General features: G+C 68.2%; 48 protein-coding genes and 1 riboswitch (1 of these 49 running past the window's edge). Of the genes, 25 read left to right on the plus strand and 23 right to left on the minus strand.

All coding sequences use genetic code 11. From position 1 onward, the window contains the following. Window positions 1–45: 45 nt before the first annotated feature. Window positions 46–1,320: an IS256 family transposase gene (locus ACQCX5_RS13485; RefSeq protein ID WP_434541906.1), complete on the minus strand. Its 1,275-nt coding sequence runs from the start codon at window positions 1,318–1,320 to the stop codon at window positions 46–48. A gap of 372 nt (window positions 1,321–1,692) precedes the next feature. On the opposite strand from ACQCX5_RS13485, the gene ACQCX5_RS13490 reads away from it, so the two are divergent. After that, window positions 1,693–2,376, plus strand: a complete 684-nt coding sequence (locus ACQCX5_RS13490) for a hypothetical protein (RefSeq protein WP_434542562.1) — start codon at window positions 1,693–1,695, stop codon at window positions 2,374–2,376. 32 nt (window positions 2,377–2,408) lie between these two features. Here ACQCX5_RS13490 and ACQCX5_RS13495 read toward each other — a convergent pair whose 3' ends face one another. Further along, window positions 2,409–3,338: an NADH-quinone oxidoreductase subunit D gene (locus ACQCX5_RS13495; RefSeq protein WP_434542563.1), complete on the minus strand. Its 930-nt coding sequence runs from the start codon at window positions 3,336–3,338 to the stop codon at window positions 2,409–2,411. Between the two features lie 414 nt (window positions 3,339–3,752). Here ACQCX5_RS13495 and ACQCX5_RS13500 point away from each other — a divergent pair, with 414 nt between their 5' ends. The 4 genes from ACQCX5_RS13500 to ACQCX5_RS13515 all read left to right on the plus strand — a co-directional run bounded on the left by ACQCX5_RS13500 (window position 3,753) and on the right by ACQCX5_RS13515 (window position 9,336). Further along, window positions 3,753–4,094, plus strand: a complete 342-nt coding sequence (locus tag ACQCX5_RS13500; RefSeq protein WP_434542564.1) for a histone-like nucleoid-structuring protein Lsr2 — start codon at window positions 3,753–3,755, stop codon at window positions 4,092–4,094. Window positions 4,095–4,321: 227 nt separating this feature from the next. Continuing rightward, window positions 4,322–6,835 (plus strand): ATP-dependent Clp protease ATP-binding subunit, encoded by a 2,514-nt coding sequence (locus tag ACQCX5_RS13505; RefSeq protein ID WP_434542565.1) that lies wholly within the window; start codon window positions 4,322–4,324, stop codon window positions 6,833–6,835. A 187-nt stretch (window positions 6,836–7,022) separates the two neighbouring features. Then, window positions 7,023–8,609, plus strand: coding sequence for a glycoside hydrolase family 10 protein (locus ACQCX5_RS13510; protein WP_434542566.1), 1,587 nt, complete (start codon window positions 7,023–7,025; stop codon window positions 8,607–8,609). A gap of 79 nt (window positions 8,610–8,688) precedes the next feature. Then, entirely contained in the window at window positions 8,689–9,336 is a 648-nt protein-coding gene (locus tag ACQCX5_RS13515) for an NAD(P)-dependent oxidoreductase (RefSeq protein ID WP_434542567.1), read from the plus strand. A 324-nt stretch (window positions 9,337–9,660) separates the two neighbouring features. Here ACQCX5_RS13515 and ACQCX5_RS13520 read toward each other — a convergent pair whose 3' ends face one another. Continuing rightward, window positions 9,661–10,515: a MurR/RpiR family transcriptional regulator gene (locus ACQCX5_RS13520; protein ID WP_434542649.1), complete on the minus strand. Its 855-nt coding sequence runs from the start codon at window positions 10,513–10,515 to the stop codon at window positions 9,661–9,663. A gap of 184 nt (window positions 10,516–10,699) precedes the next feature. Here ACQCX5_RS13520 and ACQCX5_RS13525 point away from each other — a divergent pair, with 184 nt between their 5' ends. Genes ACQCX5_RS13525 through ACQCX5_RS13545 form a run of 5 tightly spaced genes read left to right on the plus strand, consistent with a single transcriptional unit; the run spans window position 10,700 to window position 17,468 of the window. Continuing rightward, window positions 10,700–12,241, plus strand: a complete 1,542-nt coding sequence (locus ACQCX5_RS13525) for an ABC transporter substrate-binding protein (RefSeq protein WP_434542568.1) — start codon at window positions 10,700–10,702, stop codon at window positions 12,239–12,241. A 30-nt stretch (window positions 12,242–12,271) separates the two neighbouring features. Continuing rightward, the gene (locus tag ACQCX5_RS13530; RefSeq protein WP_434542569.1) at window positions 12,272–13,216 is read left to right on the plus strand and encodes an ABC transporter permease; all 945 of its coding nucleotides are present in this window, start codon (window positions 12,272–12,274) and stop codon (window positions 13,214–13,216) included. Next, on the plus strand, window positions 13,213–14,142 hold the full coding sequence (locus ACQCX5_RS13535; protein WP_434542570.1) for an ABC transporter permease: 930 nt from the start codon (window positions 13,213–13,215) through the stop codon (window positions 14,140–14,142). Before ACQCX5_RS13530 ends, ACQCX5_RS13535 begins: the two co-directional genes overlap by 4 nt. 12 nt (window positions 14,143–14,154) lie before the next feature. Next, window positions 14,155–15,354: an anhydro-N-acetylmuramic acid kinase gene (locus ACQCX5_RS13540; protein ID WP_434542571.1), complete on the plus strand. Its 1,200-nt coding sequence runs from the start codon at window positions 14,155–14,157 to the stop codon at window positions 15,352–15,354. A 2-nt stretch (window positions 15,355–15,356) separates the two neighbouring features. Further along, the gene (locus ACQCX5_RS13545) at window positions 15,357–17,468 is read left to right on the plus strand and encodes a dipeptide ABC transporter ATP-binding protein (RefSeq protein WP_434542572.1); all 2,112 of its coding nucleotides are present in this window, start codon (window positions 15,357–15,359) and stop codon (window positions 17,466–17,468) included. Window positions 17,469–18,079: 611 nt separating this feature from the next. On the opposite strand, the gene ACQCX5_RS13550 is transcribed toward ACQCX5_RS13545, so the two are convergent. Continuing rightward, a complete protein-coding gene (locus ACQCX5_RS13550) occupies window positions 18,080–19,393 on the minus strand; it encodes a vWA domain-containing protein (protein WP_434542573.1) in 1,314 nt (437 codons plus the stop codon). Between the two features lie 483 nt (window positions 19,394–19,876). On the opposite strand from ACQCX5_RS13550, the gene ACQCX5_RS13555 reads away from it, so the two are divergent. Then, on the plus strand, window positions 19,877–21,439 hold the full coding sequence (locus ACQCX5_RS13555; protein WP_434542574.1) for a sialidase family protein: 1,563 nt from the start codon (window positions 19,877–19,879) through the stop codon (window positions 21,437–21,439). A 10-nt stretch (window positions 21,440–21,449) separates the two neighbouring features. After that, window positions 21,450–22,322, plus strand: coding sequence for an exodeoxyribonuclease III (locus ACQCX5_RS13560; RefSeq protein ID WP_434542575.1), 873 nt, complete (start codon window positions 21,450–21,452; stop codon window positions 22,320–22,322). A gap of 7 nt (window positions 22,323–22,329) precedes the next feature. On the opposite strand, the gene ACQCX5_RS13565 is transcribed toward ACQCX5_RS13560, so the two are convergent. Then, window positions 22,330–23,871, minus strand: coding sequence for an FG-GAP-like repeat-containing protein (locus tag ACQCX5_RS13565; protein ID WP_434542576.1), 1,542 nt, complete (start codon window positions 23,869–23,871; stop codon window positions 22,330–22,332). 653 nt (window positions 23,872–24,524) lie between these two features. Next, window positions 24,525–27,623 carry a DUF3427 domain-containing protein gene (locus ACQCX5_RS13570; RefSeq protein ID WP_434542577.1) on the minus strand — a complete coding sequence of 1,033 codons (3,099 nt, stop codon included), beginning with the start codon at window positions 27,621–27,623 and terminating at the stop codon, window positions 24,525–24,527. Between the two features lie 210 nt (window positions 27,624–27,833). Here ACQCX5_RS13570 and ACQCX5_RS13575 point away from each other — a divergent pair, with 210 nt between their 5' ends. The 3 genes from ACQCX5_RS13575 to ACQCX5_RS13585 all read left to right on the plus strand — a co-directional run bounded on the left by ACQCX5_RS13575 (window position 27,834) and on the right by ACQCX5_RS13585 (window position 30,484). Then, window positions 27,834–28,721 (plus strand): TIGR01777 family oxidoreductase, encoded by an 888-nt coding sequence (locus ACQCX5_RS13575; protein WP_434542578.1) that lies wholly within the window; start codon window positions 27,834–27,836, stop codon window positions 28,719–28,721. 4 nt (window positions 28,722–28,725) lie between these two features. Beyond that, on the plus strand, window positions 28,726–29,130 hold the full coding sequence (locus ACQCX5_RS13580; RefSeq protein ID WP_434542579.1) for a hypothetical protein: 405 nt from the start codon (window positions 28,726–28,728) through the stop codon (window positions 29,128–29,130). Window positions 29,131–29,230: 100 nt separating this feature from the next. Next, window positions 29,231–30,484, plus strand: coding sequence for an ATP-binding protein (locus ACQCX5_RS13585; protein WP_434542580.1), 1,254 nt, complete (start codon window positions 29,231–29,233; stop codon window positions 30,482–30,484). 40 nt (window positions 30,485–30,524) lie between these two features. Here the strand turns inward: ACQCX5_RS13585 and ACQCX5_RS13590 are convergent, their stop codons facing one another. From ACQCX5_RS13590 to ACQCX5_RS13635, 10 genes are all read right to left on the minus strand, one after another. Further along, window positions 30,525–31,766, minus strand: coding sequence for a multidrug effflux MFS transporter (locus ACQCX5_RS13590; RefSeq protein ID WP_434542581.1), 1,242 nt, complete (start codon window positions 31,764–31,766; stop codon window positions 30,525–30,527). Between the two features lie 96 nt (window positions 31,767–31,862). After that, entirely contained in the window at window positions 31,863–32,696 is an 834-nt protein-coding gene (locus tag ACQCX5_RS13595) for an alpha/beta fold hydrolase (protein ID WP_434542582.1), read from the minus strand. 511 nt (window positions 32,697–33,207) lie between these two features. After that, window positions 33,208–33,885: a hypothetical protein gene (locus ACQCX5_RS13600; RefSeq protein ID WP_434542583.1), complete on the minus strand. Its 678-nt coding sequence runs from the start codon at window positions 33,883–33,885 to the stop codon at window positions 33,208–33,210. 13 nt (window positions 33,886–33,898) lie between these two features. Continuing rightward, window positions 33,899–34,024 carry a hypothetical protein gene (locus ACQCX5_RS13605; RefSeq protein ID WP_434542584.1) on the minus strand — a complete coding sequence of 42 codons (126 nt, stop codon included), beginning with the start codon at window positions 34,022–34,024 and terminating at the stop codon, window positions 33,899–33,901. A gap of 165 nt (window positions 34,025–34,189) precedes the next feature. Next, window positions 34,190–34,828, minus strand: a complete 639-nt coding sequence (locus tag ACQCX5_RS13610; RefSeq protein ID WP_434542585.1) for a sugar transferase — start codon at window positions 34,826–34,828, stop codon at window positions 34,190–34,192. Window positions 34,829–34,836: 8 nt separating this feature from the next. Then, a complete protein-coding gene (locus ACQCX5_RS13615; RefSeq protein ID WP_434542586.1) occupies window positions 34,837–36,003 on the minus strand; it encodes a DegT/DnrJ/EryC1/StrS family aminotransferase in 1,167 nt (388 codons plus the stop codon). 10 nt (window positions 36,004–36,013) lie between these two features. Then, the gene (locus ACQCX5_RS13620) at window positions 36,014–36,619 is read right to left on the minus strand and encodes a cobalt ABC transporter (protein ID WP_434542587.1); all 606 of its coding nucleotides are present in this window, start codon (window positions 36,617–36,619) and stop codon (window positions 36,014–36,016) included. A 2-nt stretch (window positions 36,620–36,621) separates the two neighbouring features. Continuing rightward, window positions 36,622–37,368 carry an energy-coupling factor transporter transmembrane component T family protein gene (locus tag ACQCX5_RS13625; protein WP_434542588.1) on the minus strand — a complete coding sequence of 249 codons (747 nt, stop codon included), beginning with the start codon at window positions 37,366–37,368 and terminating at the stop codon, window positions 36,622–36,624. Between the two features lie 44 nt (window positions 37,369–37,412). Beyond that, on the minus strand, window positions 37,413–38,933 hold the full coding sequence (locus tag ACQCX5_RS13630) for an ABC transporter ATP-binding protein (RefSeq protein WP_434542589.1): 1,521 nt from the start codon (window positions 38,931–38,933) through the stop codon (window positions 37,413–37,415). Then, window positions 38,930–39,592, minus strand: a complete 663-nt coding sequence (locus tag ACQCX5_RS13635) for an ECF transporter S component (RefSeq protein ID WP_434542590.1) — start codon at window positions 39,590–39,592, stop codon at window positions 38,930–38,932. Before ACQCX5_RS13635 ends, ACQCX5_RS13630 begins: the two co-directional genes overlap by 4 nt. A gap of 39 nt (window positions 39,593–39,631) precedes the next feature. Continuing rightward, a riboswitch (TPP riboswitch) is annotated at window positions 39,632–39,740 on the minus strand. A gap of 337 nt (window positions 39,741–40,077) precedes the next feature. Between ACQCX5_RS13635 and ACQCX5_RS13640 the strand changes: the two genes are divergently transcribed. Continuing rightward, window positions 40,078–40,449: a hypothetical protein gene (locus tag ACQCX5_RS13640; RefSeq protein WP_434542591.1), complete on the plus strand. Its 372-nt coding sequence runs from the start codon at window positions 40,078–40,080 to the stop codon at window positions 40,447–40,449. Window positions 40,450–40,520: 71 nt separating this feature from the next. On the opposite strand, the gene ACQCX5_RS13645 is transcribed toward ACQCX5_RS13640, so the two are convergent. Both ACQCX5_RS13645 and ACQCX5_RS13650 read right to left on the minus strand, forming a co-directional pair. Beyond that, entirely contained in the window at window positions 40,521–41,435 is a 915-nt protein-coding gene (locus ACQCX5_RS13645) for an A/G-specific adenine glycosylase (protein WP_434542592.1), read from the minus strand. Window positions 41,436–41,497: 62 nt separating this feature from the next. After that, the gene (locus ACQCX5_RS13650; RefSeq protein WP_434542593.1) at window positions 41,498–42,307 is read right to left on the minus strand and encodes a hypothetical protein; all 810 of its coding nucleotides are present in this window, start codon (window positions 42,305–42,307) and stop codon (window positions 41,498–41,500) included. A gap of 134 nt (window positions 42,308–42,441) precedes the next feature. Between ACQCX5_RS13650 and ACQCX5_RS13655 the strand changes: the two genes are divergently transcribed. Beyond that, window positions 42,442–42,825, plus strand: a complete 384-nt coding sequence (locus ACQCX5_RS13655) for a phage holin family protein (protein WP_434542594.1) — start codon at window positions 42,442–42,444, stop codon at window positions 42,823–42,825. A 24-nt stretch (window positions 42,826–42,849) separates the two neighbouring features. Here the strand turns inward: ACQCX5_RS13655 and disA are convergent, their stop codons facing one another. From disA to ACQCX5_RS13680, 5 genes are all read right to left on the minus strand, one after another. Then, entirely contained in the window at window positions 42,850–43,878 is a 1,029-nt protein-coding gene (gene disA / locus ACQCX5_RS13660; protein WP_434542595.1) for a DNA integrity scanning diadenylate cyclase DisA, read from the minus strand. 39 nt (window positions 43,879–43,917) lie between these two features. Then, on the minus strand, window positions 43,918–45,309 hold the full coding sequence (gene radA / locus ACQCX5_RS13665; RefSeq protein WP_434542596.1) for a DNA repair protein RadA: 1,392 nt from the start codon (window positions 45,307–45,309) through the stop codon (window positions 43,918–43,920). A gap of 51 nt (window positions 45,310–45,360) precedes the next feature. Continuing rightward, on the minus strand, window positions 45,361–45,999 hold the full coding sequence (locus tag ACQCX5_RS13670; protein WP_434542597.1) for a VOC family protein: 639 nt from the start codon (window positions 45,997–45,999) through the stop codon (window positions 45,361–45,363). Between the two features lie 75 nt (window positions 46,000–46,074). Then, window positions 46,075–46,920, minus strand: a complete 846-nt coding sequence (locus ACQCX5_RS13675; RefSeq protein WP_434542598.1) for a hypothetical protein — start codon at window positions 46,918–46,920, stop codon at window positions 46,075–46,077. 673 nt (window positions 46,921–47,593) lie between these two features. Beyond that, a complete protein-coding gene (locus ACQCX5_RS13680; RefSeq protein ID WP_434542599.1) occupies window positions 47,594–48,580 on the minus strand; it encodes a DUF4241 domain-containing protein in 987 nt (328 codons plus the stop codon). Between the two features lie 156 nt (window positions 48,581–48,736). On the opposite strand from ACQCX5_RS13680, the gene ACQCX5_RS13685 reads away from it, so the two are divergent. The 8 genes in view from ACQCX5_RS13685 to ACQCX5_RS13720 are tightly spaced (at most 56 nt apart) and all read left to right on the plus strand, a layout consistent with a single transcriptional unit that may run on beyond the window. After that, window positions 48,737–49,645 carry an IclR family transcriptional regulator gene (locus tag ACQCX5_RS13685; protein ID WP_434542600.1) on the plus strand — a complete coding sequence of 303 codons (909 nt, stop codon included), beginning with the start codon at window positions 48,737–48,739 and terminating at the stop codon, window positions 49,643–49,645. Window positions 49,646–49,662: 17 nt separating this feature from the next. After that, a complete protein-coding gene (locus ACQCX5_RS13690) occupies window positions 49,663–50,961 on the plus strand; it encodes an ABC transporter substrate-binding protein (RefSeq protein ID WP_434542601.1) in 1,299 nt (432 codons plus the stop codon). Then, complete coding sequence (locus ACQCX5_RS13695; protein WP_434542602.1) at window positions 50,951–51,916, plus strand: carbohydrate ABC transporter permease; 966 nt, start codon at window positions 50,951–50,953, stop codon at window positions 51,914–51,916. The genes ACQCX5_RS13690 and ACQCX5_RS13695 overlap by 11 nt, the downstream gene beginning before the upstream one ends. After that, entirely contained in the window at window positions 51,913–52,821 is a 909-nt protein-coding gene (locus tag ACQCX5_RS13700) for a carbohydrate ABC transporter permease (RefSeq protein ID WP_434542603.1), read from the plus strand. The genes ACQCX5_RS13695 and ACQCX5_RS13700 overlap by 4 nt, the downstream gene beginning before the upstream one ends. A 5-nt stretch (window positions 52,822–52,826) precedes the next feature. After that, complete coding sequence (locus ACQCX5_RS13705; RefSeq protein ID WP_434542604.1) at window positions 52,827–55,559, plus strand: hypothetical protein; 2,733 nt, start codon at window positions 52,827–52,829, stop codon at window positions 55,557–55,559. Window positions 55,560–55,615: 56 nt separating this feature from the next. Continuing rightward, a complete protein-coding gene (locus ACQCX5_RS13710; protein WP_434542605.1) occupies window positions 55,616–56,722 on the plus strand; it encodes a glycoside hydrolase family 88 protein in 1,107 nt (368 codons plus the stop codon). Between the two features lies 1 nt (window position 56,723). Further along, window positions 56,724–57,548, plus strand: a complete 825-nt coding sequence (gene kduI, locus ACQCX5_RS13715) for a 5-dehydro-4-deoxy-D-glucuronate isomerase (RefSeq protein ID WP_434542606.1) — start codon at window positions 56,724–56,726, stop codon at window positions 57,546–57,548. Beyond that, window positions 57,545–57,671, plus strand: the start of a protein-coding gene (locus ACQCX5_RS13720) for an SDR family oxidoreductase (RefSeq protein ID WP_434542607.1). It continues 644 nt past the right edge of the window; 127 of the gene's 771 nt are visible here — the first part of the coding sequence; the start codon lies at window positions 57,545–57,547; its stop codon lies off the right edge, out of view. Before kduI ends, ACQCX5_RS13720 begins: the two co-directional genes overlap by 4 nt.

Raw genomic sequence — 57,671 nt, forward strand, 5'->3', positions numbered from 1 at the left:
GAGCTTGTCAAGATGTCTGTGTAAGTGTTGTGGGTCGGGTTGGGTTTAGAGGTGGGCGTTGATGCGGTCGGGGTAGACGAGGGCGAGCTCGCCGAGGGCTGCTTTCCAGCCGGTGACGAGTTGGCCTTCGACGAGCTTGCCTGGGGCCTTGCGTTTGGTGGGGGGCAGGCCTGCTTCCTTGGCGCGTTGCCGGGCCCTCTTGTCCTCGATGTTGCGGATCGCGAGCCAGAGCAGCTTGATCGCGGCGGCGTCGTTGGGGAAGTGGCCGCGGTTCTTGATGATCTTGCGTAGCTGGTAGTTCAGCGACTCGATGCTGTTGGTGGTGTAGATGACCTTGCGCAGCGCGGGCCCGAACGCGAGGAACGGGGTGAACCGGTCCCAGGCGTCTTCCCAGGAGCGGACCGCGGCCGGGTACTTCTTGCCCAGGTTGGAGTCGGCGAACGTGGTCAGCGCCATCAGCGCGGCGTCCTCGTTGGCAGCGGTGTAGATCGGGCGCAGCATCGCCGCGACGGCCTTGCGGTCGCTGTAGGACACGAACCGCATCGAGGCCCGGATCAGGTGGACCACGCAGGTCTGGACCAGCGCCCCGGACCAGGTCGCCTCGATCGCCTCGGGGAAACCGGTCAGTCCGTCGCAGCAGACGATCAGGACGTCCTTGAGGCCGCGGTTGGCGAGCTCGGCGCACACGCTCGCCCAGAACCTCGCACCCTCGGAGGCCTGGACCCAGATGCCCAGGACGTGCTTGACCCCGTCCATGTCGACACCGACGCCGATGTGCGCGGCACGGTTGGCCACGTGCGCGCCGTCGCGGATCTTGACCACCAGCGCGTCGAGGTAGATCACCGGGTAGAACCCCTCCAGCGGGCGGGTCTGCCACGCGGTGACCTCCTCGGCCACGGCGTCGGTGACCTTGCTGATCGTCTCGTGCGACAGCTCGGTGCCCAGCGTCGCCTCGAGGTGGTGCTGGATGTCACGGATCGTCATCCCGCCGGCATACAGGGAGATGATCATGTCCTCCAGCCCGCCCAGCCGCCGGCTGCCCTTGGGGACCAGCTTCGGGGCGAACGTGGAGTTGCGGTCCCGCGGCTGGTCCAGGGCGATGTCGCCGATCTCCGACCCGACGGTCTTGGGCGTGGTCCCGTTGCGCGAGTTGCCCGACCCGTGCCCGGCCCGGTCGCCCCTCTCGTACCCGAGATGGTCGCTCAACTCGGCGTCCATCCCGCGCTCGAGGACGGCCTTGATCATCTCCGGCAGGAAACCGCCCTCACCGGTCAGCGCAACGCCACGCTCGTCCGTCGCGGCCATCAACTTGTCGAGCATGTCGTCGTCGAACAGCTCCCGCCGCAGCTTCCGAGCCTCCGGCTCAACCCCGGAATCCTTCTTCGGATTGGTCATGGTCACAGTCAATCTCCTTCAAGTAGGGAGACCCTCACTTACACAGACCATCTGACACGTCCACGGCTCCGGATCTTGCACAACTGGCACCCATGCCTCGTCCGCAGCCGATTCGACCGGAACGGGGCGCATTCGCGGCGCCCGTGCCACTTGTGCAGGTTCCCACCCCACCCCGGCCCACTGCTGAAGACTCACTGACCGCCCCGTAGCACCGCCACTGGTTGAATTCGGAATTTGTGCTTGTCAACACGGCCTGTCGCCCTCGATCCGCCCAAGGTGCCCGCATAATATGGCGCCATGGCTTCTCATGCTCTGCCCGGCTCCACGTTCCGTGAACGCCGCACCAGCCTCGCGCTGATGGTTGCGGTCACCGTCATCGGTCTTGTCTGCGCATTCGGCCCGCTCTGGATGGTCCGCGTCGGGCTGGTCGTCAGCCTCGCCGGCGCCGCCACCGCGCTGTGGTTCGCGTTCCGAGAGATCCACCGCCTCGAGGCGCTGCACCGCACCGAGCTCAAGGCGATGCGCGATGCGGCCGCCCTGGCTGCACACGCCCACCACACCGAGTCGATGGGCATGATCGAGCAGTTCACCGCCCGCTACAAGGCCCATGGCGAGCAGCTCGCCACGCTGCGCGCCGACCTGACGGCCCGCCAGCAGGAGCTCTCGACGCTGCGCGGCAACCTGGTCTCAGCCACTGCCGAGAGCGACCGCCGCGCCGAGCGCGTCACCGACCTCGAGGCGCAGCTGGCCGCCCGCCAGGCCGAGATCGAAGCGCTCGAGGCCAAGCTGCTCGAGGTCGCCGACCAGTTCGACGACAGCGACGAGATCATCACCCTGCCGCGCCGCTCGGCCGCCCGCACTGTCATCGAGGGTGGCGTGCCCACCGCCGCAGAGCTCTGGAGCGACGGCAACCACCCCACGGTCGTCGACCTGAACATGTTGAACCTGCCCCAGCAGCTCGAGGAACGCAAGCAGGCCTGAACCCCCGCGTCCGCGGGAACAGGGAAGCCTTCCTACTTGTCAAGGTCCCCGATGGTGTAGCCGAACGAGGCGATCACCGCGGGGGCCTTTTCAGTGGGCACACCCACCAGGGCCTGCTGCAACACATTGACCTGCGCGAACGTCGGGGTGCGCAGCTTGAACCGCCACGGCGTCGTGCCCCCGCGCGAGACCACGTGAATGGCCGCCACCCCCAGCGGCGCTTCGATGCCCAACCAGGTTTCGGCGTCGGGCAGCTTGATGATGCGGGTGAGTTTGGTGGCGACGGGTCCGTCGAGGTCGTCGAGCCGTTCGGCGACCCGTCGCACCAACAGTGCGGAATGTGAAATGTTGCATACCAGCTCGCTGAACCGGGCATTCGCGTCGCCCGAGTTTGGCGGATTCGCGGCGTCCTGTCCGCCGTGCTGCTCGGTCATCCCCAATTCGCTGTACGCCAGGTAGCCCGGACGACGGCGCAGGTCCCAGTTCAGGCCGGTGGCGCGCGCGGCGGGCCCAGAGATGCCGAATTGATGCACGTGTTCACGCGTGATGCGTCCAAGGCCTTCGGCAAGTGCCAATGACGCCAGCGTTTCACCGATCTCGAGCGCCGCGGCCCGATCAGCCAGGCTCACTGCCCGCTGCAACCATTCCGGCGAGGCGTCGCCGGCCAGCCCGCCGAGCCGGTTCAGCATCGGGTGCAGGCGGTTGCCGCTCAGTTCAAGCATGAGTTCGCGACCGGCTTCGCGCGCGGCACGAATGGACGACGCAAGCGCCGCGTCCCCGGCGGCAAAGGGCACCCACGTCAGGAATGACAGGTGCGAGGTGATGCGGGCGAGCTCGGCGAGCAGGGTGCGCAGCCAGACCGCACGTGGCGGCGCGGCGAGGCCGAGCAGTTGTTCGCATGCCAGCGCCGCCACCAGTTCACCGCTGAACGGCGCCTGCCAGTCGTGACGGTCGGCGAGCATCAACACCTGGCGGTAATCCCTTACTTCGAAGAGCTTTTCTGCCGCGCGGTGCAGGTAGCCTGGTTGAACATTTGCTGAAGCAATAACGCCGTCGTCAATATCGAGGGCCAGTCCGACCAGTCCGGCACGTGCTGGGTGCTGTGGTCCCAGGTCGATCGTGTGGGCGTCGTCCGCACGCGGCGTGAGGGCACCTATCCACCAATTTTCAGTCCGGGTCACAGACCCAGAGTGCCCTAGTTCTGGCGCAGGTGCACGCCAATGACCCTGCGGGGTGTAATGTCCGGATCGGTTGACCAATGTTTGAGTGTCCACTATCTTTCCGGGTTGGAAGTGTGGACAATTGAAGCAACCCATGCGGGTTGACGCACGACCAGCCGTACCCAACGTGGGGCGGGATGAAACAAGGAGAAGCACATGGTGCAGCGCACGATCCTGGTGTTGGAGGATGATGTCGACGGTGGCGATGCCACCGAGTCGGTCACCTTTGCGCTGGACGGAGTGTCCTACGAGATCGACCTCAACGAGGACAATGCCAAGAAGCTGCGTGACAGCCTGGCCGTGTGGGTGGCGAATGCTCGCCGCACCGGTGGCCGGGTCCGCACAGGCCAGGGCAATCGCGGTGCCACCCGTCGCAGTGGTCGCCGTTCGCACGGCGCCGATGTGCGCGCGTGGGCCGTCAGCCAGGGCATGAAGGTCTCGGAGCGCGGCCGCGTGTCGCGCGAGGTGGTTGAGGCCTACGAGGCCGCTCACGCCTGATGATCCGTCTGTAGAGGCAGGCCCGTCCGGATCCCCGGGCGGGCCTGTTTCGATTGATGGGCACTGTTCGCCGTTCGGCGTCCGAGGGCGTCGCCCAGCGGGGCATCCGTCCATCCGCTGGAAGCGAACTCACGGAAGCTGTTCTGGGTTGCCGCCGTTACTAGACTGGTAACACTGGCGATCGGGGTCATCAAGGATCCGTGATTGCCCCCCGATGGAGGAGATACATGTTCGAGCGGTTCACTGACCGGGCGCGCCGCGTTGTCGTGCTCGCCCAGGACGAAGCCAAGATGCTCAACCACAACTACATCGGCACCGAGCACATCCTGCTGGGTCTGATCAGTGAGGGTGAGGGTGTCGCCGCGAAGGCGCTGGAGCAGATGGGCATCTCGCTCGAGGCTGTGCGTGAGCAGGTCGAAGAGGTCATCGGCCACGGCCAGACGGTGCCGAGCGGGCACATTCCGTTCACCCCGCGCGCCAAGAAGGTGCTGGAACTCTCGCTGCGCGAGGCGCTGCAGATGAACCACTCCTACATTGGCACCGAGCACATCCTGCTCGGCCTGATTCGTGAAGGCGAGGGCGTGGCGGCATCGGTGCTGATCAAGCTCGGCGCCGACCTGAACCGTGTGCGCAACACGGTGCTGCAGCTGCTCAGCGGATACCAGGGCAAGGAGCCGTCGACGGCCGGTGCCCCCGAGGGCAGCGCTGCGCCGCAGTCGGGCACCGTGCTCGACCAGTTCGGCCGCAACCTGACCCAGGCCGCCCGTGAGGGCAAGCTCGACCCGGTGATCGGGCGCGAGAAGGAAATCGAGCGCGTGATGACCGTGCTCAGCCGCCGCACCAAGAACAACCCGGTGCTGATCGGTGAGCCGGGCGTCGGCAAGACCGCGGTCGTCGAGGGCCTGGCCCAGGCGATCGTCAAGGGCACTGTCCCCGAGACGCTGCGCGACAAGCAGATCTACACCCTTGACCTGGGTGCGCTGGTCGCCGGCTCGCGCTACCGCGGTGATTTCGAGGAACGCCTGAAGAAGGTGCTCAAAGAGATCAAGCAGCGCGGCGACATCATGCTGTTCATCGACGAGATCCACACCCTGGTGGGTGCGGGTGCCGCCGAGGGCGCCATCGATGCCGCGTCGATCCTGAAGCCGATGCTGGCCCGTGGCGAACTGCAGACCATTGGTGCCACCACCCTCGATGAGTACCGCAAGAACATCGAGAAGGATGCCGCCCTCGAGCGCCGCTTCCAGCCGATCCAGGTGGCTGAGCCGTCGATCGCGCTGACGATCGACATCCTCAAGGGCCTGCGTGACCGCTACGAGGCGCACCACCGCATCACCATCACGGACGAGGCATTGACCGCGGCCGCGAACATGGCTGACCGCTATGTCCAGGACCGGTTCCTGCCCGACAAGGCCATCGACCTGATCGACGAGGCCGGTGCCCGACTGCGCATCAAGCGCATGACCGCGCCGCCGGACCTTCGTGAGTTCGACGAGCGCATCGCCAACGTCCGCCTTGAGAAGGAGGCGGCGATCGACGCGCAGGACTTCGAGCGTGCCGCGGGCCTGCGTGACGACGAGCAGAAGCTGCTCGCCGAGCGTGCGGGCAAGGAGGCCGAGTGGCGTGCGGGTGACACCGGCGCCGCTGCCGAGGTGGGCGAAGAGGAGATCGCCGAGGTGCTCTCGAGCGCCACGGGCATCCCGGTCTTCAAGCTCACCGAAGAGGAATCGGCCCGCCTGCTGCGCATGGAGGACGAGCTGGGCAAGCGCATCATCGGCCAGCGCGATGCCGTCAAGGCGCTGTCGCGTTCGATCCGGCGTACGCGTGCGGGGCTGAAGGACCCCAAGCGCCCCTCGGGTTCGTTCATCTTCGCCGGCCCCTCGGGTGTCGGCAAGACCGAGCTGACCAAGGCGCTCACCGAGTTCCTGTTCGGTGACGAGGACGCGTTGATCACCCTCGACATGTCCGAGTACTCCGAGAAGCACACCGCCTCGCGGATGTTCGGTTCGCCCCCCGGCTACGTGGGTTACGAAGAGGGCGGCCAGCTCACCGAGAAGGTGCGCCGCAAGCCGTTCAGCGTGATCCTGTTCGACGAGGTCGAGAAGGCCCACCCCGACATCTTCAACTCGCTGCTGCAGATCCTGGACGAAGGTCGCCTGACCGATGCCCAGGGCCGGGTGGTCGACTTCAAGAACACCGTCATCGTGATGACCACGAACCTCGGTTCGCGTGACATCTCGAAGTCGGTCAACCTGGGTTTCAGCCGCCAGGGCGACGCGGAGTCGAGCTACGAGAAGATGAAGGCGAAGGTCTCGGACGAGCTCAAGCAGCACTTCCGTCCCGAGTTCCTGAACCGTGTCGACGAGATCGTCGTGTTCCACCAGCTGACCCAGGAAGACATCGAGCGGATCGTCGACCTGATGGTGGGCCAGATCGAGTCGCGCCTGAAGGACAAGGACATGGGCATCGAGCTGACCCCGGCCGCCAAGGCCCTGGCCGCCAAGCGCGGCTACGACCCGGTGCTGGGTGCTCGTCCCCTGCGTCGCGCCCTGCAGCGTGACATCGAGGACGTGCTGGCCGAGAAGATCCTGTTCGGCGAGCTCACCTCGGGCCAGGTCGTCGTCGTCGACGCGGCCCCCGAGGGCGGGGAGTCGCCGTTCACGTTCATCGGCACCCAGAAGAGCGAGGTGCCCGATGACCCGGCAGCACTCGTGACCTCGGTTGAGGGCAACAACGAGTGATGTGCTGATCTGACACCACTGAGCACCACGACGGACGGCGTCGAGAGGGATCCTCTCGGCGCCGTCCGTCGTGGTGGTCATGATGCTTCTGCTCACCGCGGCTGCGCTGTTCGGGGCTTCTGGGTGTGTACCTGCCCGGCAGCAGCGCACAGTGGGACTTTCCCCTCGTGATGCAAGGAGGCACCACATGTCAGACCAATTCACCCCTCTCGACCGCCGCGCCATGCTCAAGCTGGCCGCGGGCGGCGCCGTGGTCGGTACGGCTTTTGCCGCGGGCATCGTCACCTCGGCGGCGGGCGCCGTGCCCGCCGCGACGCCAGGGGCGGACTCGCCTCGTCCAGTGCGACAGTTTCGGGCCATGTGGCTGGCCTCGGTGGTCAACATCGACTGGCCGTCGCGGACGGGCCTGGGCGCCGAGGCGCAGCGGGCCGAGTTCGAGGCGTGGCTCGACCTGGCCCAGCAGCTGAACCTCAATGCCGTCATCTGCCAGGTGCGTCCGACCGCGGACGCCTTCTGGCCCTCACCCCACGAGCCGTGGTCGCGCTACCTCACCGGCACGCAGGGCGGCGACCCCGGCTATGACGTGCTCGCCTACCAGCTCGAGGCGGCGCACGCCCGCAACCTCGAATACCACGCCTGGTTCAACCCCTACCGCGTCTCGATGCAGACCAACGGCGCCGACCTGCTGCCGACCCACCCGGCCAAGCAGCACCCCGACTGGGTGTGGGCCTACGGCGGCAAGCTGTACTACGACCCGGGCATTCCCGAGGTGCGGGCTTTCGTGGAAGACGCCATGATGCACGCGGTGGTCAACTACGACATCGACGCGGTGCACTTCGATGACTACTTCTACCCCTACCCGTCCGGTGGCCTCGACTACCCGGACGCCCACACCTATGCCACCCATGGCGGTGGGGTGCCGATCGGTGACTGGCGACGGGCCAACATCAATGCGCTGGTGCGTGAGATGCGTGAGCGCATTCAGCAGGTCAAGCCGTGGGTGAAGTTCGGCATCAGCCCGTTCGGCATCTGGCGCAACAAGCGCACCGATCCCCGCGGCTCGGACACCGGCGGCACCGAGTCGTACTCGGCCATCAGCGCCGACACCTGGACGTGGGTGAAAGAAGGCTGGGTCGACTACATCAACCCGCAGATCTATTGGCAGATCGGGCTGACCGTCGCTGACTACGCCAAGCTCGTGCCGTGGTGGGCGAGCGTGGTCGAGGGCACCGATGTGGCGCTCTACATCGGCCAGGCGGTGTACAAGCACACGTCCGGGGTGTTCACCAACCCACGCGAGATGGCCGACCACCTGGAGTTCAACAAGGCCTACCCCCAGGTCGACGGCGACGTGTTCTTCAGCGCCAAGGATGTGCGCCGCGACGCCGCCGGCGCGATCACGACGATGGCGGCCGAGCATTACCAGTCACCCGCGATCGTGCCGGTGATCGAACACCTGGGTGGGCAGGCACCGCAGGCGCCGGTCGGGGTGAGCACGGAGCGCCTCGAGAGTGGTGTGCTGCAGGTGCGCTGGAACAACCTGCCGGGCTCGATCGCGACCAGCTTCGCGGTGTGGCGGGTCTCGGGGCCGGGGTATGCCGCTGCCGAGCTCGAGGATGCCCGCAACCTGCTCACCACCGTGCGGGCGGTGCCGGGCGTGCGCCAACAGGTCGAGTTTGCTCTGGACTCGGTGCCGGAGCAGGGCTGGTATGTGGTCACCGGCTATGACCGGTTGTGGCACCAGAGCGCGCCGAGTCGGGCGGCGAAGGGGTGATCCTGGGCGCTCCACTCTGCTGACACTGTGTCAGCAGAGTGGAGTCTGCCCGCTTGCCCCGGCCTCGTAGGGTGGCGACATGGCAAAGATCATGATCATCGGCGGACACGGCAAGGTGGCCCTGCTGGCCGCACCCCTGCTGGTCCAGGCCGGCCACGAGGTCACCTCCGTCTTCCGCAACCCCGAGCACGAGGCCGATGTCGCGGCCACCGGTGCCATCACCCGGGTCGTCGACCTCGAGTCCCTTGATGCCGACGGCTTCGCCGAGCTCGTGGCCGGGCAGCAAGCGATCGTGTGGTCTGCCGGTGCCGGCGGTGGCAACCCCGAGCGCACGTATGCCGTCGACCGGGACGCCGCGATCGCGTCGATGCAGGGTGCCCTGCAGGCCGGCGTCAACCGCTACATCATGGTCAGCTATGCCGGGGCCGGGGTCGACCACGGGGTTGACCCCGGCAGTTCATTCTTCGCCTATGCCGAGGCGAAAGCGGCCGCTGACGAGGCCTTGCGTGGCAGTGGTCTTGGCTGGACGATCCTTGGCCCGAGCCGGCTGACCCTTGACGAGGCCAGCGGCATGATCGAGGTCGGCGTCAGCAACGACGGCGGCCAGGTATCGCGGGCCAATGTCGCGCGGGTGATCAAGGCCGTCATCGCCGAGCCGGCCACCATCGGCCGCAGGATCAACTTCAACGACGGGTCGACACCGATTGCGCAGGCGATCCTGGCCTGAGGGGTGCTGTTCGGCGAGCTGAAAGTTGCAGAAGTGGCGCTGGTGTCGCGAGTGCGGCTGGTGTGAGCTGAATGGGCTGCGGACGAGGCACTGGTGCCACAAGTGCATGTTCTGGCGGCTGGCGGGGGCTGGCTCGGGTCACCCAACCCGGTGCGGGCTGGTCCAACAGTGCCGCGGCCTGCTTCGTCCACGCTCGCCCGAAACCTGCACAACTGACGCTGGTTCCACGAATGCAGCCGCTTCAGTCCGATCGGATCGCGGACGAGGCATGGGTGCCACAAGTGCAGGTTCTGTCCGCTCCCACAGCCAAGACCCGCCCGCCCCTCACCGGTCCGTCCTGCGCGCATGCACCGCCGCGTACGTGGCCCCGATCGCCCGCATCGAGTCGTCATAACTCCGCTGCGCCACCCCGATGAACAGGCAGTCGACCACCATCAGCTGCGCGATCCGGCTGCCCAGCGCCCCGGCCCTGAACGGCGATTCCCGGGCGACGGTGGTCAGCACCACATCGGCGCGCTGGGCCAGCGGTGACGCGGCATTGTTCGTGATCGCCACCGTCGTGGCCCCGCGCGCCCGGGCCAGCTCGAGAAACTCCACGGTGTCGAGCGTGCCGCCCGAATGCGAGATCGCGATCGCCACCGCTCCCGGCCCGAGCGTGGCCGCTGCCGTCCATGCCCCGTGCGGGTCGGGCCAGTTGAGCGCGGTGCGTCCGACCCGGACGAGCTTCTGCTGCAGGTCGAGCCCGACGAATGCAGAGGCACCGACGCCGAAGATGTCGACCCGGCCGGCCCCCGAGACCGCGGCAATTGCCTGCGCCAGGCTCGTCCGGTCGAGGTGCAGGGCAGTGTCGGTGATCGACGCGGTCTCGGATACCGACACATGCGCGATCACGTCGTCGAGCGTGTCGTCGCGGCCGATGTCGCCGGTGACGACCGGTGCGCCGTTCGATTCCAGGTCGCGGGTCGCCACGGCCCGCAGCACGTCGCGGCGCAGTTCGCGCAGGTGGGCATAGCCCAGTTGCTTGCAGAACCGCACCACCGTCGTGGTCGACGTGCCGCACTGCTCGGCGAGCCTGGCGATGGGCAGCGAGACAGCCGCGTCGGGGTTGTCGAGCACGAACCTGGCAATGCGCTGTTCGCTGGGACGCAGGCCGGGCAGCAGTGCCCGAATCCTCACCATGACCTCCACGGCCTGAGCCTCCTGCCTCGATCCACTCATCAGCGTGATGTGAAACATCATTGTGGACCACCTGCAGGGAAGTTAGTTACAAGTCCGTGCGAACTGGTGTACTTTCGTGCCAAACGAGACCGTCGCTGTTCTCGTCCACGCCGTCGGGCAACAGTGACCAACCCAAGGAGTCCCCATGCCGGTCGTGTCACTGCGCCGCCGCCTGATCGCTGGTGGTCTGGCCCTCGCGCTGCTTGTCAGCGGCTGTTCGAGCACTTCCAATGACACTGGCGCCGGCACCGGCGCCGAGGGCGGCGCCCTGGTCGTCGGTGTCACCAGTGACCCCAACACCCTGTTCCCGTGGAAGGCCACCCAGTTCCAGGCCGTGAACGTGCTGCAGAACATGTACGGCACGCTCACCGAGTTCGACAAGGACCTGAAGGTCATCCCGGGCCTGGCCACCGAATGGACCCCCAGCAATGACGGCTTGACCCTCACCCTCAAGCTGCGCGACGGCGTCACGTTCGCCGACGGCAGCGCCTTCGATTCCGCCGACGTGAAGTTCTCACTCGAGGCGATCATGAAAGAGCAGACCGGGGCCGTGGCCCGCGCCTCGCTGGCCTCGGTGACCAAGGTCGAGGCACCCGACGCGACCACCGTCGTGCTCACCCTGTCGGCCCCCGATGCCGCCCTGCCCTCGAACCTGGCCAGCGTGAACATGGCCATGCTCAGCTCGGACGACACCGAGTCCGAGCTCAACACCACTCCCAACGGCACCGGCCCCTTCACGTTCAAGGAGCGCAAGGCCAGCCAGTCGCTGACCCTGGCCAAGAACGACAAGTACTGGGGCGAGAAGGCCAAGCTCGCCACTGTCGAGTTCCGCGTGATCCCCGATGAGTCGTCGATCGTCTCGGCCATGCAGTCGGGCAATGTGCACCTGGCCACATTCGATGACCCGGTCGTCGCGAAGACGGCCGAGACCGGCGGGGTCAAGCTCGCCAAGACCCCGCAGCTCAGCTACCACGTGCTGCAGCTCAATGCCCGCAAGGGTGCCCTGACCGACCTCAACGTGCGACTGGCCATCCAGTGCGCGATCGACCGCCAGCAGGTGCTCGACACCGCCGCGATGGGCGAGGGCGAAGTCACCGGGCCGATCACCTCACCCCTGTTCAAGTCGGACCCCAACGCTCGTCCCTGCGCCAAGCGCGACCTCGGCAAGGCCGCCGAATACCTGCAGAAGGCCGGCAAGGCCGATGGGGTCACCATCAAGGCCATCGTGTCGCAGGGCGAATACTCGACCAGCGTCAACGAGGCCCAGAACCTGAAGTCGCAGCTGGCCGAGGCCAAGATCACCCTGAACCTTGAGGTGCTCGAATCGGGTGCCTATGTCGATCGCTGGGTGGCGGCCGACTTCGAGGCCGCAGTGGCGCTCAACGGCGGTCGTCCCGATCCCGAGGGCATGTACGGGCGCTACTTCACCAGCAAGGGCAATCTGAACAAGGTCGCCGGCTACAGCTCGCCCGAACTCGACAAGCTGTTCGCCGAGGGCCGCGCGACGCAGGACGAGGCGAAGCGCAAGGAAATCTACGCCCAGGTGTCGCGCCACCTCGAGGACAATGCCGCCTGGGTCTGGCTGTTCACGAGCTACACCTACACCGCCACCACGTCGAATGTGCAGGGCTTCACCCCCATGGCCAACAACTCACTGCAGTTCCTCAAGACCACCACGGTGAACTGAGCAGTGCTGCGCAGAGTCATCGCCCACCCGGTGCCCAGACGCCTGCTGTCGGCGCTGGGCACCCTGCTGGGGGTGGCCGTGTTCGTCTTCGTGATGTTGCGCGCCATCCCCGGCAACCAGATCACTGCCGGGCTCGGCATCGAGGCGGCCGCCCTGACCCCTGCCCAGAAGGCTGCGCTCGAGGCCTATTACGGGCTCGACAAGCCGCTGGTGGTGCAGTTCTTCACCTGGCTGGGTGAGGTGCTCACCGGCAACCTGGGCTTCTCGGCGAGGTCGCAGCAGAGCGTGTTGTCGATGACCGCCGAATCATTGCCGGTGACCCTCGAACTGGCCGTGATGGCCATCGTGCTGGCCCTGCTGATCGGGGTGCCGCTGGGCATGCTGTCGGCGTCGAAGCCCGATTCGGTCAGGGACGGCGCCGGCCAGCTGGTGGGCCTGGCGGGGCTGTCCATCCCGGCGTTCCTGCTCGGCACCACGATGCTGGCCCTGGCCGCCCAGCAGTGGGGTTTCAACCCCAACGGCCAGGGCTTCGCCCGCCTGACCGACGACCCGCTGCTGAACCTGCAGCAGATGCTGATGCCGGCGCTGGTGCTCGGCTTCGGCATCGCCGCCCCGATCATGCGCACCACCCGCACCGCGGTGCTCGAGATCAGGTCGAACGACTTCATCCGCACCGCCCGGGCCAAGGGCGTGCCCGAGCGGCGCCTGCAGGTCAAGCATGTGCTGCGCAATGCGCTGGTGCCGATCGTCACCATGACCGGCCTGCAGTTCGGCTACCTGCTGGGTGGGGCCGTGGTGGTCGAGCAGATCTTTTCGCTGCCCGGCATCGGACGACAGGTGCTGCTCGGGATCCAGCAGAAGGAATACGCCGTGGTGCAGTCGACGGTGCTCGTCATCGCCCTGGCCTTCGTCATCGTCAACCTGCTCACCGACCTGCTGTACCGGGTCATCGACCCCCGGGTGCGTGCCGAATGAGCGAGACGACCCAGCAGCTGGGCGACCAGACCCCACAGGCCGCCGCCCAGCACACCGGCAATCCACCGCCACCCGTGGGTGGCGCCACCCGTGAACGGCTCAGCCTGCTGCTGCGCAGCCCGTCGGGCATGGTCGGGATGGTGCTCATCACCGTGCTGGTGCTGTTGAGCCTGGCCGCAGCCTTCGGGCTGGTGCCCCACGACCCGCTGGCCCAGAACCCGCCCGAGCGCCTGCAGGGGCCCTCGTCCGCGCACCTCTTCGGCACCGACCAGTTCGGGCGTGACGTGTTCAGCCGGGTCGCCTCGGGCGTGGCGAACTCGATGCTGATCGCCGTGGTGGCGGTGGCCTTCGCCGCCGTCGTCGGCACCCTGGCCGGTGTGGTCGCAGGTTTCTACCGCGGTGCCCCCGACGGGGTGATCAGCGGCATCACCAATGTGCTGTTCGCCTTTCCGCCGCTGCTGCTGGCGCTGGCCCTGGCCTCGGTGTTCACCCGCAACTGGTTCACCATCGCCGTCGCCATTGCGATCGTCTACGTCCCCATCTTCATCAGGGTGACCCGCGGACCGGTGCTCAGCCTGCGCGAAGTCGAGTACGTGCGGGCAGCGGTCAGCACGGGCCAGAGCCGGGCCATGGTGATGTTGCGCCACGTGCTGCCCAACATCACCAGCATCGTCATCGTCCAGGTGACGTTGTCGTTGTCGTGGGCCGTGCTCACCGAGGCATCGCTGAGCTTCCTGGGGCTGGGTTCACCGCCCCCGGCGCCGTCGCTGGGCTCGATGATCTTCGAGGCGCGCACGCTGGTCAGCATTGCCCCGTGGACGATGCTGTTCCCCGGTCTGGTGGTGGTCGCGCTGGTGGTCGGGCTGAACCTGCTCGGCGATGGACTGCGCGATGCCCTCGACCCCCGCAACCGCGGTTCGAAATGAGCACCGTTTGCCATGACCGCGACTCGAATCACTGACAGGAGCACCATGCGAGTGCTGGGCATGATCTCAGGCACCTCCCACGACGGCATCGATGCCGCCGTGGTCGAATTCAGCCTGGACGGCACCGACCTGGCCGGGGTGGTGCTGCACCATTCCACGACCCCGTACCCCGACGAGTTGCGGGCCCGGTTGCGTCGCGCGCTGCCCCCGGCGCGCATCACCCTGGCCGAGACCTGCGAGCTCGACACCCGCATCGGGCAGGTCTTCGCCGAGGTCGCCGCACGCGTCGCCGACCAGGTCGGCGGTGTCGATGCGGTGTGCTCGCACGGCCAGACCGTCTATCACTGGGTCGAGGACGACCGCTGTCTGGGCACGCTGCAGATCGGTCAACCGGCCTGGATCGCCGAACGCACCGGCGTGCCGGTGGTCGCCGACGTGCGCATTCGCGACATCACGGCCGGCGGCCACGGTGCCCCGCTGGTGTCGCTGCTCGACGACTACCTGCTGCGCGGGCGCTCCCGGGTGTCCGCGGCGCTGAACCTGGGCGGCATCTCAAACATGACCGTGGTGCGCGAGGGCAGTGTCGCCGCCCACGACATCGGCCCGGCGAACGCCTTGACGGACGCGGTGGTGGTCGAGCACGGGCTCGATGACCGCGGTTACGACCCCGGTGGGGCGCTGGCCGCCGGGGGCCGGATCGTCCCAGACCTGCTCGACGCGTTCCTGGCCGACCCGTACTACGCGCTGCCGACGCCGAAGAGCACCGGCAAGGAGCATTTCCACGGTGACTACGTGCACGAGGTTATCGACCGGTGGGGCGGCGAGGTCGGCCCCCACGACCTGCTGCGCACACTGGCCGAGGTGACAGTCCGCACGGTCGCGGACGACGTGAGGGCCGCCGGGGTCGAGCTGCTCGCCGTCTCGGGCGGGGGCTGGCACAACCAGGTGGTCATGGACGGGCTGCGCGCCGCACTGCCCGGCGTCGAGGTGCTCGGCACCGATGTGCTCGGCGCCCCCACCGACGCCAAAGAGGCCATCGTCTTTGCCCTGATCGGCTGGAGCACCCTGCACGGCCTGCCCGGGGTGGTGCGCGGTGGCACCGGCGCCAGCGAGCCCCGGGTTCTCGGGGCGATCACCCCGGGTGCCGGCCCGCTGCGGCTGCCCGAGCCGCTGTCCACGGCGCCGACGACGTTGACCCTGGCGGTGAAGTGATCATGGACGAACGTCTGCGGCGGGCAACCGCCGATGACCGCGACGCCATCGTCGAGGTCTTCCTGGCCTGCTGGCGCGAGAGCTATGCGAGCTTTCTGCCCCCATCGGCACGCGAGGCAATGACCGATGAGCGCGCGGCCCAGCTGTGGCAACGCGCACTGGACGCTGGCACCACCGTGGTCGCCGAGGTGGCCGGCCGTGTCGAGGGGCTCGTGAAGTACGAGCTGGTCGAGCCGGGGGTGGGTGCGGTGCATTCGCTGTACGTGCATCCCCGCGCGCAGGGCCAGGGGCTGGGGCGGGTGCTGCTCGAGCACGCCCAGCAGCAGCTCGCCGAGGCGGGCGCGGACCGCCTGTGGTTGTGGGTGCTGCAGGGCAATGCCTCGTCCATCACGTTCTATGCACGCAACGGCTGGGCACCGACCGGGGTCGAGCGGCAGGGCGATTTCGACCATGCCGAGGTGCAGCTGGGGCGCGCGGTTGAACGTGAGGGCTCCTCGCCGGTGCTGCGCATCGATGACCTGTCGGTGACGTTCCGCGGTCGCCGCGGCGAGGTGGCGGCGGTCAGGAATGTCTCGTTCGAGGTGCACTCCGGCGAGACGGTGGCCGTGGTGGGCGAGTCGGGGTCGGGCAAGTCGACGACGGCGGCCGCCATCAACCGGCTGCTGCCGGCCAGTGCGACAATCACCTCGGGCAGCATCCTGTTCGAGGGGCGTGAGATGACGACCCTGCCCGAGCGCCAATTGGTGCGGTTGCGGGGTGCCGGCATTGGCCTCGTCCCCCAGGACCCGATGTCGAACCTGAACCCGATGATGCGGGTGGGTGCCCAGATCGCCGAGGCGCTCGAGGTGCACCACCTGGCCCGCGGTGAGGCGGCGTGGCGGCGGGCGGTGGAGTTGTTGACCATGGTCGGCATTCCTGAGGCCGAACGCAGGGCGCGGCAGTACCCGCACGAGTTCTCGGGTGGCATGCGCCAGCGGGTGCTGATCGCGATGGGGCTGGCGTGCCGTCCCCGGTTGTTGATCGCCGATGAACCGACGTCGGCGCTTGATGTCACCGTGCAGCGGCGCGTGCTGGACGAACTGGCCGAGTTGGCCGCCGACCTGGGCGCTGCCGTGTGCCTCATCACCCATGATCTTGGTCTGGCTGCCGAGCGTGCCGACCGGGTGCTGGTGATGCACCGGGGCCAGGTGGTCGAGTCGGGTCCGTCGGCGCAGGTGTTGCGTGACCCGCAGCATGAATACACGAAGCGGTTGATCGCGGCGGCGCCGAGCCTGAATGCGCAGCGTCCTCGTGAGCTGGCCGACCGGACGACCGACGCGGGTGCTGCGCTCGTCCACGTACAGGGACTGACGAAGGAATTCGCGCTGCGGGCACCGAAGAAAGGTGAGCCCGGCATGTTCCGGGCCGTGGACGATGTCAGTTTCACGATCGGGCGCGGGCAGACGGTCTCGATCGTGGGGGAGTCGGGATCGGGCAAGTCGACGACCGCGAACCTGGTGCTCGGGCTCGAGCCGATCACGGCCGGTTCGATCATGTTCGATGGCCAGGACGTGGCCCGGCTGCGCGGCCGTGAGGCAATGGCGTTCCGGCGCCGGGTGCAGCCGGTGTTCCAGAACCCGTTCGCGTCGCTCGACCCGCGCTACACGGTCGAGCGCTCGGTCGCGGAGCCGCTGGTGGTGCACCGCATCGGTGACGCGCGGTCGCGTCGCGACCGGGTCGTGGAATTGCTGGAGCAGGTCGCACTGCCCGCTGACTACGTCACCCGCATGCCCCACGAGTTGTCGGGCGGGCAGTGCCAACGGGTGGCGATCGCCCGGGCGTTGGCGCTCGAACCCGAGCTGGTGGTGCTCGACGAGGCGGTCTCGGCGCTGGATGTGCTGGTGCAGGCGCAGGTGCTCGACCTGCTCGATGAACTGCAGCAGCGGTTGGGCCTGAGCTATTTGTTCATCAGCCACGACCTGGCGGTGGTGCGGATGATCTCGGACCAGGTGCACGTGATGCAGCGGGGCCGGATCATCGAGAGCGGCACGCCGGAGCAGATCTTTGACGACCCGCAGCAGGATTACACGAAGGAGCTGCTGGCGGCGATTCCGGGGGTGGGGCTGGCGAGCTGACTTGGTCGCGGGGGGAAGTTGCACAAGTGGCGCTGGTGTCGCGAATGCGGCTGGTTCGGGCTGAACGGGTTGCGGACGAGGCATGGGTGCCAGTTGTGCAGGTTCTGGCGGCTGGCGGGAACTCGGTGCCCGGTGCTCCAGGGGTGCCGCGGTCTGCTTCGTCCGCTCGCCCGAACTTGTAGAAGTGACGCTGGTGCCACGAATGCGGCTCGTGCTGGCCGAACGGGTTGCGGACGAGGCGCAGGTGCCACTTGTGCATGATCCGGGGCGTGGGGGCCCGGCCGGGTCCTGAGATGCTGGCGCGTGCCTCGTCCACGCTCGCCCAAACTTGTAGAACTGGCGCTGGTGGCGCGTGTGCGGCTGGTTCAGGCTGAACGGGTTGCGGACGAGGCATTGGTGCCACAAGTGCAGGTTCGGTCGGCTCCAATGAGCTGGCCCACCCACACACATGACGGACGGCGTCGAGAGGGAGGAATCTCTCTCGGCGCCGTCCGTCGTGCAGGAGGGGAGGTCTTGCGTCAGCTCACCTGGGTTGGTTCACCCCTGACCGGGTTTGATGTGTGAGGCCCACACGTGGATTGCCCCGGGCCGTGTGGCCCGGGGCAATGGCGTCACTTCTTCGGCGGAACCGAGCAGGTGGCGGTGGCAGTGTTGCCGGCGGCGTCGGTGGCCGTCAGCGTGGCATCACCCGGGAAGGTGAAGTGCCAGGCGACCGCTCCCTCGAAGGGGACGACGCCAGGGGTGGATCCGGGGGCCTGGGTCAGCTTGAAGTAGGTGCCCGGGTCATAGGGGCCGAACGTCGTGCCCGTGACGTTGTCGGTGATGGTCACCATGACGCCCGGCAGGTTGTCGGCGGCGACCATCTGGAAGAAGCCGGCGTTCTTCCAACCGCCGGGGGTGACGCCGTCCGGGTTGACGCCCGGACCACACGAGACCGTCGGTGGGGTGATGTCGTTGACCGTGACATTGACGGTCTGGACGAACGCATCGCCGACCTCATTGCCGTTGACCAGGAAGGTCGTGGTGCACGTCAGGGTGGCTCCCTGCGTGGCGCTGGCATCGACCGTGACGGTCTCTTCGAGCACCAGGTCAGTGCCGCTCATGACGGTCTGCGGCAGGGCGGGGTTGAACGACACCGACAGGCCGGGGTCGCACGTGGTGTTGGCAGTGACCTCGGCGGGCAGGTTCGACAAACCCGCGAGGATGGCGGCAGAAAGGCCGTCAGCAGGGATGCCGGACTGGAAGTTGCCGCCGGTGGCGTTGGTGATGCGCGTCGCCTGTCCGGTCAGGTCAAGCCGGTTGGCACCGACGCTGATGGCGATCACCTGGGCGCCGACCCCGGTGAGCGACGCAGTGGCATCGGCCTCGGTGTGGCCCAGGCTCGGGTCATGGCCGGGGGCGTCGCCGAACCAGACCACGATGCGCGATGAACCGGTGCGGAAGGCGATGTCGTTGCCGCCGCTGCCGATCTTCCACAGGGCGTTGAGCTGGGCTTCGGGCTCATCGCCGCCGCCACCGGCAAAGATGGCGTTGACGGCGGCCTGGGCGGTCACGGTGCTCGCCGTCAGGTCGGTGTGCTTGGTGTACACGCTGGCCCCGTCGCCTTCGTCACGGTAGCTCACGACCGCGAACTGTGCTTCGGGCTGGCTGGCCTGCACCGTCGCGATGATGTTGCCCATCTCGGTCTTGACGTTGTTGATGGGGCCGCCCATGCTGCCGGTCGCGTCAACGACCAGCACGATGTCGGGCTTGGGAGGGATCACGGGGGTGCTGACGGTCTTGGTGACGGTGAACGACGTGCCGGGGTCCTTGGATTCATTGACGGTCGCGGGATCGACCCCGTCGGCCATGGCGATCACGGGTACCGCGATCATCGCGCCTGCCGTGAACAACACGGCGAGGCTGCGGCGCAACAACTTGAACATCTGGCTTCCCTACTTTCTGGAGGGGCGGGAAACGCGCAGTGTGGGCCTGTCCAGAGCGTATGCCTGGGACGCGTCTGTGAGGAAGATCTCGTATGACGCTGTTTTGATACGTCGTGCTAAGAATCCGGTGAGGATCCACAGGAAAACCTGACGCTGTGACGGGGGTGGTGTGGCCGGATGGTGCCGCGCCCGTGTGGTCCACGGAGATTGCCTGTCGGCGGGAACTTTGCCTAGCGGCGCCGCACGGCAAACTTCCCGCCGGGCGGCAAACTTCCCTTCGGGCGGCAAACGTCCCTTCGGGGCTCGGGCCTGGGTGCCGTCGGACGGTCGAACTTGCACAACTGGCGCTGGTGTCACGTGTGCTCCCTGTTCTGGCCGATCGGGTTGCGGACGAGGCACTGGTGCCACTTGTGCATGATCCGAGCCGCAGCCCGCCAGTGAGCGGCATTTGCCCCCGGACGAGCGCCGTCCCAGACTGGGCCCATGCAACACACCGTGCTCGCCGAACGTGGCGTTGGCTACCGGCAATACCGCATCCCGGCGATGGCCGTCACCGCCACCGGTCGCGTGCTCGCCATCCATGACGCCCGCCCTGACGTCGACGACCTGCCCTCGCCCATCGACCTGGTCGTGCGCCACAGCGACGACGGCGGCCTGACCTGGTCGCCCCAGCGCGTGCTGCGCACCGGCACCGGGCTCGAGGGCTTCGGCGACCCGTCCGCGATCGGCAGCGCCGGGCTGCCCGGCACCCACAGCCACGGCCGCATCCTCGTCTTTCACCAGGCCACGACCACCGGTGGTTTCTTCGAGGACGACGTCGCCGACGTCGACCTGGCCACCTCGGACGACAACGGCCTCACCTGGACCCACCGGCGCATCACCGACCAGCTCAAGCACCCCGATGCCGACGCGGTCTTCGCAGCGTCCGGGGCCGGCTGCCTGGTGCGGCACGGCACGTTCGCCGGACGACTCGTGCAGCCGCTGGTGGAACGCACCGGCACCACCATCAGGGCGCGACTGGCCTTCAGCGACGACGCCGGCGAGACCTGGCAGCTCGGCGAGGCCATCGAGGGCGCCAACGAATCCTCGGTCACCGACCTGCCCGACGGTCGGCTGGCCTTCTCGGGGCGGGCGGCGCCGCACCGGCTCACGGGATGGTCGTCCGACGGCGGGGTGCACGTCGACGTCGCGCCCGACCCCGCGCTCGACGACCCCAGCGACAACGGCGCCATCCTGCAGCTGGACGGGACCGCGGGCACGCCCGGCGCCCTCGTCTGCTCGCACAACCATGATCAACACCTGCGTCGCAACCTGGTCGTGCACCGTTCCCCCGACGGTGGCCGCACATGGCCCGAGGTGGCCGTGGTGCACGAGGGCAGCGCCGGCTATTCGACCATGGTCGAGCTGCCCGGCGGTGGCATCGGTGTGCTGTGGGAGCGTGAGGGCTACCAGCAGGTCGTGTTCACCCGCGTGGATGATCATGATTTCGCGCCGGTGGCACGCGTGCTCCCGGCCGCGGACCTCACCGGGGTCGAGCTCGACCTGGTGCTCAGGCTCGTCCGACCCCCACAGCCTGACCTGGCGCAGGCAGCAGCGACGTTGAGCATTGACCAGACCGAGGGTTGGGACCCCAACGCCTGGCGCGAGACCGGTGCCGCGCGGGCCGGCGAGGCGTCGCAGCCGTTGTTCACCCGCGATACGTACGCGGCGCTCGGTGGGGTCGTCCGGGGGTTGGCGCCCGATGACGAACTGCACTACACGGCGAGGTTCCGCTGCTTCGATGGCGAGGCCGAGTCGGTCGTGTGGCGGTTCACCCGTGCCGATGGCACGGTTGAGACTGGACGAGCAGAGGCTCCGCTGGCGCTCGGCGAACCGCTGCTGCTGATGCACCTGGCCTCACCCGCCGGGCATGCCGACGTGGCCCGGGTGCAGCTCGAGGTCGAAGGGGTGGTGGTGGGCGAACCCGTCGCTGCCATGACGGCGCTCACCCACGATCGGGCCACTGGCGAGGCGGCCGGCGCAGAAGATGTCGGTGGTGACGCCTAAGGTTGGGCGCATGCGCATCGCCACCTGGAATGTGAACTCCGCGAAGCAGCGGCTGCCCCGCATGCTGCCGTGGCTGGCCGAGCGGCGGCCCGACGTCGTCTGCCTGCAAGAGACCAAGCTCGGCAACGACGCCTTCGCCGACCTGTTCGAGGCGCCGCTGGCCGAACTGGGCTATCAGTACGCCCACCACGGGCAGGGTGCCTGGAACGGCGTCGCGCTGCTGTCGCGCGTGGGGTTGGACGACGTGCGCGCCGGGTTTGCGGGACAGCCCGACTACGACGACCTCGCCGAGGCCCGCGCGGTGAGCGCCACCTGTGGCGGGGTGCGGGTGCACTCGCTGTATGTGCCGAACGGCCGCGAGGTCGGCTCGGACCACTACGAGTACAAGCTCGCCTGGCTCGAGGCGCTGCGTGCCGACGTGGCGCAAGGCCCGGCCGACGTGATGCTCTGCGGTGACATGAACATCGCTCCCACCGACGCCGACGTGTTCGACCCGGAGGCCTATGTCGGGCACACCCATGTCACCGCCCCCGAGCGGGCGGCGCTGGCCGCGTTCGGGTTGGTCGACGTGGTCCGCGACCACTGGGGTGACAAGCGCATTTTCAGTTACTGGGACTACCGGGCCGGCATGTTCCACCAGGACTTCGGCATGCGCATCGACCTGCTGCTGGCCTCGGCGCCGGTCGCCGGCCGTGTGCAGGCGGCATGGGTCGACCGGGCCGCGCGCAAGGGCAAGCTGCCGAGTGACCATGCGCCCGTGATCGTCGATCTGGACGAGGCCCCCGACGGCAACATCGGGCCGGTGGTGCCCCCGCCGTCCAACCCGGGGCGCGGCAAGAAGGTGAAGCTGCCGCAGGGGGAACGGGTGGCCGACGGGGGCTGAGGGGCGGTCAGGCGATCAGCTTGATGGTGGTCGAGATGGTGCCGAGCGGTCGGGCCGGACCCCACGTGCCCATCTTTTTCTGGTAGGTGAACAGGGCGCCGTCATTGCGCAGGCCCATCAGGTCGTAGCGGCCGTCGCCGCTCCAGTCGCCGGCGCAGAAGGCCAGCCGGAACGTCGTCCAGCCGTGGCCCACCTGGGTGCCCGACCCGATGCTGCCCTGCGCGGTGCCGAGGTAGCGCCACAGGGTGCCGTCGTTGCGGATTGCGAGCACGTCTGAACGGCCGTCGCCGTTGAAGTCACCCACGGACAGGATCTGCTTCATGCCGTTCCAGTGCTGGCCGATCTGCACGATGCCGGTGAGCCCGTTGCTGGTCAGGGTGTAGCGGAACAGCTTGCCGTCGCTGGCCCGCCGGGCCACGACATACTGCGTGGACCCGCCGGCCAGGTTGAAGGCGGGCACGATCTGGTCCATGCCGCCCCAGTTCTGGCCCATCTTCTTCCACCCCGAGACGTAGCCACCACCGATCTGGCGGTAGACCCACAGCGACTGGTCGGTGCCACGTCGGGCCATCAGGTCGGAGCGGTTGTCGCCGGTGATGTCGTTGATCTGAACCAGGTACGTCATCGTCCCCCAACCCGTGCCGCGGAAGCCGAGGAAGGTGGGCGGGTTGGTCGTCGAACCCATCGTCGCGCGCAGCTGGCCGTCGGGGAAGATGCCGAACAGGTCGCCGATGCCATCACCGGTCTGGTCGCCGAGCTTGCCGGTGGCGGGCGGCTGGGTGACCTGCTGGGTGAAGGTGCCGCTGAACTGGCCCCACGTGAAGCTGCCCGGGGGGTTGGCGAAGTTCATGGTGTGGGAACCGAGCGAGCCGTACTGCAGGGTCGTGCCGTTGTAGGTGACCCCCGGCTGCAGGGTGACCTGGACGGGCTGGTTGCGGTGGTCACGCATTGTGAGCGTGTAGGGCACGCCGATGTAGGCATTCGGCAGCACGACCTGCTGGCTGGCCGCGTTGACATAGGAGGTGTTCGGCATCCAGGACAGTCCACCGAGGTGCTGCAGGCGGTTGTTCTGCAGGTAGACGTGCTGGATGTTGGTCAGCGTGTTCGGCAGCGCGAACGTGGTGAGGCGGTTGTTGCGCAGGTCGACGTCGGCGACCTGGGACAGGGCTGCCGGGAAGCTGGCCGCGGTGACCTGGTTGAACGACAGGTTGATGTTGATCAGCTTGGTCAGCTGCGCCGGGACCGAGACGGAGCCGGCGAGGGCCATGTGGTGGCCGGTGAAGACCTGCACGTTGACGAGATGGTGCCAGCCGGTGAGGTTCGCAATCGGGCGTGAGCTGCAGTCGAGGTTGGTGATGGTGGCGAGCTGGGTGTCCTGGATGGCGGCGCCGGGGGACTGGCCCAGCGCCGCATTGAGGCAGGCGCGGAAGTTGGCGTCGGGGATCGAGACGGTGGCGGTCGGGAGGACCTTGGCCTGGGCTGTGAGCGGGGTGAGGGCGACGAGCAGGCCCAGCAGCAGGCTGCCGGCGAGTCGGATGGGGGAGCGCATGGGGGTTCTCTCTTTCTTGGACGCTGCCGCGCTGGGGGAGGGTGACGGGCGCAGCGTGGCGTGGCGGCGGAGGAGGGGCCCGATGGGGTCGTGGAACGGCTGGGGGCGGTCAGGCAGAGTGGACCGATACCCAGCAGGAGGGTGGGTGGGGGTGGGTGATACGGTGGGGCGGCGGTGGGGTGTGGTGGTGGTGAAGCTAGGAGTGCGTGAGGTGGCGGGACCGGGCCCAGGCTCGGGATGCGGCTGAAAAGGCAAACGCCTCGTCGAGAGATCGAATGGTCTTCGAAGCGAGCGAGCGGCACTATGAGGTACGCAGTGAGGCCATCGTTGCGTTCGACACTCTGGTGCAGCGAGAGGCCGAGGAACTCGATCAATCGTGGAGCGTTACGAGGCAAGTCCTTGGGAGATGTTTGGGGAGTCCCGCCAATTTGACGCGCTAGACCAGGCGTTCTCTCGCGTCGCGCTACTCACCAACGCACCTGTGGCTGATGCCGCCTGGACACTCAAACAATCGATCTCGGATGTCTTCTACGAGAAGGGGCATGCGTGGAAGAAGTACGGCGTCGCGAGGGATCAGTTTCGGGCGGCGGCCCGGGCGATGCTAGCGGGGGATCAGACGCCCTCCGCTGACGAGATGTCGCAGCAGACGCCGGCTACACGCTGGTCACGGCTGCGAGCGCGAACTGATCCTGCGGCATCGGGCGCCGCAGTTGCCAAGTGATCGCGATAGGGCGATCACCCTGGTGCTGAACGTAGTCGGCCTCGCCCAGCAGCAGGTATGGGGCTCCCTGGCCGAACTCAGTCGTTCCCTGCTCGCGCATGAAGATGAGAACCTGCCCGCCGTTCTGCCGCTGGTTCAAGTACCGCTGACCAGTTGGTGAGGCAACAGTCGTACGTGATTGGGTCTCCCAGTGGAACAGTGTGGGGCTGATGGCGTAGTCCTCGTACATCGTGGTAGGGCTGAACTTCGCTTCGGCCTTGTTGATGGTTACCAGGAACGCATCGGTGCTGAGAGTCTTCGAGTAGAAGACCCCCTCCCTGAAGTTGTCCGGCTTGCGTTCGAGGGATGCATAGTCCAGCGCCGCGCAGAGTTCTTCGCGTGTGTACCGCATGTGCGAACGAAGAGGACGCCACGAGAGGGCTCCACCGAGCGACTCAGGAGCGTGAGTGGCGTTCGCAACGCTGAACGCCATCATTTCGAGGATGTCTGAAACGACCGCAGGCTCATCTCGGACGTGTTGCAGGGGCTCTTCGTAGTTGCTGAAGGGCAGCCCAGGCCACAGCGAGAAGAGAAGCATTCGAGCCCAGATCTGGTCCACGGGCGACAAGTGGCTGTATGGCTCTGTGCCAGTGAGTAGCGCTCGGTACTTCTCCTCTCGCTCGCGATCCTCGACGTGCGCGAAGAACCGGACGCGCTTCATGAGCGCCTCTTCGTAGGGACCGCCGGGTGGTGCGGACAACCCGGCATCCCGACGCAGTCGGGTCCAGCTCTTGTCGGCCTTGAGCAGCTGTGAGACCGGGGTGTCGGTCGCCTCGACGAACCGCGTGAGGGAGACGTCGCCCAGGTTCCTGAGAGCGCTGACCGATTCGGCCCAGCGCGTGGTGATTTGCCGCTTCAGCGAACTCAGAACTTGTTGCTGGGTGTGGCGGTCCAAGATGAGCTGGGAGCCAGCAGGTAGCTCCGGGAACTCGCGTGTGACATGGTCCCTCAGCTGCCCTCGCGGGATACCTGTCATCGCAGTCAGTCGGGCGTCGAAGCGGTACTCCTTGCGGTGGTTGCCGACGAAGTCGAGCACCGTGAGCACGGCCTTGTCTCGCGTGCGACGGAGCCCGCGACCAAGCTGCTGCAAGAAGAGGGTGCCGGATTCAGTGGGGCGCAAGAAGAGAACCGTGTCGACGTCGGGAAGGTCAAGACCCTCGTTGAAGACGTCGGCGCTGAAGACGATGTTGAGCTTGCGAGCTGTCAGGTCGCGCAGGGCGTCCGCCCTCTCAGTGGGTGGCGTGTCGCCGGAGACCGCTGCGGCCGGGATACCGGCCTGATTAAAGGCGTCCGCCATGAACTTGGCATGGGCGACGCCGCTGCAGAACCCCAGCGCTCGCATGGCACCGAGATCTGGCACCTTGTCCTCCAACTGCTTGAGGATGATTCGGAGCCGTGTGGTGTTTGCGGTGTAGAGGTTCTCGAGCTCTGCGGGGTCGTATCGGCCGGTGCGCCAAGAGATCTGCGTGAGATCTGTCCCGTCGCTGACGCCGAAGTAGTGAAAGGGCACGAGCAGCTCGGCGTCGAGTGCATCCCACAAGCGGATCTCTGCGGCAGTTCGGCCATCGAAGTACTTGCGTACGTCGATCCCGTCCGTGCGTTCGGGCGTAGCGGTCAGCCCGAGCAGTTCTCTCGGAGTCAGGTGCGTGAGCAACTGCTGGTAGCTGCTGGCGGCAGCGTGGTGGAACTCGTCGATCACCACCACCTCGAACGCGGCTGGGGTCATGCTTGAGACCACATCTGACGACAGCGACTGCACTGAGGCAAATACGTGCTGCCAGTCCGAGGGTCGCTCGCCTCCCACGTATAGCTCGCCGAACGTAGGGTCATTGAGCACCTCGCGGTAGGTACGGAGGGCTTGCTGCAGGATCTCCTTGCGGTGTGCCACAAATAGGAGGGAGGGTCTCTGCCCGTCGAGGCACATCGCTCGATAGTCCAGAGCTGCGACGACGGTCTTTCCGGTCCCAGTCGCTGCAACCACCAGGTTCCGGTGGTGATCATGAACCGTGCGCTCAACCTCCAGCGCCTCAAGGATGTATCGCTGGTGGGGGTACGGCCGCACTTCAAGGCCAGAGAGAGAAATGGTGACCCGATCCGTGGACCCTCCACCCCGTGCCTCCGCCAGCGCAGTGTCGAGACGATCACCATCTCGATCGGGCAGGTACTCCTCGAAGTTCTCGCTGTTCCAGTAGGTGTCAAACGTGGCCCCGAACTTCTTAAGCAGTGACGGAGTCACGGAGCGGCTAAGCCGCACATTCCACTCGACGCCATCCAGTAGAGCGGTACTCGTCAGGTTTGAGGAGCCCACGTAGGCGGTGTCGAAGTGGCTGTCTCGATGGAAGAGCCACGCCTTCGCGTGCAACCTTGTTCGCTCGATCTCGTAGCTGATCCTGACCTGCGCTCCGAACTCGCGGACCAGGCGGTCCAGGGCGCGCCGCTCTGTCGAGCCGAGGTATGTCGAGGTGATGACCCGGAACGTGGCGCCCCTCTCCGCAAGCTCTCGCAGCTGGTTTTCGAGGGTGCGGATGCCGTGCCACTTGATGAAGGCGCAGATGAGATAGACCTCGTCTGCCGACGCGATCTCACCTCGGATCTCATGCCCGAAGTTTGGCTCGCTGCCAGTGTTCGTCAGCAGCGCGACATCACTGAGGGGCAGCACCGGGTGATCGCCGTGGCGCGGCTTGACGTTGGGGCCTGGGGCCGGGCGAACGGAGACGAGCTTGCTCGGTTCGCCGAAGACGATGTCGCCGACTGCGCCGATGCTCGTGAGAAGTTCATTGGTGACGGATACCCGTTGCTCCGCCTTCAGAGTGCTCAGGTGCTGCTGCAGCGCGCTCTGCACGTGTCGTGCCAGCACCTCAGGAACATGGGCCTCGTCGATCTTGCTCGTCTGATGGTCCATGAGTGTGTGATGCAACCGTGTTTCGACCTCGCTCGTCACGATGGCGTCATACGCGCCTTCAGGCAGGGGAGCGGCGTCGGGTGCAGTCACGGAATCATCTTGGCATGAGATTGCATGAATGCCTTGCCAACAAGAAAAACGGACACGAATCGTCCTAGGAGTAATGGTGCTCAATCTTCCTATCGCTGTCGGTTCTGCTGCCTGACGGAGTCGCGTCCAGCGGGCGTCGTACACAATCAGCATTCACTAGCACCTCGAGCCCACCCACCCCACCCACACACCCAGTGCAACACTGGACCCATGCGCGTCGCCATCACCGGTGCCACCGGCCTCCTCGGAACTGCCACCACCCAGCACCTGCGCCAGAACGGGCACACCGTCATCCGGCTGGTCCGCCGTGAGCCCTATGGTCCGGACGAGCGCCGCATCGACCCGCCGAACCGCACCATCGCCGACCCCGGCCTCACCGACATGGACGCCGTCATCAACTTCGCCGGCGTCGGCATCGCCGACACCCGCTGGACCAGCGACTACAAGCGCAAGCTCCGTGCGTCCCGGGTGGCCACCACCCAGACCATCGTCAACGCCCTCGCGGACGCGCCGAAATGCACGACCCTGCTCAACGGGTCGGCCATCGGCTACTACGGCAGCCGGGGCGACGAGCCGCTCGACGAGTACTCGAGCAAGGGCACCGGGTTCCTCGCCGACCTCGTCCAGGACTGGGAGGCCACCGCCGACGCCGCCCCCGAGCACGTGCGGGTGGTCAAGCTGCGCACCGGCCACGTGCTCACCCGCACCGGGGGCATCCTGGGCAAGCAGCGGCTGCACTTCGGTCTCGGCCTCGGCGGACCCATCGGCGACGGCACCCAGGTCGTCAGCTGGATCGCCGTCGACGACTACGTGCGGGCCATCGAGTTCCTGCTGACCCATGACGAGATCAGCGGACCGGTCAACCTCACCGCCCCGAACCCCGTCGACAACACCACCTTCAGCAAGGCCTTCGCCGCGGCCCTGCATCGTCCGGCGTACCTGCCGCTGCCGATGTTCGCACCCAAGCTGCTGTTCACCGCCGAGATGGTTGACGACGCGATGCTGGCCAGCCAGCGGGCGCTGCCCAAGCGGCTGCTCGACGCCGGGTTCACGTTCGAGCACACCGAGGTGCGCGAGGCGATGCGCTCGGTCTGCTGAGGCCATGACCCATCAGGACGACGGCGCGCGGCTGTCGCCGAGCTTGTACGGCGACCGGCGGCGGCTTCCATGGGCGCGGCCGCGCCCCGTACTGGCGTTCGGCTGGCTCGAGCCGGGTCGTCCATACCGGGTGGGGCAGTGCCCGGTGGTTGTGGTGGCGGCACTCGAACGACTCGAGCCGGTCGACCGCACCAGGGGGTTCCATGCGTGCGGGTTCTGTGAGGGGGCGGCCGCGTTCGCGGGCGCCCCGCACCGCACGCTGGACGGCCGCGACCTGGTGCTGGGCAGCGCGAGCCTCGCGGTGACGGTCGGCGGCAACCGGTGGGTGGCGCCGAACCTGGTGCTGCACTACATCACGGCGCACGGGTACCTGCCGCCGGACGAGGGGGTGAGGGGACTGGGCGGGTAGGTGCGAATCCGCGAGTTGGGCTCTGCGTTTCTACGAGTTGAAGGCTGCGTTTCTACGAGTTGAGCCCTGCGAATCCGCGACCTCCGGCTATCCTCGAGTCATGACCACCCTGCTGCGGCGCGCACTCGACACCACCGCGCGCGAGGCGCTGGCGACCTTCCCCGCTGTCGTCATTCAAGGCGCACGGCAGGTCGGCAAGAGCACTTTTGCGCGGATGCTCGTGGACGGACAGCCCTCGCGGCTGATCACCCTGGACGACCCGTCGGCCCACAGTGCCGCACGAGCAGATCCGACAGGCTTCGTCGAGCAGTTCCAGAGCGGCACGCTCGTCATCGACGAGCTCCAGCGCTGCCCGGAGCTCGTCCTGCCCATCAAGGCATCGATCGACAGGGACCGTCGGCCCGCACGATTCCTGCTGACGGGTTCGAGCAATTTGTTGCGGTTGCCACGGACGCCGGACAGTCTGGCGGGCCGTGCGGTGACGGTCGTGCTGAACCCCCTGTCCCGGGGTGAACTCGGCGAGTCGCGCGACGGCCTCGTCTCGTTCCTGCGCGCCCAGCCAGACGTGGGCGACTTCCCCTGCACTTTCACCAGAAGTGACTACGTGGCGGCCATCGCGCAAGGGGGCTACCCCGAAGTCAGGGGGCTGAACCAGCGCATGCGCAACTTGTGGTTCGACAGCTATCTGGAAAGGTTGATGGACCGGGACCTCGCAGACATCGCACCACGGGTGGATCCCGGGCGAATCTCGACCGTGCTTCGGCTGCTGGCAGCTGGCCAGGCAGGTGAACTGGTGAAATCCAGAATTGCCCGGGACGCCTCAATCCCCGAGACCACGGTCACTGGCTATCTCGACCTGCTCGAGACGATGTATCTAACCACGAGACTGCCGTCCTGGACGCCCAACCTCACCAGCCGTGAGGTTGCTCGCCCCAAGGCGTTCGTGGTGGATTCCGGGCTGTCGCTGCGGCTGTCGAGGGTCACCGAGCAGCAGCTGCTTGCCGTGGCGAGCCCGCACATGGGAGCGGCCATGGAAGGGTTCGTGGTGGGCGAGTTGTTCAAGCAGCGGGGCTGGAGTGCCACCGAGTACGACCTGTTCCACTACCGCGATCGTGCTGGTCTCGAGGTTGACGTCATCGTGGAGTTCTATGACGGGTCGGTCATGGGGTTCGAGGTCAAGTCCGGGGCCACGTTCAAGAGCGAGCACTTCGCCGGACTGAGGGTGCTCAGGGACAAGCTCGGCCCACGGTTCGTCGGAGGCTACGTGCTGGGCACGTCCACGACGGCGGCGTCCTTTGGTGATCGCCTCTGGGGGCTGCCGGCGGCGGCGCTGTGGCAGTTGGGCTCCGACTGATCCGCCCGGGTGGGCTTGTGTGCCAGCCGCCACCGCAAACTCAGTCCAGGCTCACCCGCACCTGCCGCGGACGCACGATCACCCACAACGCCAGGCTCGACGCCACCGCCAGTACCAGCATCGCCGTGCCCATCGGCGCCGGCGAACGCACGTCGAACTGGCCGATGATCGGCCCCACGCACGCGGCCACGATCATGTTGCCCGCGCCCATCAGCGAGGCCGCGACACCCGAATCGGCCCGGTGGCCCTGCAGCGCCAGCACCTGCGCGCTGGGCATGCACGAGCCGAAGCCGGTGGTGTAGATGAACATGAACGGCACGATCACGGCCAGCGACGGGTTCACCTGGTGCACCAGCAACAACCCCGCCGCCGCAACCACCATCGTCGTCGTGCCGATGATCAGGATCACCTGCGGCCCCACCACAGCCGCGAACCGGCTGCCGATCTGCACGCCGATGAACACACCCACCGAACAGATCGCGAAGACCATGCCGAAGCCGCGCGCCGACAGGCCGTAGCCCTCTTGCAGCAGCACCGACGAGCTCGAGACATAGCTGAACAGGCCGCCGAAGGCCATGGCCGCGACGATCCAGACGCCGACGAACAACCGGTCGCCGAGCACCCGTCCATAGGCCGCCCGCAGCGCGTCGAAGCCGCCGACCGTGCGTTCAGAAGCGGGTCGGGTCTCGACGATGAGCACCGCCACCAATGCCACGATGACAAGGCCATACGCCATCAGCACCCAGAACACGCCGCGCCAGTCGGTGAAGCCGAGCAGCCACGACCCCAGGATCGGCGCCACGATCGGCGCCAGCCCGTTGATCAGCGCGAGCTGCGACATCATCCGGATCAGCCGGCGCCCCGAGAACAGGTCGCGCGCCATCGCCATGGCCACCACGGCGCCACCGGCGGCACCGATGCCCTGGAAGGCCCGCATCACGGTCAGGAACTCCACAGTGGGGGCCACTGCCACCAGCAGCGACGACACCACATGCAGCGCTGACATCACCAGCAGCGGCCAGCGGCGTCCCAATCGGTCGCTCAGCGGGCCGACGATCAACTGGCCGAGCGCGAACCCGAGCGTGGTGGCCGACAGGGTCACCTGCACCTGCGCATCGGTGATCGACAGGTCGAGCTTCACACTGGGGAAGGCCGGCAGGTACATGTCGATGGTGAACGGCCCGAGGGCTGTCAACAGGCCGAGCGTCACGATGATGGCGACGCGTCGACGGTGTGAGAAGCGGTCGCCGAGGTGCTCTTCCTGGCGGATTTGCTGGTGCATGGCACTCCTGATCAGGGCACGACAAGACCCACCGCACGGGCGTCAATGGGGGTGGTGTGTGCCGCGTCACAGTGTAGTGATCATTAGCTGGTTCAACTAACTTGTTGCGCCGCGGGTGAACGGGTGCCGGGCGATGAAGTCCGCGACGAGTTCGGCGACTTCAGTGGTGTGTGTCGAGGCGACCGAGTGGCCCGCGCCGGTGATCAGGTGGTGCTCGCCGCCCGGGAACAGCCCGCGCGCCACCCGTGCCACCTCGATGAACCAGGGGTGGCTCTGTGCGCCACCGATGTACAGCACGGGTGCCGTGATCGTGGACGCGCGTATGGCCTCGAAGCGCCAGCCCAACAGCGCCGGCAGGTCTTGTTCGAAGAAGGTGACGGCATCACGTTCGATGGCCGCGACTTCTGTGGGGTCGAGCTGTTGGCGTTCCTCGCTCCAGGGCTGCGTGCCGAGCGCGGCGCTGAACTCGTCCAGCGCCGCGGTGACGCCGGACTGCCGCGCCAGGTGCACCAGGTGGCGGTTGGCCTCGAGGAACCCTTCATCGGGCACACCCACCAGCGGCGGAGGTTCCATCAGGGTGAGTGTGGCCACCGCTTGGGGTGCGCTTGCTGCGAGTTCAAGTGCGACCGCGGCGCTGTAGCTCACACCCACCACGTGGGCCGGCACGCCGTCGAGGGTCCGCAGCACGGCCAGGCAATCGGCCGCGTCCCCGGCGACAGAACCTGGTCGGCGCGCGGGGCTGCTCGAGTTGTAGCCGCGTCGTCGCAGCTCGATGGTGCGACACCGGCCGGTGAGCACGGACGACGTCGCCAGTGGGGTGAGCTCGTCGGCGGCGAGCGCGGTCTGGATCACCAACAGCGGCTCACCGGCTGCGGTGGTGCGGGTCTCGACCTGCCCGCCGTGTGCATCGACCGCGACATTGACGATCATGGGTTCATTGTGCGCCGGAGCGGGCGGGCCGAGCCATGCCGGGCGGCAAGATTGAGTGAAAAGACGTCCCCACGGACGTCTTTTCACTCAATGTCGGGGCAGCCGGGGTCAACACCATGCAGAAATACAGGGATTGGGCTGTATTTCTGCAGGATGATGCCGAGGATGGGGCGGGGCGGGGGTGGGGCGGGGCGGGTCCAGATTGTCGTCGGTACAGAACCACGCGAGCCCATGCCTCGTCCTGCCCACGTCGGGTGGGCCGAGAACCACGCGAGCCCATGCCTCGTCCACGCCCCCTTGAAGCGCACCACGCACCCCTTGAAGCGCACGACGCTCCCTTTGCGTGGACGACGCCCCCCTTGGTGCCGGCCGCAACAGGAGCGCCGTGCACCTTCGAGGAGCGTCGCGCACCTGAGGGGGAGCGTCGTTCACCTCACAGGGAGCGCGGCTCGCACACCACGGCGCACCTCAAAGAGCAGCGCACCGCTCAGCCGCCCAGCACCCCAGGCACTCAGAAGGGCTTGTCCTTCTGCCACACCAGCCGGTGCTTCTTCGTCGCGAAACATGCGATGGCCAACCCCACCCCGGCCAGGTTCAACCAGACCGCCGGTCCTGACGAGATCCGGTCATCCGCGACGCTGGCCGCCAGGATCAGCAGCATGAACGCCGAGATCAGGGCATCGGCGATCACCGCGATCGTCCAGATCAGGCTCGGCACCCGGCCCATCACACCGGCCAGGGCAAGCATCGCCCCGATGCTCGAGACCAGCGTGGCGATCAGGTAGACCACGAACAATGCCACCACGAACTCGGTCTCGGAGCCGCCGAGCAGGTGCGGCGTCCACTGCCACAGGAACGTGCCACCCGACCACGATTGCCCCGTGGGGTAGACGATCGGGGTGATCACGCTGCCGATGAACCCGAGCGCCGCAGCCGCCAGCATCGCCAGCACCACCACCTTGCGCTTCGGGCTCGGCGTGGGGTCGGGCCGCACCGGGATCATGTACGGCACACCGTTGATGTAGCGCACGCCGGGCGGGTGCGGCTGGCCATGCGGCGGCGGGCCCCAGCCGAGCGGGCCGCGTCCGTTCGACCCGGCCGGGGGTTGTGGTCCAGCGGGCGGTTGCCCCGGACGACCCGGCTGCTGCCATGGTGGCGGCCCCTGCGGGGGCTGCTGCGGGTTGGTCACGACCACGCCCCGATCACCAGAAACTCAGCACGACGGCCATCAGTCCACCGCCCAGCAACAGCAATTCCACGACCCACAATTGGTCGCGCTCGCCGCGGCGCCCCACCAGACGGGCGGCGCCACCGAGCAGCAACAACACGATTCCAACAAGCAACAGAGGGGACACACGAAACTTTCGATCGTCGGCCAGGGACAGACACGCTGTGCGCCAAGCCCCCCTCAGACGACCGGACCCGCCCCGGGGTTCCCCCCGACCGACCACTGACCGGACAAGCCCCGGTCGCACCAGTCACGACCGCACCAGTCACGACCGCACCACGGCGACCAGCGTCTGCCAGATCAACGCGATGTCGCCGGCCACCGAGTTGTTGCGCACGTACTCGCGGTACAACGCCACCTTGCGCGGCAGGATCACCTCGACATAGTGGGCCTCGGGGTCGTCGGCCTCGGCGAGTTCCTCCTGCTCGTTCCGATAGACGATCGAGGCGGGGTCGGTGATGCCGGGCCGCACCGACAAGATCTCGGCGGCCGCCTCGTCACCCCACATGGCGACGTACTTCGGCACCTCGGGCCTGGGGCCGACCAGCGACATGTCACCGACGAACACATCGATCAGCTGCGGCAGCTCGTCCAGCTTCGACGTGCGCAGCAACGCCCCCACGCGGGTGATGCGCGAATCGTGCGCCGAGGTGACCAGCGCGCCGGCGTTGTCGACCTTCATCGAGCGGAACTTGTGGATGCGGAACGTGCGCCCGCCCAGCCCGACCCGCTGCTGGCGGAAGAACACCGGCCCCGGGTCGTCGACCTTGATCGCGATCGCGCAGGCCGCGAACAACGGGGCGCCCACGACCAGGCCGACACCCGATGCGGCCAGGTCAAGCGCCCGCTTGGCGGTGAACCGCTTGATCGGGCGGCGCAGTTTCTCGGGGATGATCGTGGCCATGGTGCCCCTCAGTCGAGCGACGCGCGCACGGCGGCGATCACGCGGTCGACCTGGTCGTCGGTCATGGAACTGAAGATCGGTAGGCTGACCACCCGCTCGAACTCGGCGCTGGCCACCGGGTACATCTCGGGGGTCAGCTGGTAGGTGTCGCGCCAGTACGGCTGCAGGTGCATCGGGATGAAGTGCACGGACGTGCCCACGCCCTCGTCCGCCATCTCCTGGATGAAGGCGTCACGGTTCAGGCCGGCCTCGGCCGTGAGCCGGACGACGTACAGGTGCCAGGCATGGGTCGAACCCTCGGGCGCATGGGCCGGCAGCTGCAGCGGCAGGTCGGCGAAGGCCTCGTCGTAGCGGGCAGCAATGGCGGCGCGGCGGGCCGTCATCTCGGGCAGGCGGCGCAACTGCACTCGTCCCATGGCGGCGGCGGTGTCGGTCAGGTTGTCCTTGTAGCCGGGGGCGACGATGTCGTAGTGCCAGCTGGGCTTCTTGCTGCTGTAGCGGTCGAAGACGTCGCGGTCGATGCCGTGCAGACGCATGGTGCGCATGCGCTTGGCGACGTCCTCGTGCGGGGTCAGCACCATGCCGCCCTCGCCGGTGGCCATCGTCTTGGTGGCATAGAAGCTGTAGACGGTCGCGTCGTGGCCGTGGGTGCCGATCATGGCGCCCTCGTTGATGGTGGGCAGCGCGTGTGCGGCGTCCTCGACGATGCGCAGGCCGTGCGTGGCGGCGAAGTCGGCCAGTGCCTGGTTGGGCACACCGAGGCCCGCAAAGTGCACGGGCGCGATCACCTTGGTGCGATCGGTGAGCCGCTTCTCGGCATCGACCAGGTCGATGCACAGCGTGTCGGGGTCGACGTCGACGAAGACGGGGTCGGCGCCCAGGTAGCGGACGGCCTCGGCCGTGCTGGTGAACGTCCATGTGGGCACGAGCACCTCGTCACCCGGGCCGATGCCCATGGCCTCGTACGACAGGTGCAGCCCGGCGGTGGCCGAGTTGACCGCCACGGCGTGCACGCCACCCGCGCCGCCGGTGACGAAGTCGGCGAATTCCTGTTCGAAGGCCGCAGCATTCGGGCCCGTCGTGAGCCAACCGTTGCGCATCGTCTCGACGACGGCCTCAATTTCGGCCTCCGTGATGTCGGGGCGCGCAAACGGGATGAACTCGGCTTCGGTCATACTGCCGAATCTACCAGCGCAGATAGGGCACAGCCGGCGTGACATGAGGCGCGACATTCAGCTGCATATCAGCCAGTCGCCACGGGTGGTGGCGTTGCCAGTGGACGAGTTCCTGGGCAGCCCACAGGTCCCACCAGGGCCGGTAGCCCTCGCCGTCGCGGTCGAGCGCCCGTTCGCGGCGGGTGATGGGGTCCAGTTCCATCCACAGGCCGGCGGTGGCCAGGGCACGGTTCTCGGGGGTCAGCGCGCCGCAGCCCTCGATGACGATGTCGGCCACCGGGTCGAGGTCGACCCAGCCGTCGGGGCGGTGGGCGGCCCAGTCCCAGGTGGGGTGGCCGGGGTTCACAGCGCGCAGCATGTCGGGCACCATCGCGGCACCCTCGGCGAGCCCTTGCCACCCGGGGTAGCAGCTGTCGAGGCTGACCAGCTGGGTGTCGGGGCTGGTCGCGCGCAGGTGGGCGACCAGCTCGGTGGCCAGTGACGTCTTGCCCGCGCCCGAGCCACCGTCGACCAGCAGCACCAGCCGCGGGTGGCCCGCGGACAGGTCGCGGGTGCGCTCCGCAATGCGGGTGATGGTGTCGGGGTGGGTGACGTGGGTGGGGGACTGGTCGACCATGATCAACTCCCCACGATCCACAGGGTGCCGAACCGTTGGGCGGCCAGCAGCGCGAATGCGCCCACTGCGAGGACGATGGCCACGGCGATGCCGTCGGCCGCGCTGAGCCGTGACGGCCTGGCCCAGGTGCGCTCGCTGCCGCCGAAGCCGCGGGCCTCCATGGCGGTGGCCAGCCGTGAACCGCGCCTGACCGCGAAGACCATCAGCGTGAACGCCATGGTCGTCCAGCGCCGCAGGCGGCCGGTGTCGCCCAGGCCGCGGGCGCGGCGGGCCTGGCCCAGCGTGCGCCAGTCGTCGAGGAACAACCCGATCATGCGGATGCCGGCGAGCGTGCCCAGCACGAACCGGGCGGGGAATCTGAACACCTGCGCCAGGCCGTCGGCCATGTCGGTGGGGTCGACGGTGGTCAACAGCAGGATCGCGGGCATGCCCAGCGCGAAGACCCTGATGAACACGGCCAGCGCCAGCCACAGCGACTGCTCGGTGACCATGATCGGGCCCCAGTCGAAGAACGTGGGCCCGCCCGGCAGGCCATAGAGCGCCATCGACAGCGCGCCGATGGGGGCGACCACGAGCAGCGGCGCGAGTCGCTTGATGAATCGCCAGGTGCCGAAGCCGACCAGCGGTGCCGCCAGCAGCGAGAACCCGGCGACGATGGTGGCCGAGAGCCAGTCGAGGGTGATGATCACCGGGATGCTGAGCAGGATCGCCAGCACGATGCGGGTGACGGGATTGATCCTGTTGATCATGGTCGTTCTGGTGGTGGTCGCTGGGGTCGTGGTGGTCGCTGGGGTCATGGTGTGCGCACGCCCCGATCGGTGAGGCCGTGGGCGGGGTCGAGGTGCAGGTGCACCTGTCCGAGTGCCTCGATGTACGCCGCGTCATGGGTGACCGACAGCACGGTGGTGCCGAAGCTCGTGACCTGGTCGCTGATCAGTCGCACGAGCTCGAGCCAGGTGTTGCGGTCCTGCCCGAAGGTGGGTTCGTCGAGCACGATGACGGCGGGGCTGGTGGCCAGCACGGTGGCCACCGACAGCCTGCGCTTCTCGCCGCCCGACAGGGTGAACGGGTTGGCGTCGGTCAGGTGGCCCAGGTGGAGGGCCTGGATGAGTTCGTCGGTGCGCTGGCTGATGCGCGCCTGGGGCCACTTCAGTGCGGTGAGCCCGGCGGTGAGTTCGTCGCGCACCGATGCGGCGACGAACTGGTGCTCGGGCTGCTGGAACACCGTGCCGATGCGGGTGGTCAGGTCGGTCGAATGCCACGTCGCCGGGTCGGCCGGGTCGGTGCGCCGCCGCGGCGGTGGTTGCAGCTTCGGCGCGGCGCTGACGCGCCCGTTCAGCGGGGCGAGCAGGCCGGCGAGGGTGAGCGCCAGGGTCGACTTGCCGGCGCCGTTGGGGCCGGTGAGCACGGTCGAGGTGGCCTCGGGCAGGGTGATGTCGATCCCGCTGGCGATGGGACGGTCGGGGGAGCGGGCGATGGTGAGGTCGTGCCCGGTGATGATGCTTGCGGCCGTCTGTGGACGAGGCGCGTGGTCAGGACGAGGCGCGTGGTCAGGACGAGGCAGGGGCTCGGCTGGTGCGGGCACCCCCGGCACCCACACCCCGGCGGCGAGCAGTGCGTCGCGGTGGGCCTCGATGGTGGCGCGGGCAGGGCCGTCGGCAATGATCCCGCCGACGGCGTCCAACACGATGACCCGGTCGACCAGGTCGACCCAGGTATCAACGCGGTGTTCGACCACGACCAGGGTGCGGCTGCGGTCGGCGACAACCCGGTCGACGGCCTCGACCACCTGGCGGATGCCGTCGGGGTCGAGGTTGGCGGTCGGCTCGTCGAGCAGCAGGATGTCGGCGCGCATGGCGATCGCGCCGGCCAGTGCCAGTCGTTGCTTCTGGCCGCCCGACAGGGCAGAGGTCGGGTGGCGCAGCGGCACGTCCAACCCGACCTGCGCGAGCGCATCGCGCACGCGCGGCCAGATCTCGTCGCGGGGCACACGCAGGTTCTCGCAGCCGAACGCGACGTCGTCGCCCACGCGGGCGAGCACGACAGACGATTCGGGGTCCTGCTGCACGAGCCCCACCCGGCCGATCGCGCGGGTCGGGTGGCGCCCGTCGATCAGCAGACGGCCCTGCTGCTCGCCCTCGTCGCCAGAGATGACCCCGGCGAGGGCGTGCAGCAGGGTCGACTTGCCCGCACCGCTGGCACCGAGCAGCAGGACGCTTTCACCGGGGCTGATGGTGAAGCTCAGGTCGCGGGTGGCCCAGGTGGAGCGCCCCGCGTGCCGCCAGCCCCAGTGCTCGGCGGTGATGCTGCTCACGCGGTCTTGCTCGTCCGGGCCTCGCGTCCGGCGGCGAAACGGTCGAGGGCGCCGGTGCCGGCCAGCGCCTTGACGAGCACCCAGCCGAGCAGGCCGGCGAGCACGGCACCCGACAGCGCCAGGCTGCCCAGGTAGATGCTGTTGAACAGCGCACCCTTGGCGCGGTTGCTGAAGAAGAACTCGAAGACCCAGGCACCGACGCCCGCACCGATGCCGGCGAGCACGGCGACCTCGATGCTGAAGCGGCGGTACAGGAAGGCCAGGAAGATCAGCTCGGCGCCGATGCCCTGTGCCAGGCCGGAATACAGCGTGGTGATGCCCCACTGGTTGCCCAGCGTGGCCGAGACGGCGGCGGCGATGAGCTCGACGAGCAGGGCTGCTCCCGGCTTGCGGATCACCAGGCCACCGATCACGCCGCCGATCAGCCAGACGCCGACGGCGAGCCCGCCGAGGCCGGGGGTGATGGCGTCCATGGCGCCGAACCAGATGCCGCCGATGGTGTTCCAGGCCCAGAAGACCAGGCCCACGGCGACACCGAGCACGGCGGTGACGACGATGTCGACGACGCGCCAGCCCCTGGTCGAGACGGCGGTGGTCTGGTCGTCGGTGGTGGGTGAGGTCTTGTTGTTGGTGGTGTTGTGCAGGTCGTGCGTGGTCATGGGTGCACCTTTCACAAGTGCACGGGTAGATGCCGACTTTCGGCAAGAAGAGATCGCTCCCTGGCGCTGGCATGACCCAGATCAGGTTCGACGGTCGGGGCGGTTCAGCCCCCTCTCAGCCCGTTCCCGGACTCCCGTGGTTCCTTCCATCATAGGGCGTTGTGCCGTGCTGGCAAGCCAAGTTGGGTAACACTGTTACAGACCTATTGCCCGCGTGGTGAGGTAATGCTAGCCTGAGCGCAATTCCCGGCCTTCGGCTTATCGGTGGATCGGGATGGCAGCCGCGAGCAACCCCCTGGCTCCCATCGGAGCCTGCTCGCCACCATGACGCCGCCGCTTCCCAGGTGGCGCCACGCGCGGTTCGGCCCTGCGAGCCCGACCGCATCAGGCGTCGCCCACAGATCCCCCATCATCACCCTCATCGGCACGGCTTGTTTTGTCGTGCCCCGGGACGACGCGCACTTTTTCCTTGTCAAGGAGGACACGTGCTTCGCAAGACTCTCGCTGCAGCAGCCATGGCCGCAGCAGTCACCCTCATCCCCACAGCCGCCTATGCCCTGGACTGTACGAACGTCAGCCGGCCGCCGGCCGCATGCGGCGCAGTCTGCAACGACGGTGTCGTCTCGACCGGCAACTGGTTCTGGCTGCCGAGCGTCTTTCCGGGCGCGGACCAGGCCTGGGTGTTCGTGCCGCCGGGCACGGTGCCGGACATCGCCCCGGGCGGCAAGGGCAACTTCCAGAACGGCCAGGGCTACGCCTTGCTGGTCAACGCCATCTGCGACTCGAAGGGTTCGGTGCTGATGAAGCGCCAGACCGACCATGGCATCCAGCTGATGGAAGGTTGCATGCCCCACTGATCCTGGCCGTCCCCACATCACCGCTCGACCGGCGAAGGCCTCCCTGTGTGGGGGCCTTCGCCTGTTGTCGACTACAGCGTGATGACCGAGCCCGATTCACGGGCGAGCCCATCTTCGAGCAGTGACGCCAGGCAGCGTTCGGCCTGGGTGGCGTCATGCCAGCGGGCGAGCAGTTGCGCGCGGGTGCGTCCGTCGTGGTGGTGGCGCAGTTCGGCGAGCAGCACCCCGCGGCACTGGCGGTCGGTGCCGTGCCAGTCCTGTGGACGGCGCGGCGCGACGGCGGGTTCGGGGCGACCGGCGAGGTTCCAGGCGCACTGGGCAGCAACGGGGCAGCCGTCGTCGCAGCGCGGGGCACGGGCGGTGCAGACCAGTGCACCGAATTCCATGGACGCAGCGGCCCAGCGGGCTGCGGTCGTGGCGTCGTCGGGCAGCCACGCCAGGGCCAGGGCACGGTCGGCCACCGAGGGCGGACGCTCACCGCTGGGGTCTTCGAGGCGTTGCAGCACGCGGCGCACGTTGGTGTCGACCACCGGCTCACGTCGTCCGAAACCGAAACTGGCGATGGCGGCGGCCGTGTAGTCGCCGACACCGGGCAGGGCCTTGAGCTGGGCCACGGTGTCGGGGACAACGCCCGCGTGCTCGGTGACGATGGCCGTGGCGGCGGCATGCAGGCGTTGGGCGCGGCGGGGATAGCCGAGGCGTCCCCAGGCGCGGACGGCCTCGGCGGCAGGGTCTGCGGCCAGCGCGGCAGGGGTGGGCCAGCGGGCCAGCCACTCATGCCAGGGCCCGAGCACCCGGTTGACGGGGGTCTGCTGCAGCATGAACTCGCTGACCATGACACCCCAGGGCGTGGCCTCGGCGCGGCGCCAGGGCAGGTCGCGGGCGAACTCGTCGTACCAGTCGAGCAGGGTGGCGACGACCCGGGCCCGGGGGCGCTCGGGGTGGGCGCGGTCGGGCTGCAGCGGGTCGGCGGTCACCACACCCATGGTGCCCGAAGTTTTGTGCCGTGTGGAGGCACATTACTTCACAGGTTCAGGCCAGCACAGGTTCAGGCCAGCACCGTCATCACATGCTGTACCGGAGCCCCGCCCGACAGCACCGCCGTGGCGACATAGGTGCCGGGCAGCAGCATGGCCGTGTCGACCTTGCAGTCGCCCAGCGAGCGCTTCGTGTTCCAGGGGATCGTGTAGCCCCACGCCTTGCCCGGGCCAAGGCTCGCGGTGCCGCCGGCCTTGTGGGTCGAGCAGTCGTTGCTCGACCAGATGCGGTCAGCCCCGGAATAGATGCGCACCTCGAATGTGGTCTTCGTCAGGTCGATGACACACGCGCTCTTGCTCGCCAGCCCGACGCGCAGGTTCACGGTGTTGCCCGTGTTCACCCGGGTGGCGCCCTCGATGGACGCGGTGACGGCCGACGGGTCACAGGCGAGCGGCCCGGTGGGCTTGGGGCTGCTGGGCGGGGCGCTCGTGCTGGGTGCCGGTTTGCCGGCGGTCGAGGACGAGGCTGACGAGGCGGCCGGGGTCGAAGCAGCCGGGGATGAAGCGGCCGGCGTCGAAGCCGGGGATGAAGCAGCTGGTGTCGAAGCAGCAGGTGTGCTCGGCGTCGGGGTGGTTGACGGCGTGGGTGTGGCCGACGGCGTCGTCGAGACCGATGCCGCCGGGGTGGACGCGTCCGATGGCTGTTCACCGGTCGGCACGGCGGTGATCACATCGCCCGATGCGGTGCTGCCGCCGAACGCCCGCGTGGCCAGCCACACGACCAGGGCGATGGCAAGCACGATCACGGCAATCGCGGCGGAGCGACGAATCCAGTACGTGCGCTCACCGTCCGGGCCGACTGGATGCAGCAGCGTGTCCATGGCCCGAGATTACGGACGAACCGGCCGCGGGCGGCGCAGGCTTGCCGGGCCCACCCCCAATCCGCGGCCGGACCGGGGGTCAGTCCGGGTCGCTCCCCATGGTCCGGCGCCGGGTCTGGTGCAAGGCTGGGGGCATGAAGTTCATCATCCGTGTGCTTGCCACCGCCGCCGCTGTTGCCGTCGCTGCCTGGCTGTTGCCGGGTGTCGCCATCACCGGCGCAAGCAGGCAGGACCAGGCGCTCGTCCTGCTTGCCGTCGCCGCGATCATCGGCGTGGTCAATGCGCTGGTCAAGCCGTTGGCCCAGTTCGTCTCGACCTGCGCCATCATCCTCACGCTGGGGTTGTTCCTGTTTGTGATCAACGCCGCCATGTTGATGCTCGTCTCGTGGATCGCCGGCGAACTCAACCTCGGCTTCCACGTCGATGGCTTCTGGTGGGCACTGGCCGGTTCGGTGGTGATCAGCGTCGTGAGTGGCTTCATCAACGGCGTGCTCGGCACCTCGAAATCGGCGGAGTAACCACGTCAGGCAAGTACGCAGGCGTCAGTCGTTCAACGCAGCCTCGCTCAGTCGCATCAACCCGTCGCGGACGACCCTGGCCTGTGACTGCGTGATGCCGTCGACGGCCGCGATCTCGGCGGCGGTGGCGGCCAGCACCTCTTGCAGGGTCCCGAACCGGTCGAGCAGCGACTCGGCCACCTGGTCGGTCATCCGCGGGATGGTGTGCAACTGCCGGTAGCCCCGCGCCCGCACCCGCGCATCCAGGTGCGCGCTGCCGAACCCGAACGCCTCTGAGGCCCGGTTCAGGTCGAGCAGGTCGGCGTCCGTGATCGCCTGCATGCCGAGCGCCGAGGGCCGGTCCAGGTAGTCGCGGCGCAGGTCGGCAGCCATCGCGTCGCGGCCCTGCTGCACCTCGGCCAGCTGGGTGCCGAGCAGCCGGCCCTCGACCCCGAGCACGACCAGCGCATCGACCACCTCTTGTTCGAGTCGTCGGCTGAACTCGAGCCGTTGGGCCAGCCGCACCACATCGGCGACCGTGGCCTGGTCCTGCACCTCGAGCACGTTCAGCACGCGCGACAACGCCACGATGAACTGGCGGTGACTGAACATCGCCGTCAGTGCCTGGTTCGTGCGGGCCAGCACCAGCTGGGGTGATTCCACCGGGTGGCGCTGCCCGTCCATGAACAGCGCAATCGTCGACATCGAGGCCGACACCGTGACCACGGGCACCCGCGTCTGGCGGGCGACCCGGTCGGCGCTGCGGTGGCGGGTGCCGGTCTCGTCGGTGGGCAGGTCGCCGCGGGGCACAAAGTGCACCCCCGCCCGGACGATGCGGCTGAGGTCTGCGGTCAGGATGATCCCGCCGTCCAGCTTCGACAGTTCGCGCAGTGCACTCGGGGTGAACGGCACGTCGATGTGGAACCCGCCCGAGGTCACCTGCTGCACCTCGTCGGTGTTGCCCAGCACGATCAGCGCGCCGGTGCGGCCGTGCACGATCCGCTCCAGCCCGTCGCGCAGTTGCGTGCCCGGGGCGATCAGTGCCTGGTAGCGCTTCAGGTTCTCGCTGGTCATGCGCACCACTCTAGGCAGGCCGGCCCGGCCCATGGCGCATCACGAGTCGCCCCGGCGCAGGTCGAGCACGCCGAGCGCCTCGGCCAGGCTGGCCACCTCGACCACCTTCAACCCGTGCATGCGGGGCAGTTTCTGGGATGCGTCGCGCGAGTTGGACGGCACCAGCGCCAGCTCGAACCCGAGCCTGGCGGCCTCGGCCACGCGCCGTTCCAACCCCGGCACCCGGCGCAGGTCGCCGGCCAAGCCCACCTCGCCCATCGCGACCACACGCTGTGGAAAGTTGCGGTCGACCGCCGCCGACGCCACCGCAATGGCCACAGCCAGGTCGGTCGTCGGGTCGCTCACCCGCGCACCGCCGATGGTCGAGACGTAGACATCCTTCTGGGACAAGGGCAGGCGGGCCTTGCGTTCCAGCACGGCCAGCACCAGCGCCACCCGCGAGTTCTCGAGGCCGTGGGTCGTGCGCCGCGGACTGGTCTGGTAGGGCGAGGGCGCGACCAGGGCCTGCAGTTCGGCCAGCAGCGGGCGGCGACCTTCCATCGTCACCGTCACGCACGTGCCGGGCACGGGTTCGGCGTGCCGGGTGGTGAAGATGTGGGTGGGGTCGGGCACCTCGACGATGCCGGAGTCATTCATCTCGAAACAGCCGACCTCGTCGGCGGGCCCGAAGCGGTTCTTGGTGGCCCGCACCATGCGGAACCCCGAGTGCCGGTCGCCCTCGAAGGCCAGCACCACGTCGACGAGGTGTTCCAGCATCCGCGGCCCGGCGATGCTGCCGTCCTTGGTCACGTGGCCCACGATCACCACGGCCATGCCGCGCCGCTTGGCGACCCGCACCAGTGCGCCGGTGACCTCTCGCACCTGGGTGACCCCGCCGGGTGACCCGTCGGCCTCGGCGGTGCCGATTGTCTGCACCGAGTCGACCACCAGCAGGTTGGGCGAGACCTCTTCAATGTGCCCCAACACTGTGCCCAGGTCGTTCTCGGCCGCCAGGTACAGGTTGTCGGCCAGCGCATTTGTTCGTCCGGCGCGCAGCCTGACCTGGGCCGCCGACTCTTCACCGGTCACGTACAAGGTGGTGGCGTCGGCCGCACCACGCGCCCAGCGCGCAGCCACCTCGAGCAGCAGCGTCGACTTGCCCACGCCGGGTTCGCCGGCCAGCAGCACCACGACACCGGGCACCAGGCCGCCGCCGAGCACCCGGTCGAGTTCGCCGATGCCGGTCAGGCGCCGGTCGGCCTGACCCTGCGGCACGTCGCCGATCGGCACTGCCTTGGTGAGCGGCACCGACGTGGCAACCTGCGCCAGCTTGGGGGCACCCGCCTCGACGACGCTGCCCCAGGTCTGGCATTCACCGCAGCGCCCGACCCACTTCGCGGTCGTCCAACCACACTCGGTGCAGGTGAACCCGTCAGTCTTCGCCTTGGCCATGCCCACCACAGTAGGGGTGGGGTCCGACAAAACCTTGCAGAGCCATCAGGCTCAGATGCGCACCTCGCCGCGACCCGGCACGTTGAACACCGCTGCGACAAGGCCGGGTGCACCGTTCTCGCTGTTGAACTCCATGCGCACGCCATCGAGCTGGTCGTCGATCTCGGTGCCGATCCACTCCTCGACGCGGTGCTGGTTGCCCGAGATCTGCATCGCCTCGAGGGTGATCTCGCCCTGCAGCGCACTCGGCTGCACCTCGGCAGGCGAGATCCACTTCAAGAAGTAGGGCAGCTGCGGGTCGGCCATCAGGCCCCGAATGCCCAGCTGCTCCCATTCGAGCAGGCGTCCGTCCGGAAAGTGGCGTGAGCCGGGCACAGCCTGGCGCTCGAGGCGCTGCTCATAGGGGGTCAGGTCGTCGACCGAGACGACCCAGCCGAGCCAGCCACCGCCCATCTCAGAGCGAGCGCGCACCGCCTGACCGAAGACAGCCTTGTCTGCGGCAGGGTGGTCGAGCACCTCGACGACCTCGAGGTAGCGGCCCTCGGTGAGGGGCAGCAGGTTGTTGCGGGTGCCGAAGCGAGGGTGGAATCCGCCGTTGATGAACTCAGCGCCCAGGGCATCGCCCAGGCGCTCGACGGTGGACGCCAGACCCTCGGGCCCCGCAGCGAAGATCAAATGGTCCACATGCATGGGTTCATCATGGCCTGTGGGTTCACGAACCGCGAAATCGAGGTGGTCCAATTGTGCATGGCCTCACAAGCTGCGCTATGTCGTGGACGACCCCCGCGCCGCAACGGTGGCCGGATGAAGGGGCATTCGGCGCCGCAAGAATGTTTCACATTCAACTGACAACACGTCGTAGGCCGATTGCCCGATCAGCTCGACCAGTTCGTCGCGGCTGGTGCGGAACACCGGCTCGCTGCCTACGTGGGCGGCCGGTGACCCGGTGCAGTACCAGGCGAGGTCGGCCCCGCCCGCGCCCCAGCCGCCGCGGGTGAATTCGGTGATGGTGATCTCGAGGGTGGGGGAGCCGTCGGCCCGCTCGCCATGTCTGTACTGGCGCCGGATCGGCAACTGCCAGCAGACGTCAGGCTTGGTCTCGACCGGTGACATGCCTTGTCGCAGCGCCAGCAGGTGCAATGCGCAACCGCTGCCGGCCGCGAACGTGGCGTCGTTGTGAAAGATGCAGGCGACGTCGAGGCGGCGGGTCTGGCGTGGGGTGGCGGGGGTGTTGTCGTCGGGGTTGTCGTCGTCGTGCCCGGGTTCATCGGCGTGGACGTCGTCCTCGGCATCGACGGCCCAGCCCAGGGCCAGGCCCTCGGCCCGGTGCTGCCACAACTCGTCGGTCAGCCGCTCGACGTGGGCGGCCACGCGTGCCTCGTCGGCGGGCTCGGTGAAATGCGCGCCAAAGGTGCAACAGCCCGCGCCCGGATGGTCAGCCGAAATGCCGCGGCAGCCCTGACCGAAGATGCAGGACCAATCGCTGGTGAGCCAGGTCAGGTCGGCCCTGATCAGCTGGTCAGCGTCGGCGGGGTCGACGAACTCGACCCAATGGCGCGACACATCACCCCAGGCCAGGCCGCTGACTTCGCGCCAGCTCTGATCGTCCACGGGGGCGATGCTACCGGGGGCGGGCGGCGGGTGGGGTCGGGCAGTTCCACTGGGGCGGGGGCGGGTCGAGGCAGTTCCACTGGGGCGGGGGCGGGTCGAGGCAGTTCCACTGGGGCGGGGGCGGGGTCGGGCAGGCCGTCGGGCAGGCCCCAGACTTGCACAACTGGCACCACGGTCACGCTCGCAGGCGATTCTGGCCGTTCGGCTTGCACTCGGGGCGCTGGTGTCACAAGTGCATGTTGGTGGTCCATCAGATCCAGGGTGCCTCCGGCGCCGGGCCGAAGTCTTCCACCTGCTGCACCGTTCACCCGCATCGTCCGGGCAGCCCCCAAACTTGCACAACTGGCACCACCGCCACGTTCGCAGGCGATTCCGTCCATCCCGCTTGCACTCGTGACACCGGCGCCACAAGTGCACGTTGGTGGTCCATCAGGGTGCCTCCGGAGCCGGGCCGAAGTCTTCCACCTGCTGCACCGTTCACCCGCATCGTCCGGGCAGCCCCCAAACTTGCACAACTGGCACCACCGTCACGTTCGCAGGCGATTCCGTCCACCCGGCTTGCACTCGTGACACTGGCGCCACAAGTGCACGTTGCCTGCCCGTCGCGGTCTGTCAGCGGTCGACGAACATGACCCAAGGGCGCGCCCAGCCCCGATCATCCACGCCGGTGATCTCACCGGCCCCAGGGCGCCCCCGGAACCAGGCCGAAGTCGACCACCAGCTGCACCGGTTCACCCACCTCGTCCAGACCCCAGTACGCCGGGTAGGCGCCGTCGCCGTTGCCCGAGTGGGCAATCACGCCGAAGTCCTCATCACCAGCGGCGAGCATGGCTGCCTCCCTGTCCCCGAAGGCCTCCCAGGCCACCTCTTTGTCGCGCACGGTCAGGCCATAGGCGCGTCCGGCATCGATCACCGACAGGTTCCCGGCGTCGACGCCGTAGACGTAGCCGCGCCCGACCGCGTCAGCCAGCCGCCACTGGGCCGGGGTCGCGTCGGCCAGGCTCACCCGCAGCGCCCCGCAGCGTCCATCGACCAGCACGATGTGGGCGGTGGCCATGCCTGGGGCCACACGCCTGGCCAGCGGGACGATCGTGGCCAGGCGATCGCCGAAGTCCCCGATCGCCAGGAGCCCTGAATGGCTGAAGCGGCCGACCTCGACCACGTCCGGGCCAAGTGCCGAGCCGGGGTCGTGGCGGTCCTGCTCACCCAGCGGACGAAGCTCGGCCTGCAGGCTCGGGGCAGCGAGCGCGTCGGCGGCCTTCGCGGGATCCACTGCGGGGGCATCCGGGTCGTCCCGGTAGTCACGGATACGACTGATGCGCCAGTCGTCGCCGCTGCGCTGCAGCGAGTACTCCAGGAATCGGTACCCGACGCGCTTGTTGCGCCTGGCGCTGACCATGGCCACCTCGCCCGAGACCTGCTCACCGACCACCGACTCGATCTGCGGGTCGTGGGCGCCGGGTGACTCGAAGCTGCTGGCGTCGAGTGTGAAGCCCACCACTCCGTGGCGTGAGGCGACCTCAGCGAGCCGGTCGCGCCAGTCCTGGAACGGCGGCGGTCCCTGGCGATTGGTGCGGTCGAAGGCAGGCGTGATGGCCGCGACCTGGTCGGCGTAGTCGGCGATGAAGGCGGTCACGCGGTCACTGGGTGAGGGGCTCATGCCGCCCAGCGTAGGGCCGTCGCCCAGCGAGACCGAGGAACAGTACGACGAACCAACCATTGACACAACCACGGTGCAGACCTAGCGTTGGCTTCATTCAGCGGAACGACGAACTGATCAGCGGGACGCGTCGACCGGCTGAGGAGTGGGGGCACAGTGGACCATCCATACGACGCCGGGACCGACTCGGGCCTCATCGACCCCGGTTCCATCGATCCCGGTTCCATCGATCCCGGTTCCATCGATCCCGGTTCCATCGATCCCGGTTCCATCGATCCCGGTTCCATCGATGCTGACAAGCAGAACCCGATCGGCACGCTGCAACGGGGGCTGGCCATCCTGGGCGTGCTGGCGAGCGGCGAACAGCCGACCGTCGGCAGCCTCATCGAGCGCTTCGACCTGTCCAAGAGTGCTGCCTTCCGGGTGCTGATGACGCTGCGCGAACACGAACTCATCGAGTGGGACTCCACCCTGAACGGCGTGGTGCTGCCCTCGGTGCGCTCGGTGCACCTGGGCATGGCGGGCCTGCGTGCGTTCGACCCGTGGGAACACGGGCGGGTCGAGTTGGTCAGGCTCGCCCAGCAACTCGACGAGGCAGCTCTGATGGCCGTGCGCGACGGCGACGAGATGGTCTACATCGCCCACGAGGACCGCAGCGACCACGCCGTGGGGGTGCGCCGGCTGCTGGGCAGCAGGCGGCCGATGTACTGCAGTTCGTTGGGCAAGGCCTTCCTGTCGCGACTGGACGAGGCAGACCTTGACTCCTACCTGCAGCGCGCCGAGTTCAAGGTGTTCACCCCCACCACCATCACCGACCCCGACCAACTGCGCCGCGAACTGCTCGAGTCGCGCACGCGGGGCTGGGCCATCGACCGTGCCGAACACGAATCAGGCGTCATGTGCTTCGGTGCGGCGGTCGTCGACCACGTCGGCCAGCCGGTCTGCTCCATCTCGGTGGCAGGCCCCTATGACCGGATCAACGAGGGCCGGGACCACATCGTCGCGCTGTTGATGCAGACAGCCCGATCCATCTCTGAACGTCTGGGCCACGCGCCCCGCAACTGAACCGAAAGGGCAGTCCCATGAGAAGAATCCGCAACGTCGCGGTGGGCTTCCTGTGCGCCGCAGCACTCGTGCTGTCCGCATGCTCGCCCGGCGAGACCGAAGCAGGCCCCTCAGCCAGCAATACCGACGCGCGCCAAGGGGTCCAGGAACTCACCTACCTCTACTTCACCGACGGCCCCGACGAGCAGGCCACCCGCGACCTGATCGCCAAGTACGAGAAAGAGAAGGGCGTCAAGGTCAAGCTCGAGATCATCCCCTTCGCCAACCTCGAGCAGACCCTGCAGGCCCGATTGTCCGGCGGCAACGCACCCGATGTGGCGCGGTTGACCAGCCTCACCAACTTCCGGGACGACCTGCTCGACCTCAACCAGTTTCAGAAAGAGGCGCTCGACGGCAAGTTCATCGAGGGCTTCGACGCGGCAGCCAACAGCGATGGCAAGCGGCTCGCGGTGCCGTCCGACCTGACCATCAACGGACTGTTCGTCAACGAGGACCAGTTCAAGAAGGCCGGCGTGCCGATCCCCGAGGTGGGCAAGGCCTGGAAGTCGTGGCAGGAGATGGTCGATGCCGCCAACAAGGTCAAGGCCGCCAACAAGACCGAGTACGCGGTCGCCGCCGACGTCTCGGGGCACCGGTTCTCGACGATGCTCAGCCAGTACGGCACCACCCTGATCTCGGCCGACGGCAAGAGCGCTGCGGTCGACCAGACCAAGACCACCAAAATGCTGACCGACCTCAAGAAGTGGAACTCCGACGGCACCATGCCGCGTGACCTGGTGCTGCAGGCCGGGTCGAAGTACAAGGCGGCCAACGAGATCTTCCTGGCCGGCCAGACACCGGTCTACCTGTCCGGCAACTGGCAGATCGGTGCCTTCGCCAAGAACGCCAAGTTCACGTGGCGGGCCCTGCCCAACGCGTGCGAAGAGCGCTGCGGCGGATTCCCCGGTGGCAAGTTCATGGCCGGTTTCAAGCAGTCCAAGAACCCAGCCCTCGCCGCCGAGTTCATCGCCTGGATGAACTCGACCGACAACCAGAAGCAGATGGTGGCCGACGCCAACTTCCTGCCGACCCGCACCGACCTGCTCAAGGCCGACATCCCCTACAAGACGCGTCCCGCGGACATGAAGGTGTACGTGTCCGAAATCGAGACGACGCCTGCCGACACCTATGTGAGCGCCTACTCGCCGGCCTTCAGCAATTCCGCCAAGGCGCTGGTGACGGCGATCGCCGAGGTGCTGGCCGACAAGACCACCCCCGAGGCGGCAGCCGCGAAGCTGAAGACTGACGTCGAAGGGGCCATCAAGGATGCAGGCTGACCCTGCGCTCCCCTCGGTCGAGGGTGCCCTGGACCTCCCCTCGGTCCAGGGCGCCCCCGCGCCCGCGCAGCCCCGTCGACGGTTCCGGCTGACCCAGCAGAAGGTCGCCCCCTACCTGTTCGTGCTGCCGAACATGCTCGTCTTCGGCCTGTTCACGATCTACCCCGCGCTGAACATGTTCAACATGGCGCTCTACGACTCCCGCAACGGGCGCACGTTCCGCTGGGTCGGCGCAGGCAACTTCACCGAGATCGCCACCGACGGCGAGTTCGCGCGGGTGCTGGGCCAGACGATCATCTTCACCACCGGGTTCGTGGGGCTGACCGTGGTCTTCTCGACGCTGTTCGCGATGCTGCTCAACGACAACTTTCCCGGCCGCACGTTCTTTCGCGCCGTCGTGTTTCTGCCCTCGCTGCTGTCGGCGGTGGTCATCGGCCTGCTGTGGGGCTGGATGTTCGACCGGTCGAACGGCCTGATCAACACTGTGTTCGGCGCGTTCGGCCTGCCCCAGCCGGGCTGGCTCGTGGACGGCGGCCTGGCCATGGGCGTGATCATCTTCGTGGGCCTGTGGATGCACACCGGCTTCTACACCTTGATCATGCTCGCCGGCCTGCAGGGCATCGACCCGAATGTGCACGAGGCCGCCAAGGTGGACGGTGCCACCTCATGGCAGCGGTTCACGAAGATCACCTGGCCGCTGCTGGCCCCGACGACGCTGGTGGTCGTGATCCTGTCCACCATCTCGGGCTTCCAGTCGTTCGACTTCATCTGGACCCTCACCGGCGGTGGCCCGGTCGGCAGCACCACCCTGATCGTGCAGTACATCTATGAGAAGGGCTTCAGCACCCCCAGCCGCTACGGCCTGGCCGCCGCCGGCGGAGTGGTGCTGTTCGCCATGGTGTTCGTGCTCACCACCATCAACTTCGCCTACGGGCGTCGCAAGGGGGCAGCATGAGCACCGCCACCGGGTCGTCCCAAACCCACACGAGCGACCACCGCACCACCGACCGCCGCAGGACGTGGACCTCGACCAGCGGCCGGCACACCCCGCCGGTGGTCACCGTGCTGCGCTATGCCGTGCTCGGCAGCGCGGCCATCGGCGTGCTGGTCCCACTGGTCTGGACCGTGCTGTCGAGCTTCAAGACGCAGTCCGAGCTGGCCCAGCGCCCGCCCAAGCTGCTGCCGCAGAGCTTCGCGCCCACGAACTATGTCGAGGCCCTGCAGCGGTTCGACTTCACCACCTACATCTCGAACTCGGTGATCGTCACCATCGGCGCCACTGTGCTGACGGTCGTGATCAACACCATGTGCGCGTATGGCCTGGCGAAGTACAACTTTCGCGGCCGCGACGCCCTGTTCGTGCTGGTGCTGGCAATGATCATGGTGCCCCTGCAGGTGATCCTGATCTCGATCTACCAGGTGGCCGCCAACCTGGGCCTGGTCAACTCGCTGTGGGGCCTGATCATCCCGCCCGCGGCCACCCCCACCGGGGTGTTCCTCATCCGGCAGTACATGCTGTCGATCCCCGACGAGCTCATCGAGTCGTCCCGCGTCGACGGGGCCGGTGAGTTCTCGACCTTCCTGCGCGTGGTGGTGCCGCTGTGCGGGGCACCGATCGCGGTCGTGACGATCTTCTCGATCATGTGGCGGTGGAACGACTTCCTCTGGCCGCTGGTGATCAGCCAGGACTCGAGCAAGTACACGCTGCCGGTGGCGCTGGCCCAGTTCAGCGCCGAAGAGGTCGTCTCGTTCAACTACATCCTCGCGATGAGTGTGGTGACGATGCTGCCGGTGGTCATCATCTTCCTGTTCCTGCAGCGCTACATCGTCACCGGTATCGCCAACACGGGAATCAAGTGAGGACCATGATCACCGACCGCACCATGATCACCCACCGCACAGTCCACAGCCTCGACGCCCGGGGTGCCGTCCGTGACTGGCTGGTCTCGCCGGCGTTCGCACTCGATGCCGACCTGTCCGGTGTGCTGCCGGCCGACGGACAACCGTGGGGTCAAGAACCCGGCACCCCCGTCAGCCACGTCGATGCCCGCTGGGTGCTCACCAACGGCCCGGACGTCACCCCGCTGAAGCAACGGTTGCTGCCCACCGTGGCGCTGACCCGCCCACCGGTCGGCGCGCCGCTTGAGGGCGGGGCGTTCAGCCTGTTGACCGACGACAGCAGCGCCACCGGTGCGCACGAGTTCAGCGACACCTGGCGCCGCATGCACACCGCCGACGACGGGCTGCTCGACTGGTCGGAATTCTGCTACACCCCGCAGTGGCGGTTCGTGGCCGCCACCACCCAGGTCGAGGTCGACCAGGCCGATGCCCGCCGGCTCGTGGTCGAGTCGACCGGCCCGTTTGCGTTGTGGCTCGACGGCGAACTGGTCGCCGGCAGTGAAGCCGTCCGCTACATGGAACCAACCCCCACCGAGGTCGAGGTCTGGCTCGCTTCCGGCGTGCACACCATCGCGTTGACCGGCTGGCAGATCGCCCTGCGCGAGGTGCGCCAGGTCTATTGCCTGCGCGTGCTCGGCCTGCCCGTCCGCGTCGTGGTGCCCTCACCGGGCGCGGACGAGGCCGTGGCCGCCCAGGCCGAATGGGCGCTCAACGGCGTGGGGACGACCCGCTGGGGTGCCGTCGAACCCGAGGTGCTGCTGACGGGCCCACGGGGGCTGGCCGTCGATGTCACCGCCGCCGGCACCACCCGCAGGGTCACGTTCGACGACGCCCCGGTGACGGTCGACCTGCGGGTGCAGGGCACCGGCGAGGACGAGGCCGAACTGTCCTCGGGTGGCACCGGCGCGTCGATGCTGGCCCGCAAGTACGACGAGATCGAGGTGCGCCTCGCCGACTGCCCGACCAGCCCGATCAGCCGGCGCTTCCCCTTCGCGCGCCTGCCCGAGCACTACCGGGGTGAACCGCAGGGTGACCCGGCACTGTGGCGCACCGAGTTCCTGGCCCACGCCGTCAGCATCGGCGGCACCGGGGCGGCCCTGGCGGGTTGGGCCCTGCGCGAGGGCGTGGGTGCCGACGGCCCCGGCGACTGGGCCGTCACCGACGAACACGTCGCCAAGGCGACCTGGATGATCCGCCATCGCGCCGACTGTGCCGACTTCGAGGCCGTCGGGCTGGTGCACCTGCTGCACCGGGTGCCCGAGCAGCGCTGGCAACCCGGCGTGCGCGACCGGGTGGTCGACGCCCTGCTCGGCTTCAAGTACTGGATCGACCAGCCCGGCCTGGATGCCATGTGCTATTTCACCGAGAACCACCAGTTCGTCTGGCACACCGCAGAACACCTTGTCGGCTCGCTGTTCGCCGACCGGGTGTTCACCAACAGCGGCTGGACCGGCGCCCAGCACGCCGAGCACGGACTCGCATTGGCCAGTCAATGGCTCGACGTCCGCCTGCCCGGCGGGTTCGCCGAGTTCGACTCGAACGCCTACCTGGCGATCGACTGCCTGGCCGCGGTCTCGCTCGTCGAGTTCAGCCCGGACGAGGCACTGGCGCGGCGGGCGGGTGCACTGGCCGACCGGGTGCTGCTGTCGCTGGCCACCAACTCCTGGCGCGGCATCCACGGCGCGGCGCACGGCCGTTCCTATGTGCAGACCCAGCGCAGTTCCCGGCTCGAAGAGACCGCGCCGATCCAGTGGGTCTGTTTCGGCATGGGAGCGCTGAACGACGCCGTGCTGCCCGCCTCGGTGGTCGCCACCGCAGCGCGCTACCAGGTGCCGCCGGTGGCCCGGGCGCTCGCGTCGTCCACACAGACCACCACCCGCGAACAGGTCTATGCCGGGCAGTACCGCTTCGAGCACGACCTGCTCTCGCGGCCCTACCAGTCTCGGGTGGTGGTGCACCGCACGCCCGAGGCGATGCTGTCGTCGGTGCAGGCGTATCGCCCCGGGCTGCCCGGGCTGCAGGAACACGTCTGGGGCGCCACCCTGTCAGCTGAGGTGCAGGTGGCCGTCACCCACGTGCCGAACTCGTCGGTCTCGCCGTCGTCGCGGCCGAATGCGTGGGCCGGCAACCGCATCCTGCCCCGCGTGCACCAGCACGGCGACATGCTGGTCGCGCTGTACCGGCCGGGGCCGGGCGAGGCGCTCGGGTTCACCCACGCCTGGTTCCCGACGACCCACATGGACGAGCACACCCAACACGGGTCGTGGACGGCCGGACGTGTCGGCGACGGCCTGGTCGCGGTGTCCTGCGACGGCGGTGCCCGGCTGGTGCGCGCCGGGGCGGACGCGGCACAGGAGCTGCGCCCCCGTAGCGGCGCGGGCACGGCCTGGGTGTGCGTCATCGGGTCGGTGGGCCGCGACGGCAGCCTGGCCGACTTCGTCGCCTCGCTGGTCGAGCCCGACTATGCGCCGGGTGACCTCGGGCCGCGGGTCGCCTACCAGCGACCGGGCGCCGCAGGTCGTCCGGGGGCCGCCATCGAGGTCGACTTCGACGGCCCGCTGCTGCTCGACGGTGCCATCGCGTCGGCCACCGATGTCGAGCCGGGCCTGTCCGGCCCCGGTGTCGGGCGCGACGGCGACGTGCTGTGGTGGGACTGGGACGGGCAGCGCCATGAGATCGACCTGGGGGCCGACCGGTGACCGCGCCCAGCACCGGCCCTGTCGGCCCAGTCGGCCCAGTCGGCCCAGTCGGCCTCGTGGGCCTCGACCCCACGTCGGCGGCGCTCGCCGACCCGCCGCCGCAGCCGGTGCCAGCGTCGTCCCTCGACCGCGACCTGCTCGTCGACTGCGCCCACCGGGTGCTGGCGCATGCACGCGGACTCGACTGGTCGCGCTGGTTCTGGGGTGAGGGCGTGGTGCTGATCGGGCTCGTGCGCAGTGCGCGGGCACTGGGTGAGCCGGTACCTGCCCTCGTCAGCGACTACTTCGACGCCCACCCGGTCGGCTCGATCGTCGTCGACCACGTCAACTCACTCGCCCCCGGTGCAGCGGCCGCGATGATCGGCCGCACCGACGTCGGCGACCACCTGCTCGGCTGGCTCGACGCCCCCGGCTCGGTCACCCTGGCCCAGAACGGTGCTGTCGAGCACTGGCCGGGTGGGGTGTGGGCCGACACCGCCTACATGCTGGGCACCTTCCTGGTGCACCACGGGCACCTGGTCGGGCGACCCGACCTGGTCGCGGACGCCGCCGAGCAGTGGGTGCGCCACGCCGAGGTGCTGCAAGACCCGGTCACCGGGCTGATGGCCCACGGCTCGCACCGCGGCGAGGTGCCGCCCTGCCACTGGGGACGGGCGAACGCCTGGCTGGCGCTGGCCGCGTGCGAACTGCTCGAGTCGCCGCTGCTGTCGGACGACGCCCGCGCCCGCATCACCGCCGACCTGTCGCGCCAGCTCGCCGGGGTGCGGGCAGCCCTGCCCGACGAAGGCATCTGGGACGTGCTCATCGACGCCCACCCCGAGACCCGCGGCATCGCCGAGGCGTCGGCCGCCGCGGGGCTGGTGGCAGCGATGCTGCGGGCGTCGGTGTTGGGCATCGACACCGACGCCAACCGGGGCACCGCCCGCGAGGCGCTGTGCCGGCTGCTGCCCTATCTGGACGAGCGTGGCGTGCTCACCCACACCAGCGCCGGCACCGTGCTGCAGCTGGTGCCGTTCGGCTATTCGGTCATTCGTGACGACCGCCCGCAGCTGTGGGGCCAGGGGCTGGTGCTGCAGGCACTGGCTGCGGCCCTCGAGTGCCTGCCCGAGATGTTGACCACCACAAACCCGCGACCAGAATCCCAGCCATCAGGAGTTGAGTGACATGCCCATCGACGTGCGTCACGCCGTTGCCCCCGACCAGTTGCCCCAGTTCACCACCGCCGACCTTCGCGACCGGTTCGTCGTCGGCGACCTGTTCGCCGAGGGCGAGTGCCGCTTCTGCTATTCGATGGCCGACCGGCTCGTCATCGGCGGCGTCGTGCCCGGCGGTGCGTCCGTGCCGTTGACCACGCCCGACGAGGTGCGCTCGGAATACTTCTGCGAGCGGCGCGAGCTGGGGGTGGTCAACGTGGGTGCCGCCGACGGCATCGTCACCACTGATGGTGTCGAGCACGTGCTGGCGCCGGCTGATGTGCTCTATGTCGGGCGCGGCACCCGCCAGGTGGTCTTCGCCGGTGACGCCCGCTTCTACCTGGTCTCGGCCCCTGCGCACGCCGAGCACCCGACGGTCAAGGTGACCAGGGACGAGGCCATGCCGGTGGCGCTGGGCAGCATCAAGACCTCGAACGAGCGGGTGATCCACAAGTACATCCACGCCGAGGGGGCCGCCTCGTGCCAGCTGGTGCTGGGCGTGACCTTCCTGGCCGAGGGGTCGATGTGGAACACCATGCCCGCCCATGTGCACGAGCGCCGTAGTGAGATCTACCTGTACTTCAACCTGCCCGACGATCAGCGAGTGGTGCACCTGATGGGCGAACCGCACGAGACGCGGCATGTGGTGCTCGCGAACGAGCAGGCGGTGATCTCGCCGCCGTGGTCGATCCACGCAGGCATGGGCACCGCGTCGTACGCGTTCGTCTGGGCGATGGCCGGTGAGAACCTGGACTACGGCGACGTGGAACAGCAACCGATCGTGGGGCTGCTGTGACCACGGCACAGTCGGCGGGCAGCGGGCTGTTCTCGCTGCAGGGCCGCGTGGCCGCCGTCACCGGCGCGAGCCAGGGCATCGGTGCAGCCATCGCCGCAGCGCTGGCCGTTGCCGGTGCCGACG

This window comes from Aestuariimicrobium sp. G57 (genome assembly GCF_050110855.1).
Lineage (GTDB): Bacteria > Actinomycetota > Actinomycetes > Propionibacteriales > Propionibacteriaceae > Aestuariimicrobium.

Coding starts and splice junctions, on each gene's coding strand:
- ACQCX5_RS13485 (WP_434541906.1), bottom strand. CDS start 1,320: ATGCTCGACAAGTTGATGGCCGCGACGGACGAGCGTGGCGTTGCGCTG.
- ACQCX5_RS13490 (WP_434542562.1), top strand. CDS start 1,693: ATGGCTTCTCATGCTCTGCCCGGCTCCACGTTCCGTGAACGCCGCACC.
- ACQCX5_RS13495 (WP_434542563.1), bottom strand. CDS start 3,338: ATGCTCGCCGACCGTCACGACTGGCAGGCGCCGTTCAGCGGTGAACTG.
- ACQCX5_RS13500 (WP_434542564.1), top strand. CDS start 3,753: ATGGTGCAGCGCACGATCCTGGTGTTGGAGGATGATGTCGACGGTGGC.
- ACQCX5_RS13505 (WP_434542565.1), top strand. CDS start 4,322: ATGTTCGAGCGGTTCACTGACCGGGCGCGCCGCGTTGTCGTGCTCGCC.
- ACQCX5_RS13510 (WP_434542566.1), top strand. CDS start 7,023: ATGTCAGACCAATTCACCCCTCTCGACCGCCGCGCCATGCTCAAGCTG.
- ACQCX5_RS13515 (WP_434542567.1), top strand. CDS start 8,689: ATGGCAAAGATCATGATCATCGGCGGACACGGCAAGGTGGCCCTGCTG.
- ACQCX5_RS13520 (WP_434542649.1), bottom strand. CDS start 10,515: ATGGTGAGGATTCGGGCACTGCTGCCCGGCCTGCGTCCCAGCGAACAG.
- ACQCX5_RS13525 (WP_434542568.1), top strand. CDS start 10,700: ATGCCGGTCGTGTCACTGCGCCGCCGCCTGATCGCTGGTGGTCTGGCC.
- ACQCX5_RS13535 (WP_434542570.1), top strand. CDS start 13,213: ATGAGCGAGACGACCCAGCAGCTGGGCGACCAGACCCCACAGGCCGCC.
- ACQCX5_RS13540 (WP_434542571.1), top strand. CDS start 14,155: ATGACCGCGACTCGAATCACTGACAGGAGCACCATGCGAGTGCTGGGC.
- ACQCX5_RS13545 (WP_434542572.1), top strand. CDS start 15,357: ATGGACGAACGTCTGCGGCGGGCAACCGCCGATGACCGCGACGCCATC.
- ACQCX5_RS13550 (WP_434542573.1), bottom strand. CDS start 19,393: ATGTTCAAGTTGTTGCGCCGCAGCCTCGCCGTGTTGTTCACGGCAGGC.
- ACQCX5_RS13555 (WP_434542574.1), top strand. CDS start 19,877: ATGCAACACACCGTGCTCGCCGAACGTGGCGTTGGCTACCGGCAATAC.
- ACQCX5_RS13560 (WP_434542575.1), top strand. CDS start 21,450: ATGCGCATCGCCACCTGGAATGTGAACTCCGCGAAGCAGCGGCTGCCC.
- ACQCX5_RS13565 (WP_434542576.1), bottom strand. CDS start 23,871: ATGCGCTCCCCCATCCGACTCGCCGGCAGCCTGCTGCTGGGCCTGCTC.
- ACQCX5_RS13575 (WP_434542578.1), top strand. CDS start 27,834: ATGCGCGTCGCCATCACCGGTGCCACCGGCCTCCTCGGAACTGCCACC.
- ACQCX5_RS13580 (WP_434542579.1), top strand. CDS start 28,726: ATGACCCATCAGGACGACGGCGCGCGGCTGTCGCCGAGCTTGTACGGC.
- ACQCX5_RS13585 (WP_434542580.1), top strand. CDS start 29,231: ATGACCACCCTGCTGCGGCGCGCACTCGACACCACCGCGCGCGAGGCG.
- ACQCX5_RS13590 (WP_434542581.1), bottom strand. CDS start 31,766: ATGCACCAGCAAATCCGCCAGGAAGAGCACCTCGGCGACCGCTTCTCA.
- ACQCX5_RS13595 (WP_434542582.1), bottom strand. CDS start 32,696: ATGATCGTCAATGTCGCGGTCGATGCACACGGCGGGCAGGTCGAGACC.
- ACQCX5_RS13610 (WP_434542585.1), bottom strand. CDS start 34,828: ATGGCCACGATCATCCCCGAGAAACTGCGCCGCCCGATCAAGCGGTTC.
- ACQCX5_RS13615 (WP_434542586.1), bottom strand. CDS start 36,003: ATGACCGAAGCCGAGTTCATCCCGTTTGCGCGCCCCGACATCACGGAG.
- ACQCX5_RS13620 (WP_434542587.1), bottom strand. CDS start 36,619: ATGGTCGACCAGTCCCCCACCCACGTCACCCACCCCGACACCATCACC.
- ACQCX5_RS13625 (WP_434542588.1), bottom strand. CDS start 37,368: ATGATCAACAGGATCAATCCCGTCACCCGCATCGTGCTGGCGATCCTG.
- ACQCX5_RS13635 (WP_434542590.1), bottom strand. CDS start 39,592: ATGACCACGCACGACCTGCACAACACCACCAACAACAAGACCTCACCC.
- ACQCX5_RS13645 (WP_434542592.1), bottom strand. CDS start 41,435: ATGGGTGTGGTGACCGCCGACCCGCTGCAGCCCGACCGCGCCCACCCC.
- ACQCX5_RS13650 (WP_434542593.1), bottom strand. CDS start 42,307: ATGGACACGCTGCTGCATCCAGTCGGCCCGGACGGTGAGCGCACGTAC.
- ACQCX5_RS13655 (WP_434542594.1), top strand. CDS start 42,442: ATGAAGTTCATCATCCGTGTGCTTGCCACCGCCGCCGCTGTTGCCGTC.
- disA (WP_434542595.1), bottom strand. CDS start 43,878: ATGACCAGCGAGAACCTGAAGCGCTACCAGGCACTGATCGCCCCGGGC.
- radA (WP_434542596.1), bottom strand. CDS start 45,309: ATGGCCAAGGCGAAGACTGACGGGTTCACCTGCACCGAGTGTGGTTGG.
- ACQCX5_RS13670 (WP_434542597.1), bottom strand. CDS start 45,999: ATGCATGTGGACCATTTGATCTTCGCTGCGGGGCCCGAGGGTCTGGCG.
- ACQCX5_RS13680 (WP_434542599.1), bottom strand. CDS start 48,580: ATGAGCCCCTCACCCAGTGACCGCGTGACCGCCTTCATCGCCGACTAC.
- ACQCX5_RS13690 (WP_434542601.1), top strand. CDS start 49,663: ATGAGAAGAATCCGCAACGTCGCGGTGGGCTTCCTGTGCGCCGCAGCA.
- ACQCX5_RS13695 (WP_434542602.1), top strand. CDS start 50,951: ATGCAGGCTGACCCTGCGCTCCCCTCGGTCGAGGGTGCCCTGGACCTC.
- ACQCX5_RS13700 (WP_434542603.1), top strand. CDS start 51,913: ATGAGCACCGCCACCGGGTCGTCCCAAACCCACACGAGCGACCACCGC.
- ACQCX5_RS13705 (WP_434542604.1), top strand. CDS start 52,827: ATGATCACCGACCGCACCATGATCACCCACCGCACAGTCCACAGCCTC.
- kduI (WP_434542606.1), top strand. CDS start 56,724: ATGCCCATCGACGTGCGTCACGCCGTTGCCCCCGACCAGTTGCCCCAG.